Origin of the sequence: Oerskovia sp. Root918 (genome assembly GCF_001428945.1) — a bacterium.
GTDB classification, from domain to species: domain Bacteria; phylum Actinomycetota; class Actinomycetes; order Actinomycetales; family Cellulomonadaceae; genus Oerskovia; species Oerskovia enterophila.
This window is the reverse complement of the sequence record NZ_LMJG01000013.1, coordinates 57,672-108,563: the sequence shown is the minus strand read 5'-3', so window position 1 is coordinate 108,563 and position 50,892 is coordinate 57,672. Positions and strand designations below refer to the sequence as shown.

General features: G+C 72.2%; 43 protein-coding genes and 2 pseudogenes (1 of these 45 cut by a window edge). 24 read left to right on the top strand and 21 right to left on the bottom strand.

Going from position 1 to position 50,892, the window contains the following annotated elements:
• From ASE27_RS20920 to ASE27_RS11620, 7 genes and pseudogenes are all read right to left on the bottom strand, one after another.
• Positions 1–179: indolepyruvate ferredoxin oxidoreductase subunit alpha (locus ASE27_RS20920; RefSeq protein ID WP_369819018.1), on the bottom strand; the 179-nt coding region annotated here is incomplete at its 3' end.
• 147 nt (positions 180–326) lie between these two features.
• Positions 327–857 (bottom strand): annotated as a pseudogene (locus ASE27_RS11640) (superoxide dismutase); the annotation flags it as partial.
• A 1-nt stretch (position 858) separates the two neighbouring features.
• A pseudogene (locus ASE27_RS20915) lies at positions 859–955 on the bottom strand (superoxide dismutase); the annotation flags it as partial.
• Positions 956–1,134: 179 nt separating this feature from the next.
• Complete coding sequence (locus tag ASE27_RS11635) at positions 1,135–2,853, bottom strand: cytochrome bc complex cytochrome b subunit (protein WP_056650267.1); 1,719 nt, start codon at positions 2,851–2,853, stop codon at positions 1,135–1,137.
• Positions 2,850–3,881 carry a ubiquinol-cytochrome c reductase iron-sulfur subunit gene (locus tag ASE27_RS11630; RefSeq protein ID WP_056650265.1) on the bottom strand — a complete coding sequence of 344 codons (1,032 nt, stop codon included), beginning with the start codon at positions 3,879–3,881 and terminating at the stop codon, positions 2,850–2,852. Before ASE27_RS11630 ends, ASE27_RS11635 begins: the two co-directional genes overlap by 4 nt.
• A complete protein-coding gene (locus ASE27_RS11625) occupies positions 3,878–4,657 on the bottom strand; it encodes a c-type cytochrome (protein WP_056650262.1) in 780 nt (259 codons plus the stop codon). The genes ASE27_RS11630 and ASE27_RS11625 overlap by 4 nt, the downstream gene beginning before the upstream one ends.
• Positions 4,658–4,738: 81 nt before the next feature.
• A complete protein-coding gene (locus tag ASE27_RS11620) occupies positions 4,739–5,389 on the bottom strand; it encodes a heme-copper oxidase subunit III (protein WP_082608858.1) in 651 nt (216 codons plus the stop codon).
• A gap of 489 nt (positions 5,390–5,878) precedes the next feature.
• Here ASE27_RS11620 and ASE27_RS11615 point away from each other — a divergent pair, with 489 nt between their 5' ends.
• Together ASE27_RS11615 and trpD are read left to right on the top strand one after the other, a co-directional pair.
• On the top strand, positions 5,879–6,352 hold the full coding sequence (locus tag ASE27_RS11615) for a hypothetical protein (protein WP_235534393.1): 474 nt from the start codon (positions 5,879–5,881) through the stop codon (positions 6,350–6,352).
• A gap of 86 nt (positions 6,353–6,438) precedes the next feature.
• The gene (gene trpD, locus ASE27_RS11610) at positions 6,439–7,494 is read left to right on the top strand and encodes an anthranilate phosphoribosyltransferase (protein ID WP_056651321.1); all 1,056 of its coding nucleotides are present in this window, start codon (positions 6,439–6,441) and stop codon (positions 7,492–7,494) included.
• Between the two features lie 136 nt (positions 7,495–7,630).
• Here the strand turns inward: trpD and ASE27_RS11605 are convergent, their stop codons facing one another.
• Both ASE27_RS11605 and ASE27_RS11600 read right to left on the bottom strand, forming a co-directional pair.
• Positions 7,631–7,912: an Lrp/AsnC family transcriptional regulator gene (locus ASE27_RS11605; RefSeq protein WP_056650255.1), complete on the bottom strand. Its 282-nt coding sequence runs from the start codon at positions 7,910–7,912 to the stop codon at positions 7,631–7,633.
• Complete coding sequence (locus ASE27_RS11600) at positions 7,906–9,783, bottom strand: DEDD exonuclease domain-containing protein (RefSeq protein ID WP_082608857.1); 1,878 nt, start codon at positions 9,781–9,783, stop codon at positions 7,906–7,908. The genes ASE27_RS11605 and ASE27_RS11600 overlap by 7 nt, the downstream gene beginning before the upstream one ends.
• A 72-nt stretch (positions 9,784–9,855) precedes the next feature.
• On the opposite strand from ASE27_RS11600, the gene ASE27_RS11595 reads away from it, so the two are divergent.
• Complete coding sequence (locus ASE27_RS11595; protein WP_056650250.1) at positions 9,856–11,412, top strand: NYN domain-containing protein; 1,557 nt, start codon at positions 9,856–9,858, stop codon at positions 11,410–11,412.
• A 77-nt stretch (positions 11,413–11,489) separates the two neighbouring features.
• On the opposite strand, the gene ASE27_RS11590 is transcribed toward ASE27_RS11595, so the two are convergent.
• Positions 11,490–13,301, bottom strand: a complete 1,812-nt coding sequence (locus tag ASE27_RS11590; protein WP_056650247.1) for a long-chain fatty acid--CoA ligase — start codon at positions 13,299–13,301, stop codon at positions 11,490–11,492.
• A gap of 263 nt (positions 13,302–13,564) precedes the next feature.
• Here ASE27_RS11590 and ASE27_RS11585 point away from each other — a divergent pair, with 263 nt between their 5' ends.
• Positions 13,565–14,512 carry an ROK family glucokinase gene (locus ASE27_RS11585; protein WP_056650244.1) on the top strand — a complete coding sequence of 316 codons (948 nt, stop codon included), beginning with the start codon at positions 13,565–13,567 and terminating at the stop codon, positions 14,510–14,512.
• Positions 14,513–14,721: 209 nt separating this feature from the next.
• Here the strand turns inward: ASE27_RS11585 and ASE27_RS11580 are convergent, their stop codons facing one another.
• Complete coding sequence (locus tag ASE27_RS11580) at positions 14,722–15,294, bottom strand: hypothetical protein (RefSeq protein ID WP_056650239.1); 573 nt, start codon at positions 15,292–15,294, stop codon at positions 14,722–14,724.
• A 60-nt stretch (positions 15,295–15,354) separates the two neighbouring features.
• On the opposite strand from ASE27_RS11580, the gene ASE27_RS11575 reads away from it, so the two are divergent.
• From ASE27_RS11575 to ASE27_RS11565, 3 genes are all read left to right on the top strand, one after another.
• Positions 15,355–16,146 carry a 1-acyl-sn-glycerol-3-phosphate acyltransferase gene (locus tag ASE27_RS11575; protein WP_231907543.1) on the top strand — a complete coding sequence of 264 codons (792 nt, stop codon included), beginning with the start codon at positions 15,355–15,357 and terminating at the stop codon, positions 16,144–16,146.
• Positions 16,147–16,234: 88 nt separating this feature from the next.
• Positions 16,235–17,473, top strand: a complete 1,239-nt coding sequence (locus tag ASE27_RS11570) for a pyrophosphate--fructose-6-phosphate 1-phosphotransferase (RefSeq protein WP_056650236.1) — start codon at positions 16,235–16,237, stop codon at positions 17,471–17,473.
• A 7-nt stretch (positions 17,474–17,480) separates the two neighbouring features.
• The gene (locus ASE27_RS11565; RefSeq protein ID WP_056650233.1) at positions 17,481–18,833 is read left to right on the top strand and encodes a class II 3-deoxy-7-phosphoheptulonate synthase; all 1,353 of its coding nucleotides are present in this window, start codon (positions 17,481–17,483) and stop codon (positions 18,831–18,833) included.
• Positions 18,834–19,089: 256 nt separating this feature from the next.
• Here ASE27_RS11565 and pknB read toward each other — a convergent pair whose 3' ends face one another.
• The gene (gene pknB / locus ASE27_RS11560; RefSeq protein ID WP_056650230.1) at positions 19,090–21,201 is read right to left on the bottom strand and encodes a Stk1 family PASTA domain-containing Ser/Thr kinase; all 2,112 of its coding nucleotides are present in this window, start codon (positions 21,199–21,201) and stop codon (positions 19,090–19,092) included.
• A 126-nt stretch (positions 21,202–21,327) separates the two neighbouring features.
• Between pknB and ASE27_RS11555 the strand changes: the two genes are divergently transcribed.
• Positions 21,328–21,747 (top strand): Rv2175c family DNA-binding protein, encoded by a 420-nt coding sequence (locus ASE27_RS11555; protein WP_056650227.1) that lies wholly within the window; start codon positions 21,328–21,330, stop codon positions 21,745–21,747.
• A 118-nt stretch (positions 21,748–21,865) separates the two neighbouring features.
• Here ASE27_RS11555 and ASE27_RS11550 read toward each other — a convergent pair whose 3' ends face one another.
• Together ASE27_RS11550 and ASE27_RS11545 are read right to left on the bottom strand one after the other, a co-directional pair.
• Entirely contained in the window at positions 21,866–22,987 is a 1,122-nt protein-coding gene (locus ASE27_RS11550) for a polyprenyl synthetase family protein (RefSeq protein ID WP_056650223.1), read from the bottom strand.
• 14 nt (positions 22,988–23,001) lie between these two features.
• The gene (locus tag ASE27_RS11545; protein ID WP_157257564.1) at positions 23,002–23,574 is read right to left on the bottom strand and encodes a hypothetical protein; all 573 of its coding nucleotides are present in this window, start codon (positions 23,572–23,574) and stop codon (positions 23,002–23,004) included.
• A 121-nt stretch (positions 23,575–23,695) separates the two neighbouring features.
• On the opposite strand from ASE27_RS11545, the gene ASE27_RS11540 reads away from it, so the two are divergent.
• The 3 genes from ASE27_RS11540 to ASE27_RS20910 all read left to right on the top strand — a co-directional run bounded on the left by ASE27_RS11540 (position 23,696) and on the right by ASE27_RS20910 (position 27,231).
• Entirely contained in the window at positions 23,696–24,850 is a 1,155-nt protein-coding gene (locus ASE27_RS11540) for a DUF4192 domain-containing protein (RefSeq protein ID WP_056650218.1), read from the top strand.
• A gap of 117 nt (positions 24,851–24,967) precedes the next feature.
• Positions 24,968–25,363 carry a universal stress protein gene (locus ASE27_RS11535; protein WP_056650215.1) on the top strand — a complete coding sequence of 132 codons (396 nt, stop codon included), beginning with the start codon at positions 24,968–24,970 and terminating at the stop codon, positions 25,361–25,363.
• 296 nt (positions 25,364–25,659) lie between these two features.
• Complete coding sequence (locus ASE27_RS20910) at positions 25,660–27,231, top strand: RNA polymerase sigma factor (protein WP_056650212.1); 1,572 nt, start codon at positions 25,660–25,662, stop codon at positions 27,229–27,231.
• Positions 27,232–27,749: 518 nt separating this feature from the next.
• Here ASE27_RS20910 and ASE27_RS11525 read toward each other — a convergent pair.
• Positions 27,750–27,956 (bottom strand): hypothetical protein, encoded by a 207-nt coding sequence (locus ASE27_RS11525; RefSeq protein ID WP_056650208.1) that lies wholly within the window; start codon positions 27,954–27,956, stop codon positions 27,750–27,752.
• 167 nt (positions 27,957–28,123) lie between these two features.
• Between ASE27_RS11525 and ASE27_RS11520 the strand changes: the two genes are divergently transcribed.
• The 3 genes from ASE27_RS11520 to ASE27_RS11510 are packed head-to-tail and all read left to right on the top strand — an operon-like array spanning position 28,124 to position 31,324.
• Positions 28,124–30,250, top strand: a complete 2,127-nt coding sequence (locus ASE27_RS11520; RefSeq protein ID WP_056650205.1) for a type IIA DNA topoisomerase subunit B — start codon at positions 28,124–28,126, stop codon at positions 30,248–30,250.
• A 58-nt stretch (positions 30,251–30,308) separates the two neighbouring features.
• The gene (locus ASE27_RS11515; protein ID WP_056650202.1) at positions 30,309–30,770 is read left to right on the top strand and encodes a DUF4430 domain-containing protein; all 462 of its coding nucleotides are present in this window, start codon (positions 30,309–30,311) and stop codon (positions 30,768–30,770) included.
• Positions 30,749–31,324, top strand: a complete 576-nt coding sequence (locus tag ASE27_RS11510) for a DUF6580 family putative transport protein (RefSeq protein ID WP_056650199.1) — start codon at positions 30,749–30,751, stop codon at positions 31,322–31,324. Before ASE27_RS11515 ends, ASE27_RS11510 begins: the two co-directional genes overlap by 22 nt.
• A 110-nt stretch (positions 31,325–31,434) precedes the next feature.
• On the opposite strand, the gene ASE27_RS11505 is transcribed toward ASE27_RS11510, so the two are convergent.
• The 3 genes from ASE27_RS11505 to metH all read right to left on the bottom strand — a co-directional run bounded on the left by ASE27_RS11505 (position 31,435) and on the right by metH (position 36,297).
• Positions 31,435–31,875: a VOC family protein gene (locus tag ASE27_RS11505; RefSeq protein ID WP_056650196.1), complete on the bottom strand. Its 441-nt coding sequence runs from the start codon at positions 31,873–31,875 to the stop codon at positions 31,435–31,437.
• A gap of 13 nt (positions 31,876–31,888) precedes the next feature.
• Positions 31,889–32,542 carry a dihydrofolate reductase family protein gene (locus ASE27_RS11500; RefSeq protein ID WP_056650194.1) on the bottom strand — a complete coding sequence of 218 codons (654 nt, stop codon included), beginning with the start codon at positions 32,540–32,542 and terminating at the stop codon, positions 31,889–31,891.
• A 191-nt stretch (positions 32,543–32,733) separates the two neighbouring features.
• Entirely contained in the window at positions 32,734–36,297 is a 3,564-nt protein-coding gene (gene metH, locus ASE27_RS11495; RefSeq protein ID WP_056650191.1) for a methionine synthase, read from the bottom strand.
• Positions 36,298–36,388: 91 nt separating this feature from the next.
• Between metH and ASE27_RS11490 the strand changes: the two genes are divergently transcribed.
• Both ASE27_RS11490 and ASE27_RS11485 read left to right on the top strand, forming a co-directional pair.
• The gene (locus tag ASE27_RS11490; protein ID WP_056651315.1) at positions 36,389–37,471 is read left to right on the top strand and encodes a GNAT family N-acetyltransferase; all 1,083 of its coding nucleotides are present in this window, start codon (positions 36,389–36,391) and stop codon (positions 37,469–37,471) included.
• A 90-nt stretch (positions 37,472–37,561) separates the two neighbouring features.
• Positions 37,562–38,350: a lysoplasmalogenase gene (locus tag ASE27_RS11485; protein WP_235535425.1), complete on the top strand. Its 789-nt coding sequence runs from the start codon at positions 37,562–37,564 to the stop codon at positions 38,348–38,350.
• A gap of 104 nt (positions 38,351–38,454) precedes the next feature.
• Here ASE27_RS11485 and ASE27_RS11480 read toward each other — a convergent pair whose 3' ends face one another.
• A complete protein-coding gene (locus tag ASE27_RS11480) occupies positions 38,455–40,938 on the bottom strand; it encodes a DNA topoisomerase (ATP-hydrolyzing) subunit A (protein ID WP_056650188.1) in 2,484 nt (827 codons plus the stop codon).
• A 220-nt stretch (positions 40,939–41,158) separates the two neighbouring features.
• On the opposite strand from ASE27_RS11480, the gene ASE27_RS11475 reads away from it, so the two are divergent.
• The 4 genes from ASE27_RS11475 to ASE27_RS11460 all read left to right on the top strand — a co-directional run bounded on the left by ASE27_RS11475 (position 41,159) and on the right by ASE27_RS11460 (position 46,635).
• On the top strand, positions 41,159–44,029 hold the full coding sequence (locus ASE27_RS11475; RefSeq protein WP_056650185.1) for a GNAT family N-acetyltransferase: 2,871 nt from the start codon (positions 41,159–41,161) through the stop codon (positions 44,027–44,029).
• Positions 44,030–44,116: 87 nt separating this feature from the next.
• A complete protein-coding gene (locus ASE27_RS11470) occupies positions 44,117–44,719 on the top strand; it encodes a DUF5998 family protein (protein WP_056650182.1) in 603 nt (200 codons plus the stop codon).
• Positions 44,716–45,888 (top strand): alkaline phosphatase family protein, encoded by a 1,173-nt coding sequence (locus tag ASE27_RS11465; RefSeq protein WP_056650179.1) that lies wholly within the window; start codon positions 44,716–44,718, stop codon positions 45,886–45,888. The genes ASE27_RS11470 and ASE27_RS11465 overlap by 4 nt, the downstream gene beginning before the upstream one ends.
• Positions 45,889–45,972: 84 nt before the next feature.
• The gene (locus ASE27_RS11460) at positions 45,973–46,635 is read left to right on the top strand and encodes a thymidine kinase (RefSeq protein ID WP_056650177.1); all 663 of its coding nucleotides are present in this window, start codon (positions 45,973–45,975) and stop codon (positions 46,633–46,635) included.
• A gap of 93 nt (positions 46,636–46,728) precedes the next feature.
• Here the strand turns inward: ASE27_RS11460 and sepH are convergent, their stop codons facing one another.
• A complete protein-coding gene (gene sepH, locus ASE27_RS11455) occupies positions 46,729–48,030 on the bottom strand; it encodes a septation protein SepH (protein WP_082608853.1) in 1,302 nt (433 codons plus the stop codon).
• A 134-nt stretch (positions 48,031–48,164) separates the two neighbouring features.
• Here sepH and ASE27_RS11450 point away from each other — a divergent pair, with 134 nt between their 5' ends.
• From ASE27_RS11450 to ASE27_RS11440, 3 genes are all read left to right on the top strand, one after another.
• Positions 48,165–48,815, top strand: coding sequence for a trimeric intracellular cation channel family protein (locus tag ASE27_RS11450; protein WP_369819012.1), 651 nt, complete (start codon positions 48,165–48,167; stop codon positions 48,813–48,815).
• A 3-nt stretch (positions 48,816–48,818) separates the two neighbouring features.
• Complete coding sequence (locus ASE27_RS11445; protein ID WP_255354717.1) at positions 48,819–49,670, top strand: inositol monophosphatase family protein; 852 nt, start codon at positions 48,819–48,821, stop codon at positions 49,668–49,670.
• A gap of 234 nt (positions 49,671–49,904) precedes the next feature.
• On the top strand, positions 49,905–50,204 hold the full coding sequence (locus tag ASE27_RS11440; RefSeq protein ID WP_056650168.1) for a DUF4193 domain-containing protein: 300 nt from the start codon (positions 49,905–49,907) through the stop codon (positions 50,202–50,204).
• A gap of 111 nt (positions 50,205–50,315) precedes the next feature.
• On the opposite strand, the gene ASE27_RS11435 is transcribed toward ASE27_RS11440, so the two are convergent.
• Positions 50,316–50,795, bottom strand: a complete 480-nt coding sequence (locus ASE27_RS11435; protein ID WP_056650165.1) for a DUF3093 domain-containing protein — start codon at positions 50,793–50,795, stop codon at positions 50,316–50,318.
• 83 nt (positions 50,796–50,878) lie between these two features.
• Between ASE27_RS11435 and dut the strand changes: the two genes are divergently transcribed.
• On the top strand, positions 50,879–50,892 hold the start of the coding sequence (gene dut, locus ASE27_RS11430; RefSeq protein WP_082608914.1) for a dUTP diphosphatase. It continues 490 nt past the right edge of the window; only the first 14 of its 504 coding nucleotides appear in the window; the start codon lies at positions 50,879–50,881; the stop codon falls past the right edge of the window.

Genomic DNA, 50,892 nt, shown 5'->3' with positions numbered 1-50,892 from the left:
TCGTCCTCGTAGTAGATCGCCTCCACCGGACACACCGGCTCGCACGCACCACAGTCCACACACTCGTCAGGATGGATGTACAACGACCGCTTGCCCTCRTAGATGCAGTCCACCGGACACTCCTCGATGCACGCCTTGTCCTTCACGTCCACACAAGGCTGAGCAATCACGTAGGTCACGGCGGACCACCTTTCTGGAGGGTTCTGGCTGCCCGCAGGAAAGCCCCGGCAGCGTCGCGCGTGGTGCGCGCCGCGGTGCCGGGGCCGTTCCCGTTCACGCGGGTCTCGTCGCGACGGCCCACGAGGACCGTCGAGGTGAGGGAGAGGTCAGGCGGGGATGATGAGGCCTTCGCCCTGGGTGCGGGCGCGTGCGAGGCGTGCGTCGGCGTCTGCCCAGTTGACGAGGTTCCACCAGGCGGTGACGTAGTCGGCGCGCACGTTCTGGTAGTCGAGGTAGTAGGCGTGCTCCCAGACGTCGAGCAGGACGATGGGGACCAGGCCCAGGGCGATGTTGCCCTGCTGGTCGTAGAGCTGGACGATGATGAGCTTCTTGCCGAGGGTGTCCCAGGCGAGGATGGCCCAGCCCGAGCCCTGGACGCCGGCGGCGACCGCGGCGAAGTGCTTCTTGAACTTCTCGAACGAGCCGAAGTCCTCGTCGATGGCTGCGGCGATGTCGCCCGTGGGCTCGCCGCCGCCCTCGGGRGAGAGGTTGGTCCAGAACGCGGAGTGGTTGACGTGGCCGCCGAGGTTGAACGCGAGGTTCTTCTCGTGGAGGTTGACCGCGGCCAGGTCGCCCGAGTCGCGGGCCTCGGCGAGCTTGTCGAGCGCCCAACCTCGCCGAGCTCCTCACCTCCGCCCNGGTGCTTGGAGTGGTGCAGCTCCATGATGCGGCCGGAGATGTGGGGCTCGAGTGCGCCGTAGTCGTACGACAGCTCGGGAAGGGTGTAGACAGCCATGCCGGATTGCCTCCTGGATCGTGTGCCGCGCCGGAGAGGAGCGACATCTTTGACGAACGCGCTCGAGAGCGGCAAATGCGATCGAACGCGACACCGGTGGAACGCAGAAGACCCGCGAGATTGTTCCGGCCGAGGCCGAGACAATCTCACGGGTCTTCTGGTGCCCCGCGGGGAGCGGGTCAGTGCTTGGTGCTGCCGGCCCCGGTGTCGTCAGGGCTGACGATGTGGCTGCCGCCACCCACGGCCGACCCGGACTCGACGGCGTGCGTCGTGTCCGCGGCGCCCAGGGCGTCGTGCTCTCCGTGCGAGTGCGATGCCGCGAGCTCGGACGGGGTCACGGGCTCGACCCGGTCCTCGTAGAAGAACTGCGACAGACGCTGGAGTCGACGGTCCTTCTTGTAGCGCTTGCGGCGGACACCGCGCGAGTCGGTCGCCGGGTCGATCTCGAGCGGGGCGTGGGCCGTGTAGTTCACACGGAGCCAGCGCTCCTGCTCGTCGAGCGGACGGTGGACCTCGATGTACTCGCCGTGCGCGAAGCGCACGATGCGGCCGGTCTCGTGCCCGTGCAGGACGAGCTCGCGGTCCTTGCGCTGGAGCCCGAGGCAGATGCGCTTGGTGATCCAGAAGGCGATCACCGGACCGACGAAGAGCAGGACCCGGAACACCCAGGTGATCGCGTTGATCGACAGGTGGAAGTGCGTCGCGATGAGGTCGTTCGACCCGGCCAGGGCCAGGATGATGAACGCCGTCAGGAACGCGACACCGAGCCCGGTGCGGACCGGGACGTTGCGCGGGCGGTCGAGCACGTGGTGCTCGCGCTTGTCCTTGGTCACCGCGGCCTCGAGGAACGGGTAGACCGCGAGGAACGTGAACAGCAGGCCTGGGATCACGACCGCCGGGATGAGGATGTTGAGCGAGAGCGTGTAGCCCGCGATCACGTACTCGGTCTGCCCCGGCATGAGTCGTAGCGAACCCTCGAGGAAGAGCATGTACCAGTCGGGCTGGGCGCCCGCCGAGACGGGGGAGGGGTCGTACGGCCCGTAGTTCCACACGTTGTTGATGGCCATCGTGGCGCCCATGGCGGCGATGACGCCGAACACCACGAAGAAGAAGCCACCGGCCTTGGCGACGTACACGGGGAAGAGCGGGAAGCCCACGACGTTGCCGTTGGTGCGGCCGCCACCCGGGTACTGCGTGTGCTTGTGCAGCACGACGAAGAACAGGTGGAGCGCGACGAGCGCCAGGATGAGGCCCGGGACCACGAGGATGTGGAGCGTGAAGAGCCTCGGGATGATGTGCTCGCCAGGGAACTCGCCACCGAAGATGAAGTAGGACATGTACGACCCGATGACCGGGATCGACTTGACCACGCCGTCGGTGATGCGCAGGCCGTTGCCGGACAGGACGTCGTCCGGGAGCGAGTAGCCCGTGAAGCCCGCGGCGAGCCCCATGATCATCAGGAGGAACCCGACCATCCAGTTGAGCTCGCGGGGCTTGCGGAACGCGCCGGTGAAGAACACGCGCATCATGTGGGTCACGATCGCGGCCATGAACAGCAGCGCCGACCAGTGGTGGATCTGGCGCATGAGCAGGCCGCCGCGCACCTCGAACGAGGTGTGCAGCGTCGAGGCGAAGGCCTCGGACATGAGCACGCCGTTCATGGTCGCCGGCTCACCGTGGTACGTGACCAGGCCCATGCTCGGCACGAAGAACATCGTCAGGAAGAATCCCGAGATGATCAGGACGACGAACGAGTAGAGGGCGATCTCGCCCAGGAGGAACGACCAGTGGTCGGGGAAGACCTTCCGGGCGAACTCCTTCACGGCCCCGGCGATGCCGGTCCGCTGGTCCAGGTAGTCTGCGGTCGCTTCAGCGGGTCCCGCGGTGCTGGTGCTCACTTCAGGCGCTCCCAGTAGCTCGGTCCGACGGGCTCGTGGAAGTCGCTCTGCGCAACCAGGTAGCCCTCGTCGTCAACGGTGATCGGCAGCTGCGGGAGCGGCCTCTTGGCCGGGCCGAAGACGACCTTCGCGCCGTCCGCGACGTCGAAGGTCGACTGGTGGCACGGGCACAGCAGGTGGTGCGTCTGCTGCTCGTAGAGCGCGACGGGGCATCCGACGTGGGTGCAGACCTTGGAGTACGCGACGATGCCGTCGTAGGACCAGTCCTTGCGGTCGGGCGCCTCCTTGAGGTCACGCGGGTCGAGGCGGACCATCAGGACGATCGCCTTGGCCTTCTCCGAGATCCACTCGTGGGAGTTGCGCACCTCCTCGGGCACGTCCGGGATCACGTGGAAGGCGCTGCCGATCGTGACGTCCTCGGCCTTGATCGGGCGGCCCGACGGGTCGAGCGCGAGGCGCATCTTGGGCTTCCAGAGGGTGTGACGGAACTTGCTGACGTTCCAGTCTCCACCCACCTCTGCCACGAGGGGAACAGCGATCGCGAGGGGGAACAGCGCGAGGGCCGTCACGACCGCGCCCTTGAGCACGCCACGGCGGGCGATGCCCGAGTCCTCAGCGCCCTCGGTCAGGGCCTGCACGGCCTCGGCACGGACTGCGTCCGAGCTGCGCTGCGCGTGGCGCTCGTCGACGTGCTCGTGGTCCGACATGAGCGTCTTGGCCCAGTGCACGGCCGCGAGACCGATGCCGAGCAGCGCGAAGGCCAGGCCGAGCCCGATGATGAGGTTCGCCGTACGGATGCCCGCGATGGAGGTGTCCTCCGGCAGGGCGAAGAAGGCGACCAGCATGCCGATGGTGCCGATGATCGAGATCGTGAAGAGGATCACGACCTGCATCTCGGCACGCTTGGCGGCCTGGGGGTCACGGTCTGCCATCCGGCTCTTGTGAGCCGGGATACCTGGATCCTGGAAGCGGTCGAGCTCCTGCCCGCCCTGCTTCGTCAGGTCCGTCGAGTTCTGGTTGTCGCTCACGACGACTTCGCTCCGATCCACACAGCGGCGCCGATCAGCAGGCCGAGCCCGACGATCCACGCCCAGAGGCCCTCGCTGACGGGGCCGAGAGAGCCGAGGTCAAGTCCACCGGCAGAACCCTGGCGCTGGTCGACGAGGAACGCGATGACGTCGCGCTTCTCGTCGGGCGTGATGTTCATGTCGTTGAAGACCGGCATGGACTGCGGGCCGGTCAGCATGGCCTGGTAGATGTTGCGCTCGGAGGTGTCCCACAGCGCAGGGGCGAACTTGCCCTCCGAGAGAGCACCGCCCGCGCCGACGGCGTTGTGGCACATCGCGCAGTTGGTGCGGAAGACGGCCGCGCCGTTCGCGGGGTCGCCGAGCGAGGCGTCGATCTGCTCGTCGGTCGGGATCGCCGGGCCGGCGCCCAGGGACGCGATGTACGCAGCGAGCTGCGCAGTCTGCTCGTCGTCGAACTGGCGCGGCTTCTGGATGGCCTGAGGGCCCTCCATCTGCATGGGCATACGACCGGTCGACACCTGGAAGTCGACAGCGGCCGCACCGACGCCGACGAGGGACGGAACGGTGTCCGAGCCCTCCGCGTTCGGGCCGTGGCAGGTGGCGCAGTTCGCCTGGAAAAGCTTCTGGCCAGTCTCGATGTCCTCAGTGCTGGCGGTGTCAGCGCTGGCTGGACTCGGGGCAAAGGCGGCGTAGACGCCGCCGGTGACCAGCAGCGCCAGCAGCAGCAGCACGACCGGAGCGAAGCGGTGGTGTCTGCGGGCGGCGAGTGCCTTCACGAAATGATCCTCGTCTCGCAAGTGGGGGGTGCAGGGGGCAGGTGTGGTTGTCCGGGCATCGGTGCCGCGGGCGTCACCGCGTCAACGGAGGATGTAGATCACGAAGAACAGCGCGATCCACACGACGTCGACGAAGTGCCAGTAGTAGGACGTCACGATGCCGGTCGTGGCCTCGTGGTGCCCGAAGTTCTTGGCGGAGAAGGACCGGCCGAGAAGGAACAGGAAGGCGATCAGACCACCGACGACGTGGATGCCGTGGAAGCCCGTGGCCATGAAGAAGACCGAGCCGTAGGGGTGCGACGAGATGGTGAGTCCCTCGTGCACGAGCTCGGCGTACTCGTAGATCTGACCACCGATGAAGAACGAACCCATGATGTACGTGAGCGTGATCCACTCGTTCATCCCCCACCGGTTGACCTGGAAGATCGATCCGGTGCGGACGGGCTGGAAGCGCTCCGCCGCGAGGACTCCGAGCTGGCAGGTCACGGAGGACAGGACCAGCACCGACGTGTTGATCACGGCGAAGGGGATGTTGAGCTTCTCGGTCTGAGAAGCCCACTCCTCTGCCGGGATCACCGAGCGTGCGGTGAAGTACATAGCGAACAGTCCAGCGAAGAACATGAGCTCGCTGGCCAGCCACACGATCGTCCCGACCGAAACTGGGTTCGGTCGGTTGACGCTCACGTGCTGGTGGGCGTGGGGGGCAGCCGTTGCGGTCGACACACCAGCCATTATGGCCGACGTCGGAGCGATTTGGGCCATCGAACCAGGGGGTGGCGCGCGGCGAATCTCACAAAGTCTCCAGATCTCCCCACCAAGCCCTGCACTTCGTGACGGATCGCGTTGAAGTGCCATGAAAGGGCGTCATTCCGGGCGTTCTGCGAAGAGTGTGGCCCTGGGTATTTCCTGACGGTGCGCCGGGAATTGCCATGAAACAACGACGATGATCGGTGCTCCCGACGGCACGCGAGGCACCCCGGCGGTCGCGGTGTCCCCGCAGCGATGCCGGCCGCGGGCGCCGCCCTGTCCGGTGGGCGGACGCGGGCCGGTCGTCGCCGGTGCGGGGGGTGCCGTGGCGCGACCCGACGTGCCAAGATGCCGGGGAGCGCTGTGCCCGTCGAGCAGGTGCCGGTCGGCGACCGTGCACCGCGGGCACGGTGCCACCAGACCCGGCCGGGACCGGTCGGGACCACGTGAGACCCGAACGAGATGGAGGCGACGATGACGTCGACCACGAGCGGCACGACGACCACGTCCACCGGCGGCGTGCTGTCCGCGCAGGGCACGGCCGTCGAGCCGACCACCGCGCCCCGTGAGGCGCGCGCTCCCCGCATCCTGCTCTACAGCGACGACGCGACCGTCCGCGAGCAGGTCCGGATGGCGGTCGGACGTCGGGTGCGGGTCGGTGCTCCTGACATCGTCTGGAAGGAGGTCGCGACCGCTCCTGCGGTCGTCGCCGCGGCCGACGCGGGCGGCTGGGACCTCCTCGTGCTCGACGGCGAGGCCGACAAGGCCGGGGGCATGGGGCTGTCTCGTCAGCTCAAGAACGAGATCTACGAGTGCCCTCCCGTTCTGGTCCTCACGGGCAGGCCCCAGGACGGTTGGCTAGCATCGTGGTCGCTCGCCGACGATGCCGTTCCTCGGCCCTTCGACGCGATCGAGCTGCAGCGGGCGATCGTCTCGCTGATCGAATGACCTCATGAAGGGCAGGTCCTGTGACCACGACCCCGGGCAACCCGGCACACGCTTCCTCCGACCCCACGCCGCCGGCCACCGTCCTGGTGTCCGAGCAGCCGGAGCCGACGTGGCCCGGGCTCCTCACGGAGCTCATCGCCGGCCATGACCTGAGCGCCGCGCAGACCGCATGGGCCATGGACAGGGTGATGACGGGCGAGGTCAGCCCCGTCCGCCTCGGAGCGTTCCTGATCGCGCTGCGGTCCAAGGGCGAGACGGTCGGTGAGCTGCGGGGCCTCGCGGACTCGATGCTCTCGCACGCGACGCGCTTCCAGGTCGCGGGTCCCTCGGTCGACATCGTGGGGACAGGGGGCGACCGTGCGCACACGGTCAACGTCTCGACGATGGCCGCCGTGGTCATCGCCGGGACCGGGGTGCGTGTCGTCAAGCACGGCAACCGTGCCGCGTCGTCGTCGTCGGGTTCGGCGGACGTGCTCGAGGTCCTGGGCATCCGGCTGGACCAGGCGCCCGAGCGCGTGGCCCAGATCGTCGACGAGGTCGGCATCACGTTCTGCTTCGCGCAGGTCTTCCACCCCTCGTTCCGGCACTCGGCGGTCGCTCGCAAGGAGCTCGGCGTGCCCACCGCCTTCAACTTCCTGGGGCCGCTCACGAACCCGGCGCAGCCTCGCGCCGCCGCGATCGGGGTGGCCGACGAGCGCATGGCCCCGCTCGTCGCGGGGGTCTTCGCGTCCCGTGGTGCGTCGGCGATCGTCTTCCGCGGCGACGACGGCCTCGACGAGCTGGCGGCGACGGGCACCTCGACGATCTGGGAGGTGCGCGACGGGGCGGTGACCGTCCACTCGCTCGACGCGGCCCGCGACCTCGGTCTCCAGCGGATCACGGTCGAGGACCTGCGCGGGGCCGACGCGGTGTTCAACGCCGAGGTCGCCCGGCGCGTCTTCGCGGGCGACCCGGGGCCTGCGCGCGAGACGGTCCTGCTCAACGCGGCAGCCGCGCTCGTCGCGGACGCGAGCCTGCCGGGGACCGCGGAGGGCCCCCTCGTCGAGCGCATCGCGGCCGGCATGCAGCACGCCGCCACGAGCATCGACTCGGGGGCGGCCGCGGCCGCCCTCGATCGCTGGGTCGCCGCGTCGTCGCGCTGACACGTACCGGTGGGGCGGCCTGCGAGGGCCGCCCCACCGAGGTTCCAGCGGTTCGTCAGGACAGGAGCCGCCTGTGCGGCGCCGCGCGCCGACTCGCGGCGCGGCGCCCTGTCCGGTCCGCCTCGACCTGCGCGGGTCAGTCGTCCAGGCCGAGGGCGAACGCCTGCTCGAGGTCCACGTCGGAGTACGCGCGGAACGCGATGAACGTCTCGGTGCGCAGCACGCCGTGCACCTTGCTGATCTTGTCGGCGATCACGTCGGCGAGGTCGTCGTGCTCGTTGACGCGCACCATCGCGACGAGGTCCGCCTTGCCGGTCACCGAGTAGACCTCGCTGACACCCTTGAGCGAGGCGACGTGCGAGGCGACCTCCGGGATGAGGTTCGGTTCGGTGTCGATCAGCACGATCGCGGTCAGCATGGGTCCTCCGTCGGGTCCGTGGCACGTGGTTCGCCGGTCGGGGAACCGCTGCCCAATCTAGCCCTGCCGTGGTGGGCGACGCGCTGCGCGGTGCGGGTGCCGTCCGCGAAGGCGCGGGCCGAGCGGACGGGCCACGCGAGCGGGTGGCTGACGTCGACGAGCCGGACCCCTGGCTGCTCGAGCCATCCCAGGACCAGGTCGGCCTCGTGGGGGTGGCACGCGGGCGCGGGCGCCACGGGGGCCGGGACGTCCTCGGCTGTCGCGACGAGCGCGTCGATCGTGGGCCAGGGGTCGGCGCCGGAGGGGGAGAGGCCCGTGGCGGCGAGCCGCGCGTGCCGCACGACCACGATCTCCCAGCGGGAGCCCTCGATGGGGCGGGCAGCGACGAGCTGGGCGCACGCCGCGAGCGGGTGGAGCCGCTGGGCGCGCCCGGCGCCCAGGAGGAAGGCCTCGAGCCGGGAGGTGACGTCGGCAGCCTGCTCGTAGCGCTCGGTCGCGGCGAGCTCGGCGATGCGCGCGGTCAGGTGCTCGACGACGTCGCCCGGGTCGGTGAGCATGGTCGCCCGTGCGCGCCCCACCACGGCCGGGTAGCCCTGCGGCTCCTGCGCGGTGGTGCACGGAGCGCCGCAGCGTCCCATCTCGGCGAGGGCGCACGCGCTCGCCCCCCGGGCGGGCAGCAGCGGGAGCCGCGAGGTGCACTGGCGCACGGGGAGGGCGTCGTGCAGGGCGTCGATCGCGAGCTGTGCCTGGCGCCGCGACGAGTACGGACCGATGTGCACGGCGTCCGCGCGCACCTCCTGGACGATCGACAGGCGGGGGTGGTGCTCGCTCGTCAGACGGACCCAGCTCATGCGTTCGGGGAACTTGGACCGACGGTTGTAGCGCGGCGAGTGCTCGGCGATCAGCCGGAGCTCGCGCACCTGGGCCTCGAGCACCGTGGCGCACTCGACCGGCGTGACGGCGTGGGCGATGCGGACCATCTCGGTCATGCGGCCACGCTTCTCCGCGGCCGTGAAGTAGCTGCGCACCCGGCGCCTGATCGACGTCGAGGTGCCCACGTAGAGGACCTCCTCGCCGGGACCACGGAACATGTAGACACCTGGCCCGTCGGGTAGTCCGTCGGCGAGCGTGCGCTTGCGCCGGACGTCGGCCGGGACCGGGTCGGTCGCGGTCGCGAGGTCCTCGAGGTGCGTGACCCCGAACGGCGCCATGCGTTCGAGCAGCGCGTGCAGCACGTCGACCGTCGCGCGCGCGTCGGCCAGCGCGCGGTGCTCGGGGGTCACGGTCGCGTGGAAGAGCGCGGCCAGGGTCGAGAGCTTGTGGTTGGGGGCCTCGTCGCGGGTCACGACGCGTCGCGCGAGCGGCACGGTGTCGAGGACCTGGTTGCCCGGCCACTCGTAGCCCGCGTCCCGGGCGGCGGCCTTGAGGAAGCCGATGTCGAACGGCGCGTTGTGCGCGACGAGCACCGCGCCGCGGGAGAACTCCAGGAAGCTGGGCAGCACGGCCTCGATGGGTGGGGCGGTCGCGACCATCCCCGTGGTGATCCCCGTGAGGCGCGCGATGAACGCGGGGACCGGGGTACCAGGGTTGACGAGGGTCTGGAACTCGCCGAGCACCTCGCCGCCGCGGACCTTGACCGCCCCGATCTCCGTGATCCCGGCCGAGGCGGGCGAGCCGCCCGTCGTCTCGAGGTCCACGACCACGAAGGTCACGTCCTGCAGGGGCGTACCGAGCTCGTCGAGCCCGAGCTGGACCGGAGCGGCTCCCTCGACCGCCGTGGGCGTGAAGGCGTGGACCGAGAGCAACCGGGGCCCGCCCGGCGCGGGCGGTCGGCGTGGTGCGTCCCGGGTGGGGACGGTCGTGGACGACATGGGGTGAAGGTAGCCGCGGGCACTGACACGTCCGTCCGCGCGATGCATGTTCGCTGCCCGTAGTGTGGACCCATGGATGGGACGAGTCGGGACAAGAAGGACACACCGCATCGGTCGGACGACGCGCCGCCCGACCCGCTCGTCGTCCCCTCCGTCGTCCGCAACCAGCTCCTCGAGCTCTCCGCGCGTGTCCTGGGCACCTGGGAGCCGTCGACCGTCCCGGTGCCCCTGCGCAGGGTCCGCACGTTCGCGCCACGCCGGCGCGCGGTGTCGGGCGCGGCGCCGCTGTGGCAGGCGCTCGAGACCAGTGCGTCGTTCCGGCACGCGGTCGCGGCCGCGTGGAGCACCGCGCACCCGCGGGAGGCACGAGCCCTCCGGCCCGACGGCGGCACGTCGGCGGGAGGTGACGCCGCCCAGGGCGCGGCGGGCGCGGGAGGCGAGGCGCGCGGCGACGCCACGCCCGAGGCGGCGGAGGCCCTGGTCCCCACCCCCACGTCGGACGACTCGAGCACGACGACAGGTACGGCTCCCGCGCGGGACCGGGGCTCCGCCGTCGGGCAGGGGGAGGGCGAGGGAGCGCGGGCCGCGAGCGACCTCGTGGAGCTGGCCGTCGGCGCGTTCCTCCTGCGACCCGACGGCTGGGAGGTCCACCTGGCTCGCGCGGCCGAGGCCCTCGAGGCGCAGGCCGAGGCGCAGCGCCGCGCGCTGGAGGCCGAGCGCGCCGCGGGGGAGCGCGACCGGGCCGTCGCGGAGCTCGCCGCGGCCCAGGAGGCAGCGGCGGCGGACCGCGCAGCGCTCGAGGAGGCGCGGGCCGAGATCGCGACCCTGCGTCGGCAGGAGCGCAAGCTCCGCTCGGACGCCGACCGTGCCCGCGCCGAGGCGCGGTCAGCGCTCGCCGAGGCCGCCTCGCGCACCGAGGCCGCCGAGGCGCTCGCGGCCCGGGCCGCCGACGAGCGGCGCGAGGCGTCGGTCGCGCTCGACCGGGCGCACGCGGCCCGGGACGAGGCGCGCACGCTCACGCACACCGGTGCCGAGCTGGCCAACGCGCGCGCCCGGCTCCTGCTGGAGACGGTCGTGGACGCGGCCGTCGGGCTCCGTCGCGAGCTCGGGATCCCGCCGACCACGCTCCGCCCGGCCGACACCGTCGCTCCCGCGGACAGCGCGGGTGCCCCAGGGGTCCCCGGCCGCACCCGGCCCGGGTCGCGCGGGCGTGCCGGGGACGATCCCGCGCTGCTCGACGACGTCCTGGCCGTCCCCCAGATGCACCTGATCGTCGACGGGTACAACGTGACCAAGACCGGCTTCGGAGCGCTGACCCTCGCGCAGCAGCGCCGCCGTCTCGTGGACGGGCTCGTGCGCGTCGCGTCGCGCACGGGAGCCGAGGTCACGTGCTGCTTCGACGGCCAGGACCTGGGCCACCTGCCGCCCGCGAGCACCCGCGGGGTGCGCGTCCTGTTCACGTCGGGCGAGATCGCCGACCACCTGATCCGCCGGCTCGTCGCGGCCGAGCCGGAAGGCCGGCCCGTCGCGGTCGTCACGAGCGACCGGGAGGTCGCGGACGACGTCCAGGCCATGGGGGCCGTGGCGATCGGGTCGCCCGCGCTCGTCGCGCGGCTCGCGCGGCTCTGAGAGCGGGGACCGCGGACAGCAGGACGGCCGGCCCCCTCGGGGGGACCGGCCGTCCTGCGGTGCGCTCTCCGTGCGGATCAGTGGGCGGCAGCACCCGCGTAGATCGCGTCGACCTCGACCGAGAAGTCCTGGAGCACGACGTTGCGCTTGACCTTGAGCGAGGGCGTCAGGTAGCCGTTCTCGACCGTGAAGTCCGTCGTCAGGATCGTGAACTTGCGGATGGACTCGGCGCGCGAGACGGCCTTGTTGGCGCGGTCGACCGCGGTGTCGAGCGCTGCGAGGACGTCGACGTCGATCGCTGCGGCCTCGACGGTCATGGGCTCCTTGCCGTGCATCGCGAGCCACCCGGGCAGGCCCTCGGGATCGATCGTCATGAGCGCGCCGATGAACGGCTGCCCGTCCCCGACGACCACGCACTGGCTGACCAGGGCGTGCGCACGGATGCGGTCCTCGAGCACGGCCGGGGCGACGTTCTTGCCGCCCGCGGTCACGATGATCTCCTTCTTGCGGCCCGTGATGCGCAGGAACCCGTCGGCGTCGAGCGAGCCCAGGTCGCCCGTGCGGAACCAGCCGTCGACGAACGCGTCCTGCGTGGCCTGCGGGTTGTTGTGGTACCCGCGGAACACGTGGTGGCCCTTGAGGAGGATCTCGCCGTCCTCGGCGATCCTGGCCCCGCAGCCCGGGAGCTGGGGCCCGACGGTGCCGATCTTGGTCGCGGTCGGACGGTTCACCGACGTCGGCGCGGTGGTCTCCGTCAGGCCGTAGCCCTCGAGGATGCGCACGCCGATGCCGCGGTAGAAGTGTCCGAGCCGCTCGCCGAGCGGGGCGCCGCCCGAGACGGCCCACTTGGTCTGCCCGCCGAGCGCCGCACGCAGCTTCTTGTAGACGAGCGCGTCGGCGACCTTGTGCTGGAGCTTGAGACCGATGCCCGGGCCCTTGGGGTCGTCCAGGGCGCGGGAGTAGGCGATCGCGGTCGCGGCGGCCCAGTGGAAGATCTTGACCTTGCCACCGGCGGCGGCCTTCTGCTCCGAGGAGTTGTAGACCTTCTCGAACACGCGGGGGACCGAGAGGATGTAGGTCGGCTTGAACTCGCCCAGGTCCTCGAGGAGGGTCTTGGTGTCCGGGGTGTGCCCGAGGACCGTGCCGCCCGCCACGACGAGCACTCCGATGAAGCGCGCGAACACGTGCGCCAGGGGCATGAACAGCAGCGTGCGACCGTTCGCCTCGGCGAAGACCTCGGGCAGCGCCTTCACGGCGTTGACGGTCAGCGAGTAGAAGTTCTCGTGCGTGAGCTCGGCGCCCTTGGGCCGTCCCGTGGTGCCCGAGGTGTAGATGATGGTCGCGACGTCCGCGAGGTTCGCGAGGCCGCGACGGCGGGCGATCTCGTCGTCGCTGACGTCCTTGCCCGCCTCCTTGAGCGCGGCGATCCCGCCGTCGTCGATCACGAACACCTGGCCCAGCTCGGGCGCCTGTGCCCGGACCTCCTCGACCGTGGCGGCGTGCGCGGGCGACTCGACCACGAGCAGCCTGACCCCAGCGTCCGAGAGGATCCACTGGACCTGCTCGGCGCTCGAGGTCTCGTAGAGCGGCACGGGCACCGCTCCCGCGGCCCACGTGGCCCAGTCGAGCAGGGTCCACTCGTAGCGGGTGCGGGACATGATGCCGACGTGCTCGCCGGGCTGGATGCCCAGGGCCACGAGGCCCTTGGCGACGGAGACGACGTCGGCGTCGACCTCCCGTGCGGTCAGTGTCTTCCAGGGGGCGCCCGGCCCGCTCTTGACCTCGACCATCGGCTGGTCGGGCCCGGCCGCGACACGGCTGGCGAAGAGGTCGTTGAGGTTGTCGAGGGGATCGACATCGATGATGCGCGGTGCGCTGAACTCGTCCATGCTGGCTCCAGTGGCAGAAGTCGACGGTGTGAGAACACTACCCACAGGTCGGAAGTGTCGTTGACCGCCTCCGAGTCGGTACTCTTCATGGTGCTGTGCGCTGTTGCGCAAGATTTCAGGCCGTACCTGGGCGAACGCCGGGATCGACCGACGATCGGAGCCGACGGACGTACGCAGAACCGATGCCGAGGCGGTGCACAACCGTTACCGGCGGGTGTTCCCATCCTGTGAGTTCCAGACCGCTACGTGAGTGAGGACCTGACATGCATGCCATCGGAGTCGACATCGGCGGAACGAAGATCGCCGCGGGTGTGGTCGACGAGAACGGCAAGATCCTTGCGCAGACGCGTCGCGACACCGAGCCCGACGACGTCGCGAGCATCGACGCAGCGGTCGCGGACGTGTACGCCGAGCTGTCCAAGGAGTTCGAGGTCGAGGCCATGGGCCTGGCCGCAGCCGGCTTCGTGAGCCCCGACCGCACGTCGGTCCTCTTCGCCCCCAACATCGCGTGGCGCGAGTACCCGCTGGCTGACAAGGTCCGCGCGCTGATCGGCGACGACGACGTGAAGATCGTCGTCGAGAACGACGCCAACGCCGCGGGCTGGGCCGAGTTCCAGTTCGGCGCGGGACGCGACGCCTCGGACATGCTCATGCTCACGGTCGGCACGGGGCTGGGCGGCGCGATCATCGTCGACCGCAAGCTCGTGCGCGGTCGCTGGGGTGTGGCGGCCGAGGTCGGGCACATGCGCGTCGTGCCCGGCGGGCACTACTGCGGGTGCGGCCACGAGGGCTGCTGGGAGCAGTACGCGTCGGGCAGCGCGCTCGTGCGCGACGGCCAGGCCGCGCTCATCGCCCAGCCGGACCGCGCTGCCGCGCTGCTCGAGCTCGCGGGCGGCGACGCCTCCAAGCTCAACGGCCCCCAGATCACGCAGGCCGCGCAGGACGGCGACGAGCTCGCGATCGAGCTGCTCGCGACCCTCGGCCGGTGGATCGGCGAGGGTGCAGCCTCGGTGACGGCGCTGCTCGACCCCGAGCTGATCGTCATCGGCGGTGGCGTCGGCGCAGCCGGCGACCTGCTGCTCCAGCCCGTGCGCAAGGCGTTCGCCGACCAGCTCTCGGCTCGTGGGCATCGCCCCGAGGCGCAGATCGACCTCGCCCAGCAGGGCAACGAGGCCGGCATCGTCGGCGCCGCGGACCTCGCTCGCAGCTAGTCGCATCGCCTCTGTCACGGGAACGGCCCCCGACCTCTGCACGAGGTCGTGGGCCGTCCGGCTTCTCGGCACGCCCCGTCAGGGGAGATGGCCGGTCGGTCGTCCCGCCCGGGTGCGCAGCGCACCCGGGGCGCGCGACGTCGTCGGGCACGGGAGCGCACGACCCGGCGCCGCCCGGACCCTGCCGCGGTGCGTGCGGGAGGCGTCCGTCAGACGACGGCGCCCGGCCCCGCACGGTCGTCCTCACGGCGGTGGGGCATGCGCCACACGAGCACCGCGAGCCCGACCAGGAACAGGCCGCCCGCGACCTGGGCCACGATCGTCGGGAACGGGCGGAGCACGACCATCCCGACGAGCAGGAGGATCGGGATGCCGGCGACCAGGCCCCAGGCCATGGTGAGCAGCGGGTCGCGGCCCATGCCGATGTCCGGGTCCGGGGGAGTGAAGTGGCTCTCGGCCTCCTCGAGGTCCTCGACCTCGGGCGTGGCCGGCCAGTCCCGGGGGCCGGCCGGGCCCTGGACCCAGGGCGCGACCGGGAACGTCTCGTGCAGGTCGCGCGGGGCCGAGGGGCGCGCGTCGGGCCCGGACGGGCCGGGACCCGCCTCGGCGACGGCCGACTCCGCCGCGGCCGAGACGTCCGAGAGGTCCGCCACGATGTCGGCCCAGCGGGCCTCGACGTCGGGGAGGTCGTCCTTCGGCGTGGTCGGCTGGTCGTCGGTCGGCTCGATCGCGTCGTCCTTCCCGTCGTTCTCGTCCTGCGGTCCTGCATTCGGTGCGGCCATGGGGTTCACTCTAGAGTCGGAACCGCAGCCCGTGTTCGCGGGGTGCTCCAAGGAGGAACGTTGTTCTACTGGTTCATGAAGCAGGTGATGGTCGGCCCCCTGCTCCGGCTGCTGTACCGTCCGTGGACGCGCGGCGTCGACAACGTCCCCGACGAGGGCGGAGCGATCCTCGCGAGCAACCACCTCGCGGTCATCGACTCCTTCATCCTGCCCCTCGTGCTGAACCGCAAGGTCCAGTTCCTCGGGAAGTCCGACTACTTCACGGGCAAAGGCGTCAAAGGGCGTCTGACGGCCGGGTTCATGCGGGGCGTGGGCACCATCCCCGTCGACCGTGCGGGCGGCAAGGCCAGCGAGGCCGCGCTCAACACCGGCCTGCGGGTCCTGGGCGACGGTGAGCTGTTCGGCATCTACCCCGAGGGCACGCGCAGCCCCGACGGGCGCCTGTACCGCGGCAAGACCGGCGTGGCCCGCCTCGCGCTCGAGTCCGGCGCGCCCGTCGTCCCGGTCGCGATGATCGGCACCAACATCGCCCAGCCCATCGGCAAGGTGATCCCCAAGCCCATGCGGATCGGGATCGTGATCGGCGAGCCGCTCGACTTCAGCCGCTACAAGGGCATGGAGAACGACCGCTTCATCCTGCGCGCCGTCGCGGACGAGATCATGTACGCGATCATGAGCCTGTCGGGCCAGGAGTACGTGGACATCTACGCCGCGACGGCCAAGGCGCGCCTCGCGGCCGGACCCGCCGCTACCACACCTCCCGCCTCGCCCGCAGCGCCGGGCGGCAGGCCGGTCCCGGACGTCCAGGTGCCGGAACCGCCGCAGGAGGACCCCGCGCCGTCAGTAGACTGAGGGAGCAGGCCGTCCCGCTGCCCCGGGGGATCCCCGGCGTCGATCGACGCAGGCACGGCGGCATCCTTCAACGAGAGGCTCCTTTGCTATGTCTGATCGTCGGCAGGTTCGTCGCGTCGCACTCCTGACGGCCGGTGGTTTCGCCCCGTGCCTGTCCTCCGCCGTGGGCGGTCTGATCGAGCGCTACACCGAGCTCGCCCCCGAGGTCGAGATCATCGCCTACCAGCACGGCTACCACGGCCTGCTGACCGGCAACAAGATCGTCGTCGACGAGGAGACCCGGAAGAACGCGGGCATCCTGCACCGCTTCGGCGGCTCGCCGATCGGCAACTCGCGCGTCAAGCTCACCAACGCGAAGGACTGCGTCAAGCGCGGCCTCGTCCAGGAGGGCCAGGACCCGCTGCAGGTCGCCGCGGAGCAGCTCAAGGCCGACGGCGTCGACGTCCTGCACACCATCGGTGGCGACGACACCAACACGACCGCGGCGGACCTCGCGGCCTACCTGCACGAGAACGACTACGAGCTCACGGTCGTGGGCCTGCCCAAGACGATCGACAACGACGTGATCCCGATCCGTCAGTCGCTCGGTGCGTGGACCGCCGCCGAGGAGGCCGCGGGCTTCGCGCGCAACATCATCGGCGAGCACCGCTCGGGCCCGCGCATGCTGATCGTGCACGAGGTCATGGGCCGTCACTGCGGCTGGCTGACCGCCGCCTCGGCCGCCGAGTACCGCAAGTGGCTCGACACGCAGGAGTGGGTCCCGGGCATCGGCCTGACCAAGGAGCGGTGGGACATCCACGCGGTGTTCGTCCCCGAGCTCGCGCTCGACATCGAGGCCGAGGCCGCGCGTCTGCGCACCGTCATGGACGAGGTCGGCAACGTCAACATCTTCCTGTCCGAGGGCGCGGGCATGAACGAGATCGTCGCGCAGCTCGAGGCGTCGGGCGAGACGGTCGAGCGCGACCCGTTCGGCCACGTCAAGCTCGACACCATCAACCCGGGTGCCTGGTTCGCCAAGCAGTTCGCGGAGAAGCTCGGCGCCGAGAAGACCATGGTCCAGAAGTCGGGCTACTACTCGCGCGCCGCGGCCGCGAACGCCGAGGACCTGCGCCTCATCAAGTCGATGACGGACCTCGCCGTGGACTGCGCGTTCAAGGGCGAGTCGGGCGTGATCGGCCACGACGAGGAGAACGGCGACCGCCTGCGCGCGATCGAGTTCCCGCGCATCGCGGGCGGCAAGGCGTTCGACGTCTCCCAGCCGTGGTTCGGCGACCTGCTGGGCGAGATCGGCCAGCCGCTCGTGCCCGCTGCTCCCACGGCGCACTGATCCGCTGATGGCGACCACGACCGGCGCGGAGATCACCCAGGGACTGGACGCGTTCCGTTCCCTCGTCGCGCAGCAGCAACCCACGTGGCCCGACGCCGCGGCCCTCGCGGACGTGTCCGCGCGGCTCGCGGCCTCCGCGCCGCTCGTGGTCCCCTCGGAGGCCGACACCCTGCGCTCGCGGCTCGCCGCCGCGGGCCGGGGTGAGGCCTTCCTCCTGCAGGGCGGTGACTGCGCCGAGACGTTCGCGGACGCCAACGCCCTGCGCATCCGCAACAAGGTCCGCACCATCCTGCAGATGGCCGTGATCCTGACGCACGGCGCGAGCATGCCCATCGTGAAGATGGGTCGGCTCGCGGGGCAGTACGCCAAGCCGCGCAGCTCGAACGACGAGACGCGCGAGGGGGTCACGCTGCCCGCGTACCGCGGCGACATGGTCAACGGGCACGCCTTCACGACCGAGGACCGCGTCCCGGACCCCGAGCGGCTCATGCAGGCCTACCGGATCTCGTCGGCGACCCTCAACGTGGTCCGGGCGTTCACGGGTGGCGGTTTCGCCGACCTGCGACAGGTGCACGAGTGGAACCGCGGCTTCATGCGCAACCCCGCATACGCGCGCTATGAGAGCACGGCCGCGGAGATCGACCGCGCGATCCGCTTCATGAAGGCGTGCGGGGTCGACTTCGACGCGCTGCGCACGGTCGAGTTCTTCGTGAGCCACGAGGCGCTCATCCTCGACTACGAGCGCTCGCTCACGCGCATCGACTCGCGCTCGGGCAACGCGTACGACACCTCGGGGCACTTCCTGTGGATCGGTGAGCGCACGCGCCAGCTCGACGGCGCGCACGTGGACTTCCTGTCGCGCGTGGCCAACCCGATCGGGGTCAAGCTCGGTCCCACCACGGCTCCCGACGACGCGCTGCGCCTGATCGACAAGCTCAACCCGGACGCGATCCCGGGCCGGCTGACGTTCATCACGCGCATGGGAGCGAGTCGGATCCGCGACGCGCTGCCCGCGCTCGTCGAGGCCGTGCGCGAGTCCGGCGCCCCCGTCACGTGGGTCACGGACCCCATGCACGGCAACACCATCACCTCGGACAGCGGGTACAAGACGCGCCGCCTCGAGGACGTCCTGGACGAGGTCCGCGGCTTCTTCGAGGTCCACCGCGCGCTCGGCACGGTGCCCGGTGGCCTGCACGTCGAGCTCACGGGCGACGACGTGACCGAGGTGCTGGGCGGCAGCGAGGAGATCGACGACGCGGGGCTGGCCCTGCGTTACGAGACCCTCGTGGACCCGCGCCTGAACCACCAGCAGTCGCTCGAGATGGCCTTCCAGGTCGCGGAGATGCTCCAGGCACGCTGAGCCGGCGTCCGCTCACGACCGGGCTCGAGGCCCGGGAAGACCCCATGCAGCCCGACGGCGGCGCACCCGCAGGTGCGCCGCCGTCGGGCTGTCTCGTACCGGTTGAGAGGGCGTGCGCGAGGTCGACGGGCCCGGAGGGGGCCGCGAGGTAGAGGGGAACCGTCGAGGTAGAGGCGTGCAGCCCTCTACCTCGACGCGAGCCCTCTACCTCGCGAACGGCCAGGTGGCCGAGCCGGGGTCAGAGGACCGAGCAACGTCAGAAGACGTTGACGACGACCGTCGACCCCTTGGGCGCGGTCTTCCCGGCCCCGCCCTCGGGGGACTGGGCGTAGACGATGTTGAGCGGGCTGATGCCCTGCGGGTGGCGCACCTCGACGACGAAGCCCGCGTCCGTGAGCATCTTCTCGGCCTCGGTGACGTTGCGCCCGTAGGTGTTGGGGATCTCGACGAGCGGCGGGCCGAGCGAGACGACGAGCGCGACCTTGTCACCGCGGTGGCCCTCGGTACCGTTCTCGGGGGTCTGGCTGATGACGAGCCCCGCGGCGACCGTCTCGGAGTAGTCGTCGGTCGAGCTCGGGTCGAGGCCGAGGTCGGTGAGGGCCGTGAGCGCGGCGTCCTTCTCGATCCCCACGACCTGCGGCACCGTCACGGGGGCGGGCCCCTGGGAGACCGTCAGCTGGACGACGGTGCTGTGGGGCTGCGAGCTGCCCTCGGGCACCGAGACGGCGAGCACGTCGCCCGCGGGCATGTTGTCGCTGTAGTCCTCGACCGGGTCGCCGACCTCGAAGCCCGCGGCCTCGAGGGCAGCGGTCGCGGAGTCAGCCGTGGTCCCGACGAGCCCGGTCGGGACGTCGAGCATCTTGACCCCGAGCGAGACCAGCAGGTTCACCGCACCGTCCTTGCGGACCTTGCCGCCCGCGGGGGGATCGGTCGAGATCACCGTGCCGGCCGGGAAGCTGTCGTCGTAGGCCTCCTTGACCGTGCTGCGCAGGTCGACCGCCCGGAGCGTCGTCTCGGCCTCGGCCTGCGTCGCGCCCACGAGGTTCCCGGGGACCGCCGTGTAGGCGCCCGGGCCGCTGAGGAACCACCAGGACGCGCCGACCGCGGCCCCGGCGAGGAGCAGGACGACCACGAACCACCACCAGCCGGCGCGCCGACGGCGTGACCGGGGTGAGGGGGTGTCGTCGGAGCCGTCGACCTCCAGGTCCCCGCGCGACATCGCGAGCGTGTGCTGCACGCCGTCGCCCTGGGCCGACGTCGTGACCAGGTGAGCGGTCGACGCGGGCCCGATACCCGTGAGGACGGTCGTCGGGGTCGAGTCGGGCTGGGCGGCCGAGGGTGAGGCCGTGGCGCCGGTCTGCCGGTCCGCGGCGGCGCGAGACGCGCCGGCCGTCGCGGCCCCCACCGCGGCGACCGAGGCCAGCACGGCCGTCGCACCGGAGTCCGGGCTCTTTCGGTCCGTGCCTGCCGTGCCGCTGCTCGCGGGGACCGATCGCCGGTCGAGGACGGCCGGGTCGAGCGCTGCCCGGGTCTGGCGCACCAGGGTCAGGGCCGCCCCGGCGTCGACCGGCCGGTCGTCGGGTGTGCGCGCCGCGAGGGCGCAGACCAGCACGTCGAGCTCGGCGGGGAGCCACGGTTCGACGTCGGAGGGTGGCGGCACGTCGGAGTTGACGTGCTGGAAGGCGACCTGCAGCGGGGTCTCGCCCGTGTAGGGGAGGCGGCCCGTGAGCATCTCGTAGGCCATGACGCCGACCGCGTACACGTCCGTCCGTGCGTCGCAGCGGCCCGACGTGATCAGCTCGGGGCCGAGGTAGGCGACCGTGCCGAGGATGGTGCTGGTCGCGGTCGACGCGGCCTCCGTCACGGCACGTGCGAGACCGAAGTCCGCGACCTTGACGTGCCCCGACGCGTCGATCAGGACGTTCTCCGGCTTGACGTCGCGGTGGACCAGGCCCTTGCGGTGGGCCGCGGCCAGGGCGTCCAGGATCTCCTCGAGCAGCTCGAGGGTGCGGCCCACGGCCAGCGCGCGCTCGTCCTGCAGGACGTGGCGGAGCGTCGTGCCCGGTACGTACTCCATGGTCAGGTAGCTGGTCTCGCCGTCGATCCCCTGGTCGTAGACGGCGACCACGCCCGCGTGGGTCAGGCCCGCCGCGGCCCGCGCCTCGCGCCGGAAGCGCGAGACGAACTCCGCGCCGTCCGAGCCCTCGGCCAGGTGGGGGTGCATGACCTTGAGCGCGACCTCGCGGTCGAGTCGTCGGTCCAGCGCCAGGTACACCGTGGCCATGCCGCCACGGGCGATCTTGGACACGACCTCGTACCGCCCGTCGACCAGGCGGCCGACGAACGGATCAGTCGTCACAGTTGCCACGTGGGAAGTCTAGGCGTCCTGGGACGTGGAACCGGTGAGGCGCCGCATCGTGGTGGTGGGGGTCGTGCGGACGGATCGTGAGCGACGGGGGCGGGCGCCGTGCCCGGAGCCACGTACGCTGGTCCCGTGACTGATGTGACTGACCTCGAGCAGCTCGTTCCCGAGTGGCTGACCCTTCCCCAACTCGCCGAGGTGCTCGGCACGACCGTGACGCAGGCCCGCAGCATCGTCCAGGACCGGCGCGTCGTCGGCGTCAAGCGTGGCGAACGCACCTCGTTCCAGATCCCCGCGGCCTTCGTGGTCCCGGCGCACCGGGCCAACCCGGCCAACGTGGCGCCCGCCCCCGAGAACCCCGAGGACGGGCGCCACGTGGTGCTCATGTCCGTGCAGGGCACGGTCGCGGTCCTCACCGACTTCGGTTTCACCGACGCGGAGATCATCGAGTGGCTCTTCAGCCCGGACGAGGCGCTCGGGACGTCGCCCATGGAGGCGCTGCTCGCCGGACGCAAGGCCGAGGTGCGTCGGGTCGCCCAGGCGCTGCTCTGACCTCCTGACGCCCGGCGCCGCTCGGCGGTGACGCGCACCGTCGAGCGGCGACCGTCGGACGCGCGCCGCCGGAGGCGCAGCGCGGGCCGGACGGTGTCCGACGCCGACGCGCCGAGCCTCAGGCCGTGCGCTGCACCGCGGCGCGCGCGAGCTCGGCGACCACCTCGGCACCCGGCGCCGCGAGGTCGGCTGCGTCGAGCGCTGCGAAGGCCTGTTCGCTCAGCTCGTCGATGAGCCGCTCGACCGCCGCGACCGCGCCGGTCTCGACCAGCAGCCCACGCAGCGTGTCGACCGTGGCCAGGTCCAGCGCGGGGTCGCCCAGAGCACCCAGCAGCAGCTCGCGCTGGGCAGGCGTCGCGGTCCGCAGCGCCCGCGAGACCAGCACGGTCCGCTTGCCCTCGCGCAGGTCGTCCCCGGCGGGCTTGCCCGTCGTGGACGGGTCGCCGAACACTCCCAGCAGGTCGTCGCGGAGCTGGAAGGCCTCGCCGATCGGCAGACCGTAGGTGGGCACCGCCGCGAGGCGGTCGGGGGAGGCGCCCGCGAGGGCCGCCCCCAGCGCGAGCGGGTGCTCGACCGAGTACCGCGCCGACTTCGAGCGGATCACCGCGCGCGCCCTGGCCTCGTCGGCGTCGAGGTCCTGGCCCCACGGCACGGCCTGCGCGAGCACGTCCAGGTACTGCCCGACCGTGACCTCGGTCTGCATGTCGTCGAACAGCGTCCGGGTCCGCAGCGCGACGTCCTCGGGGACCCCGACGAGCGCCCCACGGATCTCCGCCTGGCTCCCGATGAGGCACAGGTCGCCGAGCAGGATCGCGGCCGACGAGCCGTACTGGACGTCGCTGCCGGACCAGGCCGCGTCGCGGTGCCGGGCCGCGAACGCCCGGTGCGCGGCGGGGCGGCCGCGCCGGGTGTCGGAGTTGTCCATGACGTCGTCGTGGAAGAGCGCGGCCGCCTGGAAGAGCTCGAGCGCGGCGCCCGTCCGGACGGCCGCGCGCCGGCGTCCGTCGTCGACCTGGCCGCCGTGCGCGCGCCAGGACCAGTAGCAGAAGGCGGCTCGCAGCCGCTTGCCGCCCGTGAGCAGGTCGGCGGTCGCCTGGGCGAGCGGTGCGGCGTCCTCGCCGATCGCGGCGAGCTGGGCCCGCTGGGTGTCGAGGAAGGCACTGAGAGCCGCGTCGACGTCGGGGCGGAGGTTCTCGCGGTCGACGGGCGGTGAGGCGGGCGCAGGGGCGTCAGCAGGCATGACCGCAGCCTAGGTCACGCGGGAGGTGCGACCTGCCCGCTGACCGTCACGAGCCGGGCGTCCTCGGTGTCGAGGACGCCCACGAACAGGGTCTCGGTCGCGCCCTCGGGCGTCGCCCGGTTGAACGCGGCCTGGCCGCTCAGGCCGCCCGTCGAGGAGCCCTCGACCGCGGTGAAGCCCGCCGCGGCCATCGCCTGCGAGTAGAAGTCGAGGACCTCTTGGACCGAGGCGGTCGACGAGAGGTTGAGCGTGACCTGGCGCAGGGGCTGGCCCTCGACGTCGGCCGCGGAGCTCGCGAGGACCTGCGCCTCGGGCGGGACGGGGACGGCGTCGGCCGGGAAGCCCGCGACGAGCGAGCCGGCGACGGAGCTCTCGTCGAACGAGGGCATGTCGGCAGCGGGGGACAGGCCTTCGGGGGCCGGGGCGGAGGCATCGCCCGACGGCGTCGCGTCCGTGCCGCGGTCGGGTCCGGTCGGGGGGTCGGCAGGAGCCGAGCAGCCCACGAGCAGACCGAGCGCGAGGCAGGCCGCGGTGGCGGACGCCCCCACGGTCCGGAGGCGATCGATCGAGTCAGATGGACGACGCACCCCCACACCGTAGTCAGTGCGCGGTGCGTGGCTCGACCACAGCCCACGCCGGCCCGGTCCGACGTCCACAGCCGTGCCCGCCCTCTCCTCAGGGCGCCGGTCGCGCGGTGGGATGAGCGACATGACGACCACGATCCGGGCCCGCGGGCCCCGCGAGCTCCTCGCCTACGTCCCCTTCCGCCTCGGGTACCGCCCCGACGACAGTGCGGTCCTGATCAGCCTGCGCGCCCCGCGCGGCCGGGTGGGCCTGGTCGCCCGTACGGACCTGACCGACCTCGCGGACCTCGAGCACGGCCCGCAGGTCGCCCGCACGCTCGTGTCCCACCTGTGCGCCGACGGTGCACGGCGTGCGGTGCTCGTCGTGTACACCGACGTGGACCTGCGCGCGGGCGGCGCCCCGGCGGCCCGTGAGCGTGCGGCGGTCGAGCACTGCCGGGAGGCCGCCGAGGACTTCCTCGGAGACCTCGAGGTCTGGGTCGTGGGCCCGCGGGGGTACTCCTCGCTCGACTGCCTCGACGAGGCGTGCTGCCCCGCGGCAGGCAGGCCCCTCACCGACCTCGAGTCCACCCAGGTCGGCGCGCACATGGTCCTCGCGGGGGCTGCTGTCGCGCCCTCCCGGGCCCACTCCTTCGCGATCCCGGTCCTCGAGCCCGCGCTGCGCCGTCGGGCCGTCCGGGCCTCCGCGCGCTGGCGCGCCGACCGCGAGAAGGCGCTCGCGGTCGGCGGGGACGCCGCGGCCCGCTGGCGGGCCGGAGGGCTCGAGGCGTGGCGGTCCGCGGTCGCGGTCGCCGACCGGCGCGAGGGTGGGGGCGAGACAGTGCTTCCGCCCGCCCTCCTGGGACGACTCGAGGCGGCGCTCGAGAGCATCCCGGTCCGGGACGCCGTCCTGCTCTCGTTCGTCGCGGGCACCGAGGACGTCGCGCGCCTCACCGCGACCGCCGTCCCGGGACCGCAGGTCGAGGCGGGGACCGCCTCGGCCATCGCGGCGATGGTCGACCCCGCGGTCGGGCTCCCGCCGGACCCGGACGTCGTGCGGAGCGCACGCACGGTCCTCGAGGCCGTCGTGGGAGCCGGCCGCACGGGGCGACAGGCGCCGGCGCTCACGCTCCTCGCCCTCCTCGCCTGGTGGGAGGGCGACGGCGGGCTCGCCGCGGACCGGCTCGGGAGGGCGCTCGACGCGGATCCCGCCTACCGGCTCGCGCTGCTCGTGAGGAGCGCGCTCGAGGCGGGGCTCGCGCCGGGTTGGGCCCGCGCCGAGGCAGGTGCCGCGAGGTGAGGATCCACGGGCGTTCCGGTACCGTCGCACCTGCCGGGGTGGTCCCGGTCCGCAGCCCGGGAGCAGCCCGTCCTGCGCGCGCCAGCAGGCATGCCTCAGGCATGACGGAGGATTCCCATGACAGTCGTTGTCGGCTACCTGTCCACCCCCGAGGGGCGCGAGGCGCTCGGCACGGCCGTCGACGAGGCGATCAGCCGTCGGAGCGAGCTCCTGGTCGTCGTGAGCGACAAGGACGGCCGGTCCCTCCCCGAGCAGGTCGAGGAGCGGCTCGCCGACATCGCCCGGATCACGGCGCCGCTCGACGAGGCAGGGATCCCTCACCAGGTCGTGACGGGCACGGGCGAGGTCGCCGAGGACCTGGTGGCGACCGCGGAGACCCATGGTGCCGGCCTGATCGTCATCGGTCTGCGGCGGCGGAGCCCGGTCGGCAAGCTCATCCTCGGGTCCAACGCCCAGCGCATCCTCCTGGACGCTCCCTGCCCGGTGCTCGCGGTCAAGCCCCACCGACCCTGACACGGCTCGCAGGACCCGTGAGGCGTCGCCCGGACGGCCGCGACGCGCGCGGGCAGGAGGGTGTGACCAGGACCATCGTCGGGGGGAATCTTCCGCGGCTCCGGTGCGTTGACCAGGGGACGACAGCAGCGGAGTGGACGTGTGCAGGCCCGTTGGCGGCAACTCACCCGCGTCGGAACACGCTTCACCGGCGTTCGACGACGGTTCGGCCGGTACAATATAGGTGTCCGCACATGATCCGAGAGTCCTCCGATCTCCCGGGCACGCCCCTCCAGTGATTGCCGAAAGGTCGGTTTGTGGCGCCCTCTTCCCAGAACCCCGCTCTCCCGCACGAGTTCGAACACCCCGCGTTGCAGGAACTGCTGCGCAAGGGCAGTGAGAACGGCCGGGTCGACGCCGAGAGCTTCCGCAACGCCTGCGAGAGCGCGACGATCGGCGACCCCAAGCGTCTGAAGGCCGTGCTGCGTGCACTGGCCGGTGCCGGTGTCGAGGTCGAGATCCCCGTCGCGACCAAGGTCGCCGCCGCCACCTCCTCGCGCTCCACCACGACGTCGCGGGCCGTCAAGCCCGCCACCAAGAAGGCCGCGACCCCGCGGGCAGGTGCCGTCACGACGACGCGCACCGCTGCGGCCACCGCCGCCGCCGCGGCTGAGTCCACGGACGCCGCGACCGACGAGGCCGCAGCGCCCGCCGCCAAGGCCCCTGCGACGCGCAAGCGCGCCACGACGGCCAAGACGGCTGCACCCAAGGCCGCGGCAACGACGCGCCGCAAGCGCGGAGCCAAGGACGACGAGGACTCCGACGAGGTCGTGGTCGAGGACCTCGTCGAGACCGACGACGACGCGGAGACCCCCGCGACCGCCGCCAAGCCCGCCGAGGAGGCCGACGAGTCGCGTGGCTTCGTCTACTCCGACGCGGACGACGACGACGCCCCTGCCCAGCAGGTCGTGACCGCGGGCGCCACGGCGGACCCGGTCAAGGACTACCTCAAGCAGATCGGCAAGGTCGCGCTGCTGAACGCCGAGCAGGAGGTCGAGCTCGCCAAGCGCATCGAGGCCGGCCTGTTCGCCGAGGAGCGCCTGAGCTCGGGCGACACGTTCGAGCCCAAGCTGCGCCGTGAGCTCGAGTGGATCTCGGGCGACGGTCGTCGCGCCAAGAACCACCTGCTCGAGGCCAACCTGCGTCTGGTCGTCTCGCTCGCCAAGCGCTACACGGGCCGCGGCATGCTCTTCCTGGACCTGATCCAGGAGGGCAACCTCGGTCTGATCCGTGCGGTCGAGAAGTTCGACTACACCAAGGGCTACAAGTTCTCGACGTACGCGACGTGGTGGATCCGTCAGGCCATCACGCGAGCCATGGCCGACCAGGCCCGCACCATCCGTATCCCGGTGCACATGGTCGAGGTCATCAACAAGCTGGCCCGCGTGCAGCGCCAGATGCTCCAGGACCTGGGCCGCGAGCCCACCCCGGAGGAGCTCGCCAAGGAGCTCGACATGACCCCCGAGAAGGTCGTCGAGGTCCAGAAGTACGGCCGCGAGCCCATCTCGCTGCACACGCCGCTCGGCGAGGACGGTGACAGCGAGTTCGGTGACCTCATCGAGGACTCCGAGGCCGTCGTCCCCGCGGACGCCGTGAGCTTCACGCTGCTCCAGGAGCAGCTGCACCAGGTCCTCGACACGCTCTCCGAGCGTGAGGCCGGCGTGGTCTCCATGCGCTTCGGCCTGAGCGACGGGCAGCCCAAGACGCTCGACGAGATCGGCAAGGTCTACGGCGTGACGCGTGAGCGCATCCGTCAGATCGAGTCCAAGACCATGTCGAAGCTGCGTCACCCGAGCCGCTCGCAGGTCCTGCGCGACTACCTGGACTGACCGGTCCGACCAGCAGCGCCGAGAGGCCCGCACCCCGCAAGGGGTGCGGGCCTCTCGTGCGTCCGGGGTCGTGCGCGCTGCCCGCGCCCGGCCCGGGCGAGACGGGGTACGGGGGCGCGTGGCGCCGTCGGGCACGGGGGAGCGTCGCGTGCTGGCGAGAGGNCAGACCGCCGTTCTCACCCGAGCCCGGGGCCGGGCACTGAAGTGTCTCCGGGGTGACCACAGCCTGGTCATGGGGTCGTGCGCGCTGCCCGCGCCCGGCCCGGGCGAGACGGGGTACGGGGGCGCGTGGCGCCGTCGGGCACGGGGGAGCGTCGCGTGCTGGCGAGAGGCTTGCACGGGGCGCGCCCGCGCCGTCGGGAGCGGCACGGGCGCTGCTCCTGCGGCCCGACGGCGGGGGCTCCGTCCGGCACCCACGTCGCCCGGGCGCCGTAGTCCGGACAGAAAGAACCCCGGCCGGTGATGATCACCGGTCGGGGTTCAGGGTGTCCTGTGCGCGTCGAGCGCACGCGGGGGTCTCAGCGAGCGCCGTGCTCCGCGAGCAGGCGGTCGGTCTCGTCCTGGACGTGCGTCGCGATGTCTGCGTAGGCGGCAGCGTGCGCGCGGGCGTGGTGGGCGCAGAAGAGCAGCTCCCCACTCGGCATGGTCACGCGCACGTACGCCTGGGCGCCGCAACGGTCGCAACGGTCGGCCACGGTCAGCGGTTCAGTCGTCGTAGCAGTCACGTGACCATGTAATCATCCCGGGACCCTTTCCTCGTACCGAAATGGCCCGGGTTCGCTACCCGCGTAGCCGCGGCTTCTCGGGAATACGGAGGTCGTGGGAACCGAGTGCGACGCGTCACGGCCCGGCGGCGAGGACCTGTGGGTGGCAGCGTCTAGGCTTTCCCTTCGTGACGACCACCTCTGAGTCCAGCTACACCGCACGGCACCTCTCCGTCCTCGAAGGACTCGAGGCCGTCCGCAAGCGACCCGGCATGTACATCGGGTCCACCGACTCGCGCGGTCTCATGCACTGCCTGTGGGAGATCATCGACAACTCGGTCGACGAGGCCCTCGCGGGCAACTGCGACGCGATCGAGGTCGTGCTGCACGCCGACACCTCGGTGACGGTCAAGGACAACGGGCGCGGCATCCCCGTGGACATCGAGCCCAAGACAGGCCTCAGCGGCGTCGAGGTCGTCTTCACCAAGCTGCACGCGGGCGGCAAGTTCGGCGGCGGCTCGTACACCGCCTCGGGCGGCCTGCACGGTGTGGGCGCCTCGGTCGTCAACGCGTTGTCCTCGCGCCTCGACGTCGAGGTGGACCGCAGCTCCAAGACCTACCGCATGACGTTCCACCGCGGCGAGCCCGGGGTGTTCGCGGACCCCGCGTCCGGACCGGACCCGGACGCAGCCTTCACACCGTTCGTCGAGCGCTCCGAGCTGGCCGTCGTGGGCAAGGCGCCCCGCGGGAGGACCGGGACCCGCGTGCGCTACTGGGCGGACCGCCAGGTGTTCCCCAAGACCGCGGTCTTCTCCTACGACGAGCTCGTGACGCGCGCGCGGCAGACGACCTTCCTCGTGCCCGGCCTCAAGATCACGCTGCGCGACGAGCGCGGGCTGCCGGGCACGCCCGGCGCCGACGGCCCGGTCGAGGAGAGCTTCCAGCACTCGGGCGGCACGATCGACTTCGTCGACTTCCTCGCCCCGGACCCCGCGGTGACCGCGACGTGGCACCTGACGGGTTCCGGCACGTTCAAGGAGACCGTCCCGGTCCTCGACGAGCGGGGCCACCTGACCCCGCAGGAGGTCACGCGCGACTGCGAGGTCGACGTGGCGCTGCGCTGGGGCACGGGCTACGACACCGAGCTGCGGACCTTCGTCAACATCATCTCGACGCCCAAGGGCGGCTCGCACCTCGCGGGCTTCGAGGCCGGGCTGCTCAAGATCCTGCGCAAGGGCGTCGAGACCAACGCCCGCCGGCTCAAGGTGTCCACCAAGGACGCCTCGGAGCGCATCGAGAAGGACGACGTCCTCGCGGGCCTCACGGCCGTGCTCACGGTCCGGCTCGCCGAGCCGCAGTTCGAGGGGCAGACCAAGGAGGTCCTCGGGACGGCCCCCGTCCGGGCGATCGTGGCGCGCGTCGTCGAGCAGCAGCTCGGCGCCATGCTGACCTCGACCAAGCGCGACGAGAAGACGCAGGCCTCCCTGCTCCTCGACAAGGTCGTCGCCGAGATGCGCGCCCGCATCACCGCGCGCAAGCAGAAGGAGATCTCGCGCCGCAAGAACGCGCTCGAGACCTCGTCGCTGCCGTCCAAGCTCGCGGACTGCCGCAGCGACGACGTCGAGCGCAGCGAGCTCTTCATCGTCGAGGGGGACTCGGCCCTCGGCACGGCCAAGCTCGCCCGCAGCTCCGACTTCCAGGCGCTCCTGCCCATCCGCGGGAAGATCCTCAACGTCCAGAAGGCCTCGGTCACGGACATGCTCCGCAACGCGGAGTGCGCCGCGATCATCCAGGTCATCGGTGCCGGCTCGGGGCGCTCGTTCGACCTCGAGGGCGCGCGCTACGGCAAGGTCGTGCTCATGACGGACGCGGACGTGGACGGCGCGCACATCCGCACGCTCCTGCTCACGCTCTTCTTCCGGTACATGCGCCCCCTCGTGGACGCGGGCCGGGTCTACGCGGCCGTGCCGCCGCTGCACCGCGTCGAGGTCATCGGCGCGGGCTCGCGCAAGAACGAGTACATCTACACGTACTCCGAGGCCGAGCTGCGCGACGTGCTCAAGAAGCTCGACCGGTCCGGCAAGCGCTACAAGGAGGACATCCAGCGCTACAAGGGGCTCGGGGAGATGGACGCCGACCAGCTCGCGGAGACCACCATGGACCCGCGCCACCGCACGCTGCGCCGTGTCACCGCGGAGCACGCCGAGTCCGCCGAGCGCGTGTTCGAGCTGCTCATGGGATCGGACGTCGCACCGCGCAAGGACTTCATCATCGCGGGGGCCGCAGGGTTGGACAGGGCGCGCATCGACGCCTGACGTCCCGTCTGCTGGGCGCTCGCCCCGCCTCGGGGCGAGCGTTCGTAGACTGCCAGGTGTGAACCCCCAGACTCTTCGTGCCACCCCGGCACGCTCGCTGACCGCCCTGACGTCCCTCCTGCTCGCGGTCGGCCTCCTGGCCGGATGCGCCCAGGGCGAGGACACGCCCGCGGCCGACACCACGGCCTCCTCGACGGTCGCCGCCGACGACGACGCGTCCGAGTCGGCGGACGACGCGACGAGCGGCGACGCTGACGACTCGGCGGACGACGTCGAGCTCACCTACGAGGGCGTCGCCGGGAAGACCGCGCTCGAGCTGCTCGTCGCTGCCGACCCCACCGCCGTGGTCCAGGGCGAGGGCGAGAACGCGTTCGTCACGGGGATCGACGGGCGCGAGGCGCAGGACTCCGCCAAGGAGTTCTGGGCCCTGTACGTGAACGGTGAGATGGCCCAGGTCGGCGCCGGGTCGCTCGTGACGGAGACGGGAGACGAGATCACGTGGAAGCTCGAGACCTACTGACCCGCTGGTGGCGCCCCGCGATCGCGGTGGCGTTCGTCGCGCTCGCGATCGTGTTCCGCCTCGTGCGCGAGGAGATCGGCGCCCCGCCGAACCTCGAGCTCGTGACCTCGGCGGCGTTCGTCGCCGCGGTCCTCGTCCGGCACCGCCTGGCGTTCCTGGCGCCGCTGGTCGTCGCGGTGGTCTCGGACCTCGCGCTGGGCAACACGTCGATCGCGCTGTTCACGTGGAGCGCGTGGCTCGTCGTGGGCCTCGCAGCTCTCCTGACACGCAGCACCTCCGGGTGGGGCCGCGTGGGTGCAGCCGCCGGGCTGGGCGTCGGAGGGTCGCTGTGGTTCTTCTTCTGGACCAACTTCGGCGTCTGGTTCCAGGGTCGCGGGGTCTGGTACCCCGCGGGGCTCGACGGGCTCGTGGCGAGCTACGTCGCCGGCCTGCCGTTCCTGCGGACCATGCTGGTCGGGAACCTCGTGCTGCTGCCGGTCGTGGCCGCCGGCACGCTGCTCGTCGAGCGGCTCGAGCGCTCGCGAGGACTCGTGGCGGTGCCGCAGGCGGCGTGAGGTCGCTTCGTCTTTCGCTGAGGTAGAACGTCCCGCGCGAGATAGAACCCGGTGGGTACTACCTCACGCAGGACGTTCTACCTCAGCGGTTTCTGGGGCCTGGGCCCTGCTCACCCGAGCTCCTCGGCCAGGGCCACGATGATCCCTTCCGGCCCGCGGAGGTAGCAGAGCCGATAGGCGTCCTCGTACCGGACGATCTCGCCCACGAGCGTGGCACCGAGCGCGCCGAGCCGTTCGACCGTGTCGTCGATGTCGTCGACAGCGAACATCACGCGGTGCAGGCCCAGGGTGTTCGACGGCGCGGTGCCCAGGCCGATGTCGACGGCGTCGGGCGAGTGGTAGGTGGACAGCTCGAGCCGCCCGGAGCCGCCCGGCACGCGCATCATCGCGATCTCGGACCGCATCCCGTCGAGCCCGACGACGCTCCCGGCCCAGGCCCCCTCGATGGGCGCCCTGCCCTCGAGCTCCATCCCGAGCTCGACGAAGAACGCGACCGCCGCGTCGAGGTCGGCGACGACGATGCCGATGTTGTCCAGCCGCTGGATTGCCACGGTTGCTCCTGCCTCAGTCGGTCTGGTCTGCAGCACTGACGCCGCGGTCGGCGGCGGCCATGTCGCCCGTCGCGGGGGTGCCGTCGGCACGACCGTAACGCAGCAGGACCGTGCCTGCAGGGCTGGCCGCCGGCGGCTCGAGCAGCGTCAGGTTGGTGGGGACGGCGCCGCCGTCGAACACCGACTTCCCGACGCCGAGGACGATCGGGTGGACCCACAGGTCGAGGCGGTCGAACAGCTTCTCGCGCAGCAGCGTCTGCACCAGGCCCAGGCTGCCGACGACCTTGACGTGCTCGTGCCGGTTGCGGACCTCGCGCACCGCGGCGGCGAGGTCGGGGCCGAGCTGCGCAGACCCGGCCCAGGAGAGGTCGGGCTTGCCGCGCGAGGCGACGTACTTGGGGATGCGGTTGAAGAGCGCGGCGAAGTCGTCGTCCGGACCGCCCTCCTGGTGCGGCCAGAAGGCGGCGAAGATGTCGTAGGTGCGGCGCCCGAGCAGGAGGGCGTCGGTGCCCTCGTAGGCGGCCGCGACCTGCTCCCCGGCGACGTCGTCCAGCAGGGGAGCCTGCCAGCCGCCGAACGGGAACCCGATCGGGTCCTCGTCGGGCCCGCCGGGCGCCTGCCCGACGAGGTCCAGGGTCGTGAACAGCTCGATCTCGATCGATCCCATGATGTGCTCCGGTGGGTCGGTGGCAGGGTCATGGGGGTAGACCGGGTGGCGAGGGAGAAGTCATCGCACGTGCGCGAGCATCGGCGAGACCCGCAAGGTGTCGAGGTGTCGTTCGTGGGGCCACCAGCATTGTGGCTATCCCACGAACTACCGACGTCACCCGAGACGTCGACGACGTACGTGCTCGGACCTCAGACGCTGAAGTACTTCGCCTCTGCGTGGTGGAACACGAACGCGTCCGTCGACTGCTCCGGGTGCAGCTGCAGCTCGTCCGAGAGCACCACACCCGCCCGCTCGGGCCGCAGCAGCTCGACGACCTTGCGCCGGTCCTCCATGTCGGGGCACGCGGGGTATCCCAGCGAGAACCTCGCCCCGCGGTACTTGAGGTCGAACATACCTTGGACGTCGTCGGGCTCCTCGTCCGCGAACCCCAGCTCGGAGCGCACGCGCGAGTGCCACATCTCGGCGAGCGCCTCGGTGAGCTGCACGGACAGGCCGTGCAGCTCCATGTACTCGCGGTACTTGTTGGCCGAGAACAGCTTGGCCGTGTGCACGTCGACGGTGTCGCCCATGGTCACGAGCTGGACGGGCAGGACGTCGTAGCGCCCGGTCTCCTCGACCCACGAGCGCGGCTTGACGAAGTCCGCGAGGCACAGGTGACGGTCGCGCCGTTGCCGGGGGAACGTGAAGCGCAACCGCTCGGTCCCCACCGGACCGCCCGAGCCGCCGTCGGGCCCGTCGTGGTGCCCGACGACCACGTCGTTGCCCTCCGACCAGACCGGGAAGTAGCCGTAGATCACCGACGGGTCGACGATCCCGTCGGTGCGGATCTGCTCGAGCCACGCGTTGAGGCGCGGGCGCCCCTCGGTCTCGACGAGCTCCTCGTAGGAGGCTCCGTCGTCGGAGCGCCCCGGCTTGAGCCCCCACTGACCCATGAACGTCGCGCGCTCGTCGAGGAACGCCGCGTAGTCGGCGAGCTGGATGCCCTTGACGATGCGCGTCCCCCAGAAGGGCGGGGTGGGGACCAGGTTGTCGGCCGCGACGTCGGAGCGGGCGGGCAGGTCCTCCTCGGGCGTCTGCGTCACGGTCACGGTCGCGTGCCGGCGCTTCTTGAGGGGAGGGAGCCCGACGGCGTCGCGCGCCTCTCCCCGCGCCACACGGACGAGCGGTTCCATGAGTCGCAGGCCCTCGAACGCGTCACGCGCGTAGCGGACCTCACCCTGGTAGACGTCGGCGAGGTCGTCCTCGACGTACGTGCGCGTCAGGGCCGCGCCGCCCAGCAGGACGGGCCAGCGCTGCGCGTACCCGCGGGCGTTGAGCTCCTCGAGGTTCTCCTTCATGACGACGGTCGACTTCACGAGCAGCCCGCTCATGCCGATCACGTCGGCGTCGTGGGCCTCGGCGGCCTCGATCATCGCGGCGATGGGCTGCTTGATACCGATGTTGACCACGGTGTAGCCGTTGTTGGTCAGGATGATGTCGACCAGGTTCTTGCCGATGTCGTGCACGTCACCGCGCACGGTGCCGATCACGATGGTGCCCTTGGACCGGCCGCTCGCGTCCTCGGACTTCTCCATGTGCGGCTCGAGGTAGGCCACAGCGGTCTTCATGGCCTCGGCCGACTGCAGCACGAACGGGAGCTGCATCTCGCCCTTGCCGAACAGCTCGCCCACGACCTTCATGCCCTCGAGCAGGTGGTCGTTGACGATGTCGAGGGCCTTCCAGCCCTCGTCGAGCGCGGCCTGGAGGTCGGCGTCGAGCCCCTTGAGCTCGCCGTCGACGATGCGTCGCTCGAGGCGCTCGCCGAGCGGCAGCGCGGCCATCTCGGCGGCGCGGGCGTCCTTGAGCGACGCCGAGTCGACGCCGGCGAACAGGTCGAGCAGCCGGGCCAGGGGGTCGACCGTCATGTTCCCCTCGGCGTCGAACTCGCGGCGGTCCCACACGAGGTCGAGCGCGGCCTGGCGCTGCTCGTCGGGGATCTTCGCGAGCGGCAGGATCTTGGCCGCGTGCACGATCGCGGAGTCGAGCCCAGCCTCGACGGCCTCGTGCAGGAACACCGAGTTGAGGACGACGCGCGCGGCGGGGTTGAGCCCGAACGACACGTTGGAGACGCCGAGCGTGGTGTGCACGCCCGGGTAGGCGGCCTTGAGCGCGCGGATGGCCTCGATGGTCTCGATCGCGTCGCGTCGCGTCTCCTCCTGCCCGGTCGCGATGGGGAAGGTCAGGGTGTCGACGACGATGTCCTCGATGCGCATGCCCCAGGTGCCCACGAGGTCGTCGATCAGGCGGCTCGCGATGGCCACCTTCGCGTCGGCCGTGCGGGCCTGGCCGTCCTCGTCGATCGTCAGGGCGATGACCGCGGCGCCGTGCTCCTTGACCAGCGGCATGATCCGCGCGTAGCGCGAGGTGGGGCCGTCGCCGTCCTCGAAGTTCACCGAGTTCACGACCGCGCGGCCGCCGATGAGCTCGAGACCCGCCTGGATCACGGGCGGCTCGGTCGAGTCGATCACGAGCGGCAGCGTCGAGGCGCTCGCGAGCCGCGAGACGACCGCGCGGGCGTCCGCGACGCCGTCGCGCCCCACGTAGTCGATGCACACGTCCAGCAGGTGCGCACCGTCGCGCGTCTGGGCGCGCGCGATCGCGACGCACTCGTCCCAGTTCTCGGCGAGCATGGCCTCGCGGAACGCCTTGGACCCGTTGGCGTTGGTCCGCTCGCCGATCGCGAGGAACGAGGCGTCCTGGTCGAAGTCGACGTGCGAGTACAGGCTCGCGACGCCGACCTCGCGCGCGGGGCTGCGCGGGGTCACGGGCCGGGCGCGGACGGCCTCGACGACCTGACGCAGGTGCTCGGGCGTGGTGCCGCAGCACCCGCCCACGAGGCCCAGGCCGAACTCGGTGACGAACTGGGCGTGCGCCGCGGCGAGCTCGCTCGGCGTGAGCGGGTAGGAGGCGCCGTTCTTGCCCAGCACGGGCAGGCCCGCGTTGGGCATGCACGTCACGGGGATCTCGGCGTGCTTGGACAGGTGGCGCAGGTGCTCGCTCATCTCGGCCGGCCCCGTGGCGCAGTTCAGGCCGATCGCGTCCACGCCGAGCGACTGGAGCGTGGTCAGCGCTGCGCCGATCTCCGACCCCATGAGCATGGTGCCCGTGGTCTCGACCGTGACCTGCACGATGACCGGCACCGAGCGCCCCTCCGCGGCCATCGCGGCGCGCGAGCCGTTGACCGCGGCCTTGGCCTGGAGCAGGTCCTGGCTGGTCTCGACGAGGATCGCGTCCACCCCGCCCTCGAGGAGGCCGGCCGCCTGCTCGGCGAACGTGTCGCGCAGGTTCGCGTACGTCGTGTGGCCCAGGCTCGGCAGCTTGGTCCCGGGGCCCATCGAGCCCAGCACCCAGCGGGGCTGCTCGGGGGTCGAGAACGCGTCCGCGCGCTCGCGTGCGATGCGTGCCCCGGCCGCGGCGAGCTCGCGGATGCGGTCCTCGATGTCGTAGTCCGACAGGTTGGACCAGTTGGCGCCGAACGTGTTGGTCTCGACGCAGTCGACGCCGACCTCGAGGTAGGCGTCGTGGACGGTGGCGATGATGTCGGGTCGCGAGACGTTGAGGATCTCGTTGCAGCCCTCGAGCTGCTGGTAGTCCTCGAGGCTCGGGTCCTGCTCCTGGATCATGGTCCCCATGGCGCCGTCGGCGACGACCACGCGGGTGCGCAGGGCCTCGGCGAAGGCGGCGGATCGGGCGTTGGCGACGTCGTGGGGCATGAGGCGAACTGTAACGCCGGGCCGCACGCCGGCACCTGGGTGTCCGGAAAACAGGATGCTGCGCGCGACGCTGCGACCTAGCGTGGTGCGCATGAGCACCGAACCGTCCGCCCCGCCGGCCCTCGCCCCGATCGCCGAGCGCGTGGCCGCGCCCGCCCACCTGCCGCTCCCCGAGGTCGACGGCCTGGTCTGGCGCTCCCTGACGCTCGCGGACGCACCGGCTCTCTTCGCGCTGACGGCGGCCGTCGAGGAGCACGACCAGCATCCGTTTCGCACCTCGCTCGAGGAGACCGAGGAGATGTTCGAGGGGGAGTGGCGCGACCTCGCCCGCGACACCCTGGTGGGCCTGGACGCCGACGGCGAGCCGCGCGCCTACGCGTCGGTCGACACCCGCCCCGGCGACGCGAGCGTCGTCCGCGCGTTCGTCCAGGGCGCGGTCCACCCGCGGTGGCGGGGACGCGGCGTCGGGCGTCAGGTCCTCGCCTGGTCGACGGGGCGTGCGCGTCAGCTCCTCGCGGCCTCGGGCAAGGAGCTGCCCGCGCGCATCGCGGGCTACGTCCAGGACGGCGATGCGCCCGAGTGCCGCCTGTTCGAGGCCGCGGGCTACACGGCCAACCGCTACTACTCGACCCTGCGTCGAGACCTGTCGCTGCCCGTCCTCGAGGTAGCGCTGGGCGACGGCCTGCGCGTCGTCCCGTGGTCTCCCGAGCTCGACGAGGCCACGCGCCTGGCCCACAACGACGCGTTCCGCGACCACTGGGGCAGCGAGCCCGCGACGCCCGAGTCCTGGGTGCACGGGCGCAGCATGTTCGCGCCCGAGTGGAGCGTGCTCGTCGTCGACGACGACGCCCCCGACGGCGTCGCTCCCCGCGCGAGCACCGGCGGCGGTCCCGTCGTGGCCGGGTACCTCCTGTCGGGGCGGTACGAGCAGGACTGGCCCGTCGCGGGGTACTCGAGCGGGTACACCGAGACCCTCGGGGTCCGCCGGGAGTACCGCGGGCGCAGGATCGCGCTCGCGCTCCTCAGCGCGGGCATGACCGCCTACCAGGCCGGCGGGGTCGAGTACGCCGAGCTCGACGTCGACACCGAGAACCCGTCCGGGGCCCACGGGCTCTACGCGAGCCTCGGCTACGAGAAGAAGGACGGCTCCCGGATGTACTCGATCGAGCTCTGAGGCCCTACCGTGTCCCCAGGTCAGCGCGGCAACGGTGCCGCGCGCCAGGGCGCCCGTGACCCGGGTCGCCCTTCCTGGAAAGGGAACGACGTGGTCTCCTCGACTCCTCGCGTCTCGCACGCACCCACCTCGCACCGAGCGGTCTCGATCGTGACCGTGCTGCGGCGCCGCCCCGTGGCGGCGCTCGCGGCCGGTGCCTTCCTGCTGCTCTCCGCGGTGCACCTGGTCGCCCACCTGGCTCGAGCGGAGCAGGTCGCGAACGTGACCCAGTGGTTCGTCATGCCGCTCCTGGCGCTCGTCGTCTGGACCGCGACGGGTGCGCCCCGGGGAAGTGTCGCCGCATCCGCCGCCGGGCCGCGCGGGCGGTCCCGCCTCGTGCGGTGGACGCTCGTCGCGCTCGGGTTCTCGTGGCTCGGTGACTCCGCGCCCGACCTGTCGAGCGGTCACGCCTCGTTCCTGACCATGGTCGGGTTCTTCCTGCTCGCGCAGGTCGCGTACGTCGCGGCCTTCTGGCCGTCGCGCGGTTCGAGCGTGCTGCGTCGCCCGGTCCTGCTCGTCCCCTACGCGCTCGCCCTCGTCGCGCTCGTGGTCCTGTGCGCCCCGCACGCGGGCGCGCTGCTGGTCCCGGTCATGGTCTACGGCCTCTGCCTGACGCTCATGGCGGTGCTGTCGACCGGGGTGAACCGGGTCGCGGGCATCGGCGGGGCGATCTTCCTGGTCTCCGACGCGCTCATCGCCCTGGGGGCGTTCGTCCCGGGCTTCGAGGTCCCGGGGCCGCTGTCCTCGGGGTTCTGGGTCATGATCACCTACCTCGCGGGCCAGGCGCTGCTCGCGGTCGGGATCCTGCGCCGCGACGCGGCCGAGGCGGGGGAGTCCTAGGCGGTCTGGCCGTGCCGGCCGCGTGAGACGGCCGAGGGGCCGACCGGAGACACCGGTCGACCCCTCGGCCGTCCGCCGCGTGGAGCGGCGGGGTCGTGCTGTGCTCAGCCGACGCCGATCGCGGTGATCGGCACGTCGAGCGGGGCGCCCGAGCCGTCGCGTCGCTGGTCGACGGGCGGGAGGTCGACCGGCTGCCCGGCCGAGCCGACGGCCCGACCGGGGCCACGGCCCACCCACGCGAAGATGAGCGAGTCCTCGCCCTTGAGGAAGCGCTGGGCCCGGACGCCGCCCGTCGCGCGTCCCTTGCCCGGGTACAGCTCGTAGGGCGTGACCTTCCCGGCGCCTGCCTGCGTGCCCGGCAGGGCGTCGGCCGACCCCGCGATGGTCACGACGGTCATGAGGTCGCGGCTGTCGGCCTCGACCACGCCGAAGAACGTGACGCGCTGGTCCGGGCCGAGCTTGATGCCCGCCATGCCGGCCGCGCTGCGCCCCTGGGGGCGTACCGCCGAGGCGTCGAAGTGCAGCAGGTTCGCGTCGGAGCTGACGAACACGAGCTCGTCCTGGTCGGTGACCGGGGCCGCGCCGACCACGCTGTCGCCCTCCTTGAGGGAGATGACCTCCCAGGCGTCGCGGTTGGTCGGCATGTCGCCCGCGAGGACGCGCTTGACCACGCCGCCTGCGGTGCCGAGCGCGAGGGTGGGCGCGTCGGGGTCGAGCGAGACGATGGTCAACGGTGCCTCGCCCGGCTCGAGGCTCACGATCTCGCTCAGCGGCACGCCGCCGGACAGGCTCGGGGCCCCGTCGGTCGGGGGCAGGGTCGGCAGGTCCAGCACCGAGAGACGCACGATCCGTCCGCGGCTCGTGACGAGCCCGACGTCGCTGCGCACGCTCGCGAGCACCGTGCCGCGCAGCGCGTCGTGCGAGTGGCGGCGCCCGCCCGTGCCGGGCTCGGTCGCGTCGCTCGTGCGGGCCAGGAGCCCGGTCGCGGACATGAGCGCCCAGCAGGGGGTGTCCTCGACCTCGAGCGGCACGGCCGAGACGGTACCGAGCACGCCCTGGGCCGAGGTGGGTGATGCGCCTGCCGACTCGAGCAGGATGGTGCGGCGAGGCGTGCCGTAGGTCTTGGCGACCTCCTTCATCTCCGCGGAGACGACCGCGCGCAGCTTGGCGTCGTCGCCGAGGATCTCCTCGAGCTGGGCGATCTCGAGCCGCAGGGCCTCCTGCTCCTTCTCGAGCTCGAGGCGGGAGAACTTGGTCAGGCGGCGCAGGCGCAGCTCGAGGATGTACTCGGCCTGGGGCTCGGAGAGGTCGAAGACCTCGCGCAGGCGGGTGCGGGCCGTGTCCGCGTCGTCGCTCGTGCGGATGACCTGGATGACCTCGTCGATGTCGACGATCGCGAGCAGCAGGCCCTCGACCAGGTGCAGTCGTTCCTTGCGCTTGGCGAGGCGGTAGGAGCTGCGACGGCGCACGACGTCGATGCGGTGGTCGACCCACACCTGGAGCAGCTCACGCAGCCCCAGCGTGCGGGGCTGGCCCTCGACGAGAGCCACGTTGTTGATGCCGAACGAGTCCTCGAGCGGCGTGACCTTGTAGAGCTGCTCGAGCACGGCCTCCGGGTTGAAGCCCGTCTTGATCTCCACGACCAGGCGCAGACCGTGCGCGCGGTCGGTCAGGTCGGTCGCGTTGGTGATGCCCACGAGCTTCTTCGACTTCACGCCCTCGGCGATCTTCTCGATGACCTTCTCGGGGCCGACGAGGTAGGGCAGCTCGGTGAAGACGATGCCCTTGCGCTTGGCCGTGATGTTCTCGACGCGTGCCGTGGCCCGGGTTCGGAACGAGCCGCGACCCGTGCGGTAGGCGTCGCGGATGCCGTCGAGGCCGACGATCTTGCCGCCTCCGGGCAGGTCCGGGCCGGGGATGAAGCGCATGAGCGCCTCGAGGTCCGCGGTGGGGTGCTTGATGAGGTGCTGGGCCGCGGCGACGACCTCGACCAGGTTGTGGGGCGCCATGTTGGTCGCCATGCCGACCGCGATGCCCGCGGCTCCGTTGACCAGGAGGTTGGGGATGGCCGAGGGCAGGACCTCGGGCTGGGTCAGCTTGTTGTCGTAGTTCGGGATGAAGTCGACGACGTCCTCGTCGAGCCCGACGGTCATGGCCATGGCCGAGGTCGCGAGGCGGGCCTCGGTGTACCGGGGGGCCGCGGGGCCGTCGTCGAGCGACCCGAAGTTGCCGTGCCCGTCGACGAGGGGCAGGCGCAGCGAGAACGGCTGGGCCAGGCGGACCAGCGCGTCGTAGATCGCGGTGTCTCCGTGCGGGTGGAGCTTGCCCATGACCTCGCCGACGACTCGCGCCGACTTGACGTGGCCGCGGTCCGGGCGCAGGCCCATGTCGGACATCTGGAACAGGATGCGGCGCTGGACGGGCTTGAGCCCGTCGCGCGCGTCCGGCAGGGCGCGGGCGTAGATGACCGAGTACGCGTACTCGAGGAAGGACCCCTCCATCTCCGTCGTGACGTCGATGTCGATGATCTTCTCGTGGACCTCGCTCGGGTCGAGCGGGGCTTTCGAGGCGGACGGTCTGCGCGCCATGGGTCGTCGGGCTCCTGCGGGTCGGTGGATCGGGGACAGCGGTCGTCGCGTGGCGAAGGCTCGGGTGCGGCGGGCACAGCGGGCACGTTTGCGGCCTGGTGGTCCAGGACACGCAGCACCAGCGAACGATACTGCGGGGCACCGACACCCGGGCCCCATTCTCCCGCGAACCGGGCGTGCCGCTGACCAGCGGTGCCACGACCCACGTAGCCTAGGGCGGGTGAGCGGACACGACGTCCCGGCGGAGCCCGACGCGGGGCCCCACGACGCCGGCCAGGGGGAGTACCCGGTCGAGTGGGAGGCGGACGTGGTGCTGCGCGACGGCAGCACGACGCACGTGCGCCCCATCCGCCCGTCCGACGCCCCGGCCCTCCAGCGCTTCCACATGGGGCAGTCCGAGCGCTCGACCTACCTGCGCTTCTTCGCGAACATCGAGCGGCTCTCGGACCGTGACCTCGCGCGCTTCACGGTCGTCGACCACGACGAGCGCGTGGCCCTGGTCGCGGTCAAGCGCGTGGGAGAGGATGCGCGCGAGGACATCATCGGCGTCGCGCGCTTCGACAAGGTGACGCCGCACGAGGCTGAGGTCGCCTTCAACATCGCCGATGCCGAGCAGGGGCGCGGACTGGGCTCGGTGCTGCTCGAGCACCTCGCGGTCGCGGCGAGGGAGCGCGGGGTGCGGCGGTTCAGCGCCGAGGTGCTGCCGCAGAACGGCAAGATGCTCGCGGTCTTCCAGGAGGCCGGGTACGCCACGAGCCAGCACGTCGACGACGGGATCGTCGCGGTCAGCGTCGACCTCGACCCGACCGAGCGCTCGCGGGCGGTCATGGCGGACCGCGAGCACCGCGCCGAGGCACGGTCGATGCACGGCCTGCTCACGGCGCGTCGCGTCCTGCTCGTCGGGCCGGGTCCGACGGCGGAGCCCGGCACCGCGAGCCGTCTCATGGCAGAGCGCGTGCTCGCCAACGCGTCGACGGACCCGGGCGACGGCACGTTCGACGTCGTGGGGGTCGCTCCACCGGCGGGCTTCGACGACCTTGCCGCAGCGCCCGCGGAGGGAGGAGCCGAAAGAAGGGCGGAGGGCGACACCGCACCGGCTCCCTCGGCCGTCCGGTTCTTCGGGCGGATCGCGGACGTCCCCGGGCCCGTGGACCTCGCCCTGCTCGCGCTGCCCCCGCACGAGGCGATCGCGGCCACGGCCGAGCTCGAGCGTCTGGGCGTGCGCGCCGTCGTCGTGCTCTCGGCGGGGTACGCCGAGACCGGTCCCGAGGGCCTGGCCCTGCGGCGTGAGCTGCTGCGCACCGCGCACGCCGCCGGGATGCGCGTGGTCGGCCCCGCGACCTACGGGCTCTTCACGACCCACGTCGAGCACCGGCTCAACGCGAGCCTGGCCGAGGTGCTGCCGCCCGCCGGGAGCATCGGGATCTTCTGCCAGTCGGCACCCACTGCGGTCACGCTCCTGGCGACCGCGCTGCGGCGCGGGATCGGGGTCTCGTCGTTCGTGTCGGCCGGGCATCGGGCCGACGTCTCGGGCAACGACCTCATGCAGTTCTGGCAGGACGACCCCGAGACCTCGGTCGTGTGCCTCTACCTCGAGTCGATCGGCAACCCGCGCAAGTTCTCCCGCATCGCGCGCAGGCTCGCGTCGGTCAAGCCCGTCGTGGTCGTGACCGCGGGGCGCTCGGGGCAGGTCGTGCCGCCCGGGCACGCGGTGCGCTCGACCCGTGCCCCGCGCCGCACGCTCGACGAGATGCTGCGCCAGTCGGGCGTGATCCACGCCGAGAACACCCACCACCTGGTCGACATCGCCCAGCTCCTGGCGTACCAGCCGCTGCCTGGCGGTCGGCGCATCGGGCTCCTCACGTCGTCGGCCGCGCTCACCGCGCTCGTCGCGGAGGCCGTGGGGTCGGCCGGGCTGGTGGTCTCGGACCGGTCGGGCTTCGTGGCCGAGGACGCCGACGACGCCGAGGTCGAGGCCGCGGTCGCGGCGATCTTCGCCCCCGACGCGTGCGACGTCGTCGTCGCGGTGCACGTACCCACGGTGCGACCGCGCGGGGAGGCGTTCTCGCGGGCCGTCGCGCGCGCGGCTGCGGCGAGCGGTCGCACCACGGTCGCGAGCGTCCTGGGCATGCACGGGCTCGCCGAGGAGCTCTCGGCCCCCGACCCGGCGAACCCCGACGGTCCACCCGTGCACGTGCCCGCCTACTCGACGCCCGAGGACGCGGTCGCCGCGGTCGAGGCCGTGGTCGGGTACGCCCGCTGGCGCGAGGCCGACCACGGGACGGTCGAGCGGCCGACGAGCGTCGACTCCGACGGGGCGCGCGCCCTGGTCGAGGCGGCGCTCGTCGGGGACACCGTGGTGGACCTCGACGCCCAGGACGTCGCGCGCCTGCTCGCGGCCTACGGGATCGAGCTGTGGCCCTCGCGCCGCGTCCGCACGGCCGACGAGGCCGTCGCGGCGGCCCAGGACATCGGCTGGCCCGTGGCTCTCAAGAGCACCGCGGAGTCGCTGCGGCACCGCGCGGACCTGGGGGGAGTGCGCCTCGACATCGGCGACGAGGACGAGCTGCGCGACGACGTCGAGCAGATGCGCCAGACGCTCGCGGCCGTGCTGCCGGGGGCTCGCAGCACCGGGACCGGTGACGACGAGGAGGGGGGCCCGGGCGGCCCCGCGCCGTTCGAGGTCCAGCGCATGGCCGACGCGGGCGTCGCGTGCGTCGTGCGCTCGACCGAGGACCAGCTCTTCGGCCCGGTCGTCTCGTTCGGTCTCGCGGGCGACGCGGTCGACCTCCTGGGCGACGTGAGCTACGGCGTGCCGCCGCTGACGGACGTCGACGTCGCGACCATGGTCCGCTCGATCCGCGCCGCGCCCCGCCTGTTCGGGTACATGGGCGCGCCCGTCGCGGACACCGCGGCCCTCGAGGACCTGCTGGCCCGCGTGTCGCTCATGGCCGACGAGCTGCCCGAGCTGCGCAGCGTCGAGATCTACCCGGTCGTGGTCGCCGAGCACGGCGCGGCGGTGCTGGGCGCCCGCGTCCAGGTCGCTGGTGCCCAGCGCGCCGACACCCTGCGCCGGGCCCTGCCGGGCTGAGGCGTCAACAGGCCCCCGCGGGGCCGAGGCGCCCACAGCCCGGGGGCGGACTGGCCCCGCCGCGTCGAGCGGTGGGAGAATGCGCGGGTGCCATCTGCTGAATCTGCCTCCCGGACCGACCTGACCTCCCAGCTGCGCCGTGCGGGCTACTACCCCGAGCTGGTCCAGGACGTCCTCGACGTCGCGATCGCCGGCGAGGAGCTCGTGTCCCACCTGGTGTACGTCGAGACGACGTTCGACACCGAGGTCCGTCGCCACCTGACCGTCCTGGTCCTGACCCCCACGCGCCTCATCACGGCCCACGTCGACGACCACCCCGCGGACAGCGAGAACCCCTCGGCCTCCGCAGCCGCGACCACCGAGTCCGTGCCGATCACCGAGCTGCGCTCGGTCTCGCTCACGCACGTCGTCCTCGACCCCGAGAAGCACCGCAGCGGCACGCCCCCCATCGAGGTCACGCTCGCGATCGGCTGGGGAGCCGTCTCGCGCGTGGACCTCGAGCCCGCTCAGTGCCCCGACCCGGGCTGCGAGGCCGACCACGGCCTGACGGGCCAGATCACTCCCGACGACATCGTGGTGCGCGTGAGCGCCGAGGCGGAGGGCCGCGACGCCGTCCGCAACGCGCTCGCGTTCGCGCGCGAGCTCTCGACGGCCACGGCCCGCCGCGACGCAGGCCGGGCGAGCCGGTGACGGTCCTGCCCGAGGTCCTGCCCGACGGCCTGCTCGCCCCCCGCTACGACGGGCTCGCGCTCAGCTCGGTCCTGCCCGCGGCCGCGGGCGCGCTCGGGGTCGACCTGACGACCGCCACGGGGACCCGCTCGACCCAGGCGCGCACCGACCTCGCGCTGCCCGCCACTGACCGGGTGTGCGTCGTCCTGGTCGACGGGCTCGGCCACGCCAACCTCACCGAGCGCGCGGGGCACGCCCCGTTCCTGCGCTCGCTCCTCGCGTCCTCGCGCGTGCTCACCTCGAGCTTCCCCAGCACGACCGCCGCGGCGATCGGGACCTTCGGCACGGGGACCTCGCCCGGGCGGACGGGCATGCTGGGGTACACCCAGCGCAACGCCGCCACGGGGCGCCTGGCCAACATGGTTTCGTGGGAGGGCGCTGCCCCGCCCCAGGAGCTCCAGCAGGAGCCGCCCGTCCTCGAGCAGGTCGCGGCCACGGGCCGCGAGGTCCTGTCGGTGGGGCCCGCGCGCTTCGCGGGCTCGGGCATGACCGTGGCCGCCCTGCGCGGCGCGCGCTACGTCGCGGCAGAGTCCATCGCGGACCGCGTCGACACGGTCGCCTGGGAGCTCACGGCCCCCGGCCTGGTGTACCTGTACTGGGGAGACGTCGACAAGGCGGGCCATCACCACGGCTGGCGCTCGCGGCAGTGGGGCGACGCGCTCTCCGTCCTCGACCGCGAGCTCGGGCGCCTGGCCCGGTCGCTGCCCCACGGCACGCTGCTGCTCGTCACGGCCGACCACGGGATGGTCGACGTCGACCGCTCGCAGCGCTGGGACGTCGCCACGACGCGTGCGCTCGGCCGCGGGGTCGCGCTCGTGGGCGGCGAGCCGCGTGCCGTGCACGTCTACACGCAGCCGGACCAGGCCCCGGCCGTGGCCGGGCGGTGGTCCGAGGTCCTCGGGGACGCAGCCCTCGTCGCGCTGCGCGAGGACGCGGTCGCCGCGGGCTGGTTCGGTCCCGTCGCGGAGCACGTGCTGCCCACGATCGGCGACGTCGTGGTCGCGATGCGCGGCCGCGCCACGGTCGTGGACTCGCGGACCCAGACGCCGGCCTCGATGCAGCTCGTCGGGGTCCACGGCTCCCTCACGCGCACCGAGATGCAGGTCCCGCTGCTCGTCACGACCACCTGAGCACGACGCCTCCGCCCGGGCGTCGCGAGCACCCGGTCACCTCCTCCCGGGGACCTGTTCCCCCGCACCGAAAGGTCCACGACCGTGGCTGAGCTCGTCTTCTTCTCCGGGACGATGGACTGCGGCAAGTCCACCCTCGCCCTCCAGCTCGACCACAACCACACCGCGCGGGGTCGGTGCGGACTGATCTTCTCGCGCAACGACCGTGCCGGGACCGACCGCCTGTCCTCGCGCCTGGGACTCGAGGTCGCCGCGCACGAGGTCCGCGACGACACCGACTTCTGGACCTTCGTGGTCGACGAGCGGATGCGCGGCACCACGGTCGACTACCTGATCTGCGACGAGGCCCAGTTCTACTCGACGACCCAGGTCGAGCAGCTGGCCCGTCTGGTCGACGAGGTCGAGATCGACGTCTACGCGTTCGGCATCACGGCCGACTTCCGGACGCGGCTCTTCCCCGGCTCGGCGCGGCTCATCGAGCTCGCCGACCGCGTCGAGGTGCTCCAGGTGCAGTCGCTGTGCTGGTGCGGGGCGCGTGCGACGCACAACGCGCGCACGATCGACGGCTGGATGGTCGTCGAGGGGGCCCAGGTCGTGGTCGGCAACACGGGCGAGAGCGCGAGCGAGGTCGCGTACGAGGTCCTGTGCCGCCGGCACCACATGCGTCGCATGACGTCGGTGTCCGCGCGGCTGCGCTCGACGACCGCGGACGGGCTCGCGCTCGACCTGCCGGGGGCCGCGGGGTAGGGGCACGGCCGAGGTCATCGCGTACCGCCGCGCGCCCTCGAGGGCACGTCCGGCGGAGAGCGCCGTCGCCCTTGCAGGGCGGGGGAGAGGTGGTCAGTGCTCGGGCTTGGCGCCGAACACGATCTCGTCCCACGAGGGGACGCTGGCACGCGTCTTGCGCGGGCGACGCGGTTCGCCCGTGCGGGGGGTGGGGCGTTCGCCGTGCTCACCGGTCGCGTCGGGCTCGTCGCGCTCGCTCCGCACGGTCCCGACGACGTCGCGTCCCCCGTGCGGGGCCACGGTCGGTCGCGAGGTGCTCGCCTCGGCGGCCCCGTCCTGGTCCGGGGGAGCGTCCGCCGCGCCACGGTCGTCGTCGGTCTCGTGGGACCCGCGGTGGCCCGTGCCCGCAGGGTGCCCCGTGCCCCGGTGCGACGACGACGCGTCGTGCTCTCCGTCGTCGGGCGCCGGACGCAGCTCCTTGCGGCTCGCCTTGCTCAGCGAGAAGACCTTGGCCCCCGGGGGCTCCTCGTCCTCCGGTGCCTCGTCCCGGCGCCCCGAGCGCTCGCCGAGGTCGAACGTCTGCGGAGGCCCGAACCCCTCGAACGGGGCCGAGGGCTCGTCCCGGTGCTGGCGGACGCCGCGACGCTGGCTGAGGTCGTCGAGCATCGACGAGGTCGAGTCGGTCTCCTCGTGCAACGGGGAGGGCGCGTCGTCGCGCTCCGCCGGGTCCGTGGGCGACGCGGCGGACGGTGCCGACTGCGCTGTCGACGACGACGGTCCTGCTGACGCCTGCCCACCCCGGGCCGAGTGGTCGAACAGCGCGCCGCGGACCCCGCGGACGGGCTCCTCGGCGACGTCGGTGCCCGACAACCAGCGAGCCTCGTCCTCGAGCGCGTGCAGCGTGCGGTTCTGGGGGTCGTACGACCAGCGCGCGCTGCGCGCACGGTCACCGATGAGGAAGAGCGCCGTGACGGTCCACGGACCCGCGTGCGTGCGCGCGGCGGACCACTCGACGTCGTCCTCGGCGACGCCCCGTGCCGTGAGGCGCTCGGAGACCACCTCGCCCAGCGTGGGGGAGTCGTCGTCGTGGCCCGCGCGGTTCTTGAGCACCTGACCCACGACGTACTCCTGCTCGGCGAGCACGGGGCCCTCGAACCGGTGGACCTGCTCGATCGGGATGCCGGCTTTCTCGGCCACCTCGCGGGCGCTGAGCCCCGCGCGCAGCTGCGCCTGGATCTCGCGCACGGGCAGCACGTCGGGGGACTGCGAGCGCAGCTGTTCGAGCTGGGCGCGGTCGCGGCGCATGGCGGCACGCAACGCGTCGTCGACGGGCAGGGTGAAGCGCGCACCGTCCGGTCCGGCGAGGACGAGATGCTCCCCGTCCTCGTGCACCCTCACCAGCTCAAGCTCACTCATGAATCCTCCAACGACGTCGCAGACCGGCTCGTCGCCGGTGGGCCTGCACTCCCGAGAGTGCCACCCCGGCGCGCCGGGACGGCGCAGGCGGCTCGGTGTGCCGCCCGGTGAGGTCTGCTGGGATGATTCTCCCCGTGATCGAGTTCCCCCTGGACGACGTCCTCGAGCTGGGCGCGGTGTTCTGCGCCGCGCTGTCCGGAGGGCTGGCCGCGATCCGCAAGTCCTTCGACATCTTCGGGGTCCTGGTGCTCGCCTGGGCGACCGGGCTGGGCGGCGGGATGCTGCGCGACGTGCTCATCGGCGCCATACCCCCCGTCGGGATCTCGAGCTGGAGGCTCGTGGTCGCGGCGCTCGCGGCCGGCGTCGTCATCTACTTCTTCCACCCACGCCTCGAACGCATGCGCCGCGGCATCATCGTGCTCGACGCCGGTGCGCTCGCGCTCTTCGTCGTGGTCGGGACGACCAAGGGCCTCGACTACGGCGTCGGGATGATGGCCGCGGTCATCGTGGGGACGCTCACGGGAATCGGGGGCGGGATCCTGCGCGACCTGCTGAGCAGCGAGGCGCCGCTCATCCTCCAGGACCGCCAGCTCTACGCGGTCCCCGCGATCGTCGGGGCCTCGATCACGGCCGTGCTGTGGCACGAGGGGTGGCTCACGCTCTGGAGCCAGCTCGCGACGATCGCCCTGGTGTTCGGCTTCCGGCTGGTCTCGCTCCGGCTCGGGTGGACCGTCCCGGGGCCGTGGTCGGGTCGTCGCGGGGGTGCGGGGTCGGGCAGGATGTGAGCCGTGACCTTCTTCATCGATGACCCCCGCCTGCCCGACGACGTCACGATCGCCGCACTGCGCGCGCTCGCCGAGAGCATGGCCAGGGAGGCGGGAGCGCTCGTGCGCGAGGGCCGCCCCGAGCACGTCGAGGTGGCCGCGACCAAGTCGAGCGCGGTCGACGTCGTGACGGCCATGGACGCCGAGTCCGAGGCCCTGCTGCGCCGGATCATCGCGCGCGAGCGGCCCGACGACGCCGTCCTCGGCGAGGAGGAGGGGGCCTCCGAGGGGACGTCGGGCCTCACCTGGGTCATCGACCCGATCGACGGCACCGTCAACTACCTCTACTCGGTGGCCTCGTACGCGATCTCGGTCGCGGTCGTCGTGGGGCCCCCGGACCCCGCGCAGTGGACCGTGCTCGCTGGGGCGGTGCACTCGATCGTCGACGGCCGGACCTGGACAGCGGGGCTCGGGGCGGGCGCGACGCTCGACGGCGAGCCCGTGCGCGTCAACCCGGCGGGACCGCTCGCGACCTCGTTGGTCGGCACCGGGTTCGGGTACGACGCCGAGCGGCGCCGTCACCAGGCCGAGGTCCTGACGACGGTCCTGCCGCAGGTCCGCGACATCCGTCGGCTCGGGTCCGCGGCGATCGACCTGTGCCTGGTCGCGACCGGGAGCCTCGACCTGTACTACGAGCGCGGGCTGAACCCGTGGGACCTCGCGGCCGGGGCCCTCGTGGCCCAGGAGGCCGGAGCGCTCGTGACCGGCCTGCGGGGACGCCCGGCGGGAGCGGACATGACGGTCGCCGGACCGCCCGCCGCGGTGGACGCGCTGGTCGCGATCCTCGAGTCGGCGGGAGCCGATTCGGGCGTGTGATCCCGAGGGCGTCGCGGGGGTGACGAGGAACACCCCGCGCTGAGGGTGCGCTCGCGCAGTATTTGGTGCAGAATCCGGGGGCCACCGGGAACAATTCCGGGTGGCGGAGCATTACACCGCGTACACCAGTCAGGACGTCTCGCGAAGCGTCCTACGGAGTGCCAGTTCGACGGCCTTCGCCGGACCGAACGACCCCCATGTTCGACCACGACGTTCCGGAGTGTGACCCCACAGATGGCAACTGACTACGACGCCCCCCGCAAGAGCGAAGAGGATCTCAGCGAGGACTCGATCCAAGAGCTGCAGGCTCGTCGCTCCGACAAGAGCTCGGGCGTTGTGGACGAGGACGAGACCGAAGCAGCCGAAGGGTTCGAGCTCCCGGGCGCGGACCTGTCCGGCGAAGAGTTCTCGGTCCGTGTGCTTCCTCGGCAGGCTGACGAGTTCACCTGTTCGAGCTGCTTCCTCGTGCACCACCGCAGCCAGCTCGCGTACGAGAAGAACGGGCAGCAGATCTGCTCGGAATGCGCGGCCTGAGCGCCGAACCCTCTCACGACGAACGGCCGTCACCCCTCGGGGTGGCGGCCGTTCGCGCGTGCAGGGGGCCCCGGCGTGGGCGGCCCTGGGGTCGCCCCGGGGGCCGGTGGCTCAGGCCGACGCGGACCGCGCCGAGGCCGTGATCGCGGCGGCGAGCGCGGGGGCGTGGCGCGTGGAGACGAGCCAGTACGGCGTCGGGTCCGCCGGGTCGTCGACCTCGACACGGACGCCCGTGCGGGCCCAGGCCCGCAGGCACACGTACGCGCGCGCGTCGAGCCCCGGGCCGAGCTCGTGCGTCATCGCCTCGCGGTCCAGGACCGTGACGTCGCGCAGCAGCGAGGTGGGGATGACGGCTCGTCCGGCCCGCAGGTGGGGCGTGCCGTCAGCGCCGAGGGCCACCGACACCACGGGGGACGTCCACCAGAGAAGGCCCACGAGGACCACCAGGGCGATGCCCGCGGTGACGTAGGACAGGACGTCGTCCACGGGCCACAGGGCGATGCCCAGGATGACGGCGAAGGCGAGGGCGGCGGACCAGCCGCCGGGTCCGGGCAGGAGGCGTTCGCGGTAGGCGGCGTCAGGCTGAGGCATGAGTTCATCATCCCAGGTCCGCGACGTGCCCCGTGGCGATGTTCGCCGCCCCGCCCGTCGAGCACTAGGCTCTGCGGGTGCCCATCGAAGAACCTGC

What these genes read in the sequence shown, in the direction of transcription:
- ASE27_RS11595 (WP_056650250.1), top strand. Translation starts at nt 9,856, where the DNA reads ATGGATGGGACGAGTCGGGACAAGAAGGACACACCGCATCGGTCGGAC.
- sepH (WP_082608853.1), bottom strand. Translation starts at nt 48,030, where the DNA reads ATGAGTGAGCTTGAGCTGGTGAGGGTGCACGAGGACGGGGAGCATCTC.
- ASE27_RS11565 (WP_056650233.1), top strand. Translation starts at nt 17,481, where the DNA reads ATGGCGACCACGACCGGCGCGGAGATCACCCAGGGACTGGACGCGTTC.
- ASE27_RS11590 (WP_056650247.1), bottom strand. Translation starts at nt 13,301, where the DNA reads ATGGACGAGTTCAGCGCACCGCGCATCATCGATGTCGATCCCCTCGAC.
- ASE27_RS11570 (WP_056650236.1), top strand. Translation starts at nt 16,235, where the DNA reads ATGTCTGATCGTCGGCAGGTTCGTCGCGTCGCACTCCTGACGGCCGGT.
- ASE27_RS11490 (WP_056651315.1), top strand. Translation starts at nt 36,389, where the DNA reads ATGAGCACCGAACCGTCCGCCCCGCCGGCCCTCGCCCCGATCGCCGAG.
- ASE27_RS11540 (WP_056650218.1), top strand. Translation starts at nt 23,696, where the DNA reads ATGACGACCACGATCCGGGCCCGCGGGCCCCGCGAGCTCCTCGCCTAC.
- ASE27_RS11435 (WP_056650165.1), bottom strand. Translation starts at nt 50,795, where the DNA reads ATGCCTCAGCCTGACGCCGCCTACCGCGAACGCCTCCTGCCCGGACCC.
- ASE27_RS11585 (WP_056650244.1), top strand. Translation starts at nt 13,565, where the DNA reads ATGCATGCCATCGGAGTCGACATCGGCGGAACGAAGATCGCCGCGGGT.
- ASE27_RS11535 (WP_056650215.1), top strand. Translation starts at nt 24,968, where the DNA reads ATGACAGTCGTTGTCGGCTACCTGTCCACCCCCGAGGGGCGCGAGGCG.
- ASE27_RS11500 (WP_056650194.1), bottom strand. Translation starts at nt 32,542, where the DNA reads ATGGGATCGATCGAGATCGAGCTGTTCACGACCCTGGACCTCGTCGGG.
- metH (WP_056650191.1), bottom strand. Translation starts at nt 36,297, where the DNA reads ATGCCCCACGACGTCGCCAACGCCCGATCCGCCGCCTTCGCCGAGGCC.
- ASE27_RS11580 (WP_056650239.1), bottom strand. Translation starts at nt 15,294, where the DNA reads ATGGCCGCACCGAATGCAGGACCGCAGGACGAGAACGACGGGAAGGAC.
- ASE27_RS11550 (WP_056650223.1), bottom strand. Translation starts at nt 22,987, where the DNA reads ATGCCTGCTGACGCCCCTGCGCCCGCCTCACCGCCCGTCGACCGCGAG.
- ASE27_RS11620 (WP_082608858.1), bottom strand. Translation starts at nt 5,389, where the DNA reads ATGGCTGGTGTGTCGACCGCAACGGCTGCCCCCCACGCCCACCAGCAC.
- ASE27_RS11605 (WP_056650255.1), bottom strand. Translation starts at nt 7,912, where the DNA reads ATGCTGACCGCGATCGTGCTGATCGACACCGAACCGAACCTCATCCCG.
- ASE27_RS11615 (WP_235534393.1), top strand. Translation starts at nt 5,879, where the DNA reads ATGACGTCGACCACGAGCGGCACGACGACCACGTCCACCGGCGGCGTG.
- ASE27_RS11440 (WP_056650168.1), top strand. Translation starts at nt 49,905, where the DNA reads ATGGCAACTGACTACGACGCCCCCCGCAAGAGCGAAGAGGATCTCAGC.
- ASE27_RS11480 (WP_056650188.1), bottom strand. Translation starts at nt 40,938, where the DNA reads ATGGCGCGCAGACCGTCCGCCTCGAAAGCCCCGCTCGACCCGAGCGAG.
- ASE27_RS11600 (WP_082608857.1), bottom strand. Translation starts at nt 9,783, where the DNA reads ATGTCGTCCACGACCGTCCCCACCCGGGACGCACCACGCCGACCGCCC.